Below are 54,319 nucleotides of genomic sequence, written 5' to 3'. Positions count from 1 at the left end.
GCTTCCTGCGAAAATGGAGACGCCCAGAGATTACCGAAGCCAGGCGCCCGGGCCAATGCCCGACGGTGCCCGTCACCAGGACCCGCCATGCCCGCCCCTTCTGCCAACGCCTTTCGCATGACGCCCATCGGGCATATCGCGAGCGACTTTCCCGACAAGTTCGGCATCCCCCGCCAGCCCGGCCTGGCCGAGGCCGCCCGCGCCCGCCTGGTGCTGGCGCCGCCCTTCGACGACCCGCTGACGGTACGCGGCCTGGAGGCCTTCAGCCACCTCTGGCTGACCTTCGTCTTCCACCTGAGCCCCGAGCGCTGGACGCCGCTGGTGCGCCCGCCGCGCCTGGGCGGCAATGCCCGGGTGGGGGTGTTCGCCAGCCGCAGCACCCATCGCCCCAATCGCCTGGGCCTGTCGCTGGTCGAGCTCGAGGGCATCGACACCCAGGGCGGCGTAAGCCTGGCACTGCGCGGCGCGGACCTGGTGGACGGCACCCCGGTCCTGGACATCAAGCCCTACCTGCCCTGGGCCGAGGCCCGCCCCGAGGCCCGGGCCGGCTTCGCCCCCGCGGCGCCGCCCGCCCTGGCCGTGCGCCTCGCCCCACCGGCGGAGGCGACCCTGGCCACCCGCCCCGACGGCGACTCGCTGCGCGCGCTGATCCACCAGGTGCTGGCCCAGGACCCGCGCCCGGCCTACCACCGCCGGGGAGCCGAGGCGCGGATCTACGGGGTGCGCCTGCGCGACGTGGACGTGCGCTTCCGTGCCCTGGCCGGCGCCGAGGGCAAGACGCTGCTGGAAGTCGTCGAGATCGTGGCGGTGTAGGGACCCGACACGACGGCGAACCTCAGGAGAAGTCGACGCCGATCCGCTTGCCCACCTCCTCGTAGGCCTCGATCACCCCGCCCAGCCCCTGGCGGAAGCGGTCCTTGTCGAGCTTCTCGCGGGTCTCGGCATCCCACAGGCGGCAGCCGTCCGGGGAGAACTCGTCTCCCAGCACGATCTTGCCCTGGAAGAGCCCGAATTCGAGCTTGTAGTCCACCAGCAGCAGCCCACCGTCGGCGAACAGCTGCTTGAGCACTTCATTGACGCGGAAGGTCAGGGCCTTCATCTCGGCCAACTGCTCGGGGGTCGCCCAGCCGAAGGTCTCGGCCAGCGACTCGTTGATCATCGGATCATGGAGCTCGTCGTTCTTGAGGAACAGCTGGAAGGTCGGCGGATTGAGCTCGCCACCCTCTTCCACGCCGAGGGTCTTGACCAGGCTGCCCGCGGCGATGTTGCGCACCACGCACTCCACCGGCAGCATGTCGAGGTTCTTGACCACGCACTCGCTCGCGGAGAGCAGGCCCTCGAAGTGGGTAGGGATACCGGCCTCCTGCAGCTTGCCCATGATGAAGGCATTGAAGCGGTTGTTGACCTCACCCTTGCGCTCCAGCGACTCCACGCGCCGTCCGTCGAAGGCACTGGTGTCGTCGCGGAAGTGCAGGATCAGGCGATCCGGGTCGTCGGTGGCGTAGACCGACTTGGCCTTGCCGGCAAACAGTTCTTGGCGCTTTTCCATGGGAAGCCTCCACAGGCGGTAGGTATAAGAGGATACGGGGATCAGGTGATCGCCTGCCAGTCCAGCCCCTGGTCCTGGGCGGCCACCGTCAGGCGCGAATCATCGCCGTCGAGCAGTGGCACCAGGGCCTCCAGGGCCAGTTCGGGGCGGTTGTTGTGTTCGGACAGGTGTGAGCAGACGATGCGCTGCAGCCGGTCCAGTCCCAGCCGCTGGAGCAGCCAGGCCGCCTGGGCGTTGGCCAGGTGGCCCCACTGGCCGCCGACCCGACGCTTGAGGCTCGGCGGGTAGGGGCCGGTCTGCAGCAGGTGGACATCGTGGTTGCACTCCAGTACCAGGGCATCACAGCCACGGAAGGCCTCGACGACGTGCTCGCTGGGATGGCCCAGGTCGGTGAGCAGGCCGAGGCGCCGGTCGCCGGCGGCCAGGCGGAACTGCACCGGCTCCCGGGCATCGTGGGGCACCGTGACCGGGTCGATCGCGAAGCCCTTCACCCGAAAGGGCGACTGGGGGGTGATCCAGTGGCGATGCGGCACCTCGCCGAGCTTGCCCGACAGCCAGGTGCCCGGCGTCAGGTAGACCGGCACCCGGTGGCGCCGGGCCAGCGGCCCGACGCCGCGCACGTGATCACCGTGCTCGTGGGTCACCAGCACGGCATCGAGCTGGCGGGGGTGCAGGCCGAAGCGGGCCAGGCGACGCTCGGTCTCCCGGAGGCCGAAGCCGCAGTCGACCAGCAGGTGCGTCTCGCCGTCGCTGACCAGGGTCGCATTGCCCTTGCTGCCACTGCCCAGCGAGGCGAAATGCAGCCGCCCGCCCCCTTCCAGCCTTGGCGACGCGCTCATCAGCCCAGCAGGCCCGCCACCCGCTCGAGGAGTTCACGGCGATCCTCCGCGGAGAGCTCGCGCGCGTCGGCGGGCTCGGCACGCAACACGGTGCGCTCGGGCCCGGTCGACTCCAGCACCAGGCGAATGCGCTGGGGCGACGCCTGGCCCAGGCTGGTCAGGGTACCCAGCAGGCCCGGGCTGCGTTCGCTGAGGGTCAGGTAGTCCACCAGGAAGCGGTGGCCGTCGGGATCCTGTTCCACCAGCTGGCGGCGCTCAGCCACCGAGAAGTCGGCCTCGAGCTGGTAGCTGAGTTCGGCCCAGGTCCGCTCCAGATCGAAGGGGATCACCAGGCGCCACTCGCCGGCGCGCTGCTCGAGGAGCGGACGCGCCCGCTCCTCCGGGGCACGCTGCACCGCCAGCGACGAGGCACTGGCGGTGGCGCCGCGCGCCTCGAAGCGCCGTTCCAAGGCGCGCAGGCAGCCCTCCAGCGGCGAGCCGGCCTGCTCGCAGCGCACCTCGCTGGCCCCGGGCTGCAGGCCCGGACGCACGCTGAGCCGTCCCTCGGCCGTCTCCAGCACGCCCCGGCTCGAGTCGCGACTCACCACCCGCAGGCCTCGCTCGTCGGCGAAGCGCTCCAGCTCCGACCACACCGCACTGGGCTCGGCCCCGACCACCAGCCAGCGACGACCGGCCGCCTCGCGGCGGGCCACCTCGCCTGCCTCCACGCCGCTGCCGGCGCCCAGCGCGCGGGGTGGCGGGGCATCGAAGTCATCGCCCTGGGAGGCGAAGGTCCCGGCGGCCTCGGGCACCGGCATGGCATCCCGGTAGCGGCGGGTGTCCCGGCTGTCGGGCAGCACCAGGGGGGCGCTCGCCTCGGCCTCGGCGTAGTCGACGCGACGGTCGTCGAAATAACCGTCGCGGGCACAGCCAGCCAGGGCCAGGGCGGCCACCAGGGGCATCCATTTCAGCGCAGCGCTCATGCGTCCACCTTGCATCGGGTTGTCCAGGTCGCGGCTCGGGTGCCGCTCAGTCGTCGATCACACCGGCCAGCTGCAGGGCCTCGCTGACGGTGGAGTGGTACTTCTCGGAGAGCCAGGTCAACGGCAGGCGGATGCCCGGCTCGATCAGGCCCATGCGGTGCAGGGCCCACTTCACGGGAATCGGGTTGGCCTCGATGCCCAGGTTGGTGTGCAACGGCATCAGGCGGGTGTTGATCTGGTGGGCCTTGTCGGCCTCGCCGGCCACGGCGGCGACACACAGCTCGTGCATGGCCCGCGGCGCGACGTTGGCGGTCACCGAGATGTCGCCATGGCCGCCCATCAGCATGAAGTCACAGGCCGTGCCGTCATCGCCGGAGTAGAGCATGAAGCCGCTGCCCTTGAGGCGGGCGATGAGGTCCTCGGCACGCTCCAGGTTGCCGGTGGCATCCTTGAGGCCGACAATGTTGTTCACCTCGGCCAGGCGCAGCACGGTCTCGTTGTAGAGGTCCGAGCAGGTACGGCCGGGCACGTTGTAGAGGATCACCGGCAGGTTGCTGCCCTCGGCCACGGCCTTGAAGTGCTGGTAGAGGCCTTCCTGGGTCGGCTTGTTGTAGTAGGGGCACACCGACAGGCAGTAGTCGGCCCCCACCTCGCTGGCGTAACGAGCCAGCTCGACCGCCTCGGAGGTGGCGTTGGCGCCGGTGCCGGCGATCACCGGGATGCGCCCGCCGACCTCTTCCACCACGGTACGGATCACGTCGAAGTGCTCGGCGAATGACATGGTGGTCGGCTCACCGGTGGTGCCCGCCGCGACGATGGCATCGGTGCCGTTGTCGAGATGGAAGTTGACCAGGGCCCGCAGGGCCTCCCAGTCGATATCGCCGTTGACCTTCATCGGTGTCGCCAGCGCGACGATGCTGCCCGTGATCATACTCTGCTTGTCCTCTCAACTGCCTGCCGGGGTGACCGCTGCGGCCACGGTCACCGTTCAAGGATCCCGCCCTCGCCTGGGGTCTCGATATCAGGGGTCAAATGGTACTCAGGGCTCGTGAGCCTGTACAGCGGCGACTTTACAGTTCGCCCCGGGTTGCGTGTAATCGGCGCCTTCGCCCATCCCGACCCAAGGAGTCTCCCATGACCGTCAGCATCGGCGAGCCCGTGCCCGACTTCACCGCCACCGCCACCGGCGACACCCCCCTCAGCCTCTCGGACCTGCGCGGCCGGCAGGTGGTGGTGTACTTCTACCCCAAGGCCAGCACCCCGGGCTGCACCACCGAGGGCGGCGACTTCCGCGACCGCAAGGACGCCTTCGAGGCGGCCAACACGGTGATCGTCGGCGTCTCCCGGGACGGCATCCGCGCCCAGGAGAACTTCAAGGCCAAGCAGGACTTCAACTTCCCGCTGCTCTCCGACAAGGACGAGACGGTGTGCCGGCTGTTCGACGTCATCAAGCTCAAGAAGCTCTACGGCAAGGAGCACCTCGGCATCGAGCGCAGCACCTTCCTGATCGATGCCGACGGCAAGCTCGCCCGGGAATGGCGGGGCGTCAAGGTCAAGGGGCACGCCGACGAGGTGCTGGAGGCCGCCCGGGCGCTGCACGCCGGCCAGTGAGGGCCGCGCGTCCGCCCTCGGGCGGACGCGCTCAGGACTCGACGGCCTCCTCCTCCTGGGAGACCTCCTGGCGACGCTGCTGGATGCCCCGCGGCCAGGCATAGACCAGGGCCTTGAGCAGGGTCGCCAGGGGGATGGCGAAGAAGATGCCCCAGAAGCCCCAGACCCCGCCGAAGAACAGCACTGCCAGGATGATCGACACCGGGTGCAGGTTGACCGCCTCGGAGAACAGCACCGGGACCAGGACGTTGCCGTCCAGGGCCTGGATCACCCCGTAGGCGATGATCACGTAGAGGAACTGGTCGCCGAGGCCGAAGTGGAAGCCCGCCACCGCCGCCACCGGCAGGGTCGCCACGGCGGCACCGATGTAGGGTACCAGCACCGACAACCCCACCAGCACCGCCAGCAGGGCCGAATAGGGCAGCCCGAAGAAGGCGAAGGTGAAGAAGGCGACGCTGCCGACGATGATGATCTCGGTGAACTTGCCCCGCACGTAGTTGGCGATCTGATCGTCCATCTCCTGCCAGACCCGCGTCATCAGGCCGCGATTCTTCGGCAGCAGCGAGACGGTGAAGCCCACCAGCCGGTCGCGATCCTTGAGCATGAAGAACACCAGGATCGGCACCAGCACCAGATAGACGATCAGCGCCACCACGTTGCCCAGCGAGGCCAGCGACAGGGTCAGGGCGCGCTGGCCGAGCTGGGTGACCTCGCGGCCGGCCATGCCGATCCAGGCCTGGATCTGGTCCGGGGTCACCAGCTGGGGGTAGCGCGCCTGGAGGTCATCGAGCAGCTGCTGGACGCTGGCGAACATGCGCGGCGTCTCCTGGACCAGGTTGACCAGCTGGTTCCAGATCAGCGGCATCAGGATCAGCGCCATCGCCAGCAACACGCCAATGAAGGCCAGGTAGACCAGCATCACCGCCAGGAAGTGCGGCACGCGACGCCGGGTCAGCCCGTTCACCGCGCCCTGCAGCAGGAAGGCGATCACCAGGGCGGTGAGGAAGGGCGCGAGCATCTTGCCCAGCCAGATCACCACGGCGAAGCCGAGCACCAGCACGATCAGCAGGATGACCGCCTCCTCGTCGGAGAGGTAGTGGTCGACCCAGCTACGGAACACCGACCTCAGGGTCATGAAGCCGGCTCCCCGCCCTTGCGGATCCAGTAGTGGTAGACCTCGCCACGTTCCTCGCGGGCCGGCATCTCGTGGTCGCTCTGGGCGATGAAGGTCTCGAAGTCCCGCCAGGATCCGGCATCGGTGGCCATCACTTCCAGCAGCTGCCCCGGTGCCAGCCGGGACAGGGCCTGCTTGGCCTTGAGCAGGGGCAGCGGACAGGGAAGACCCCGTGCGTCGAGCACGTCATCAGGTTGCACAGCCATATTGTCTCCCGGGAGAATGCCAGAGGCATGCCGGGCCCGAGCGGGGCAGGTTGCCGACATGAACTCTTGGGATTTAAAGGCACTTTTCCGGACGAATCAATGTCGGAGGGGAGCCGTCCCGCCCTGTTCCGCTCCCTGACGAGGAAGGCCATGCTGCGTCACCCCCTGTCCTGTCTCACCGCCATCGCCCTCAGCCTGGCCGTCGCCGGGCCGGCCCTCGGTCAGTACGACGGCGATGCCGACCTGCCCAGCCTGATCAGCGACGACACCCAGGCCGTCAGTGGCAAGGAGGTCCGCCTGGGCCGCGCCTGGCTGCGCCAGTTCCGCGCCCAGGCCCCGCAGTGGCAGGATCCCATCGCCCAGCACTACGTGGAGTCCCTGGTGAGCGGCTTGCTGCCCTACAGCCACGTGGGCGGCATCGACCCGGTGATCACCCTGGTCGCCAGCGAGCGGCTCAACGCCTTTGCCGTGCCCGGCGGCGTGATCGGCGTCAACGCCGGCCTGTTCGCCTTCGCCGAGCGCGAGGCGCCCCTGGCCTCGGTCCTCGCCCACGAGCTCGGCCACCTCTCCCAGCGTCACTATGCCCGGGGCCAGGCCCGCGCCGAGCAGACCCAGATCCCGGCCATGGCCGCCATGCTCGCCGGGATGCTGATCGCCGCCGGCGGCGGCGGCGATGCCGGTATCGCCGCCGCCATGGGCTCCCAGGCCGCGCTGTTCCAGGATCAGCTGGCCTACTCGCGGCGCTTCGAGCGGGAGGCCGATCGCATCGGCCTGCAGGCCATGGCCGATGCCGGCTACGCCCCCCAGGCGATGGTCGAGATGTTCCGCACCATGCAGCGCAAGATTTCCCTGCAGGGCGGCAATCCGCCGGAGTTCCTGCTCACTCACCCGGTCACGGAATCGCGCATCAGCGATGCCCAGGCACGGGCCGACCAGCTCAGCGTGAACACGCCCCGGGACGAGGACATCGAGTACCACCTGATCCGCGCCCGTGCCCTGCTGGCGATCCACGACCAGGACCCACGCCAGGCCGCCACCCGCCTGGCGCGCGGCCAGGCCCCGGAGATGGCCCGGCGCTACCTTGCCGCGCTGGCGGATGCCGAGGCCGGGCGCAGCGACGCCGCGCTGCAGGCCCTGGATGCCCTGGCCCGGCGCCTGCCCGACCTGGCGATGCTGCCCGCCTCGGCCGCCGAGGTCGCCCTCGAGGCCGGCCGGGTCGATGAGGCCATCGCCCGCAGCCGCCATCAGCTGCGCCTGATGCCCGACTATGTGCCGGCCAACCTGTTGCTCGGCGAGGCCCTGCTGCAGCGGGATGCCGACGCGGCCTACCGGCAGCTCAGTGAGCTGGCCACCCGCCGCCCCGAAGATCCGCGGGTCTTCGACCTGCTCGCCGAAGCCGCCGGGCGCAGCGGCCGTCCGGCCTGGGGACACCTGGCCCGGGCCGAGCACCTGCAGCTGACCGGGCATATCGATCGCGCCATCCGCCAGCTCGAGGTGGCCAAGGACGTGGCAGAAGCGGAACGCGACGACAACGCCGCCGGGCGCATCGCCCAGCGCCGCGAGGCCTTCCTCGAGTACCGGGAAGCCATGGAGGAGTTTCAGTAAAAGCTGGAAGCTGGAAGCTGGAAGCAACACCGCCCCCGTGGCAAGCCACGGGGGCGGTGTTGCTTCCAGCTTCACGCTTACGTCCGCGAAGCGGACCATCGTTCAGCTCCCGGCGAAGCCGGGTCAGGCATTGAAGTCGAGCATCCGCTGGAGCGGCTTGAGCGCCGCCTGGCGCAGGGCATCGTCGACCTGGATCTCGCCTTCGCCCTCGCGCAGGGCGCCGGCCAGGTTGTCGAGGGCGTTCATCGCCATCCACGGGCAGTGGGCGCAGCTCTTGCAGGTGGCGCCGTTACCGGCGGTGGGGGCCTCGAAGAGGGTCTTCTCGGGCACCGCCTGCTGCATCTTGAAGAAGATGCCGCGATCGGTGGCCACGATCAGCTTGTCCTGGGGCAGCGCCTTGGCCGCCTTGATCAGCTGGGAGGTGGAGCCCGCGACGTCGGCCAGCTCGACCACCGAGGCCGGGGACTCGGGATGCACCAGCACCGCCGCCTCGGGGTACAGGCCCTTGAGGTCCTCGACACCCTTGGCCTTGAACTCCTCGTGGACGATGCAGGCGCCGTCCCAGAGCAGCATGTCGGCACCGGTCTGCTTCTGGATATAGCCGCCCAAGTGCTTGTCCGGGGCCCACAGGATCTTCTCGCCGCGGGCCTTCAGATGCTCGATCACGTCCACGGCGATGGACGAGGTCACCACCCAGTCGGCGCGGGCCTTCACCGCCGCCGAGGTGTTGGCATAGACCACCACGGTACGGTCGGGATGGGCATCGCAGAAGGCGCTGAACTCGTCGGCCGGACAACCCACGTCCAGCGAGCAGGTCGCCTCCAGGGTGGGCATCAGCACGCGCTTCTCGGGGGAGAGGATCTTGGCCGTCTCGCCCATGAAACGGACCCCGGCCACCACCAGGGTCTCGGCCTCGTGGCGGGCACCGAAGCGCGCCATCTCCAGGGAATCGGCCACGCAACCACCGGTCTCCTCGGCAAGCTGCTGGATGGCATCATCGGTGTAGTAGTGAGCCACCAGGACGGCATTGTGGGCCTCGAGCAGACGCTTGATCTCCTCGATACGGGCCTCGTCCTCGGCGGGAATGCGCGTGGGGCAGTAGGTGCGTGCCAGCTGTTCGCGCAGCTCGGCACGGGAAGTCATGATCGTCATCGTGTCTACCACTGTGACCGGCAGGGGCTCCCCCTGCATTACACCAGGTGCCGACGCGCGTGCACTCCGCACGCCGCGACACGCCAGAGGGTCAACCGTCGCGTCTTCCGCCGTGGCCGACCCGCATCCATTCTAGACCGGAAAACCCGTGATTCGATCACTCCGGGCAAGAAACAGGATGCCCGTCGATGATGACGCCGTCCCGGCCGGGTTGCAAGGAAAACGGGGCTACCGAGCCGGGCGGGGCGTCGCGCGGCCCGAACGCAGAACGCCCCTGCCTCATGGGAGGCAGGGGCGCTGTGTCTGGTGGGTCGTGTAGGATTCGAACCTACGACCAATTGGTTAAAAGCCAACTGCTCTACCAACTGAGCTAACGACCCGCAACGCATGGCGGCTCAGTCGCCATGGTCTCAGGTTCGGATGGTGGGTCGTGTAGGATTCGAACCTACGACCAATTGGTTAAAAGCCAACTGCTCTACCAACTGAGCTAACGACCCTTCCGAACGGGTGCAGATAATACGGATATGCCCCCGGCCTGGCAAGGACTTTTTTGCCTTTCGGCTAATCCCTTCCGCCGGGCCGGAGCGATGGGAGCGCCTAGCGGCGCGCCTTGGGCTTGCGCATCGCCTGGACCGGCCGGCGCTTGTGCTTGTCGCGGCTCCAACGGTTCTTCTCGTCGGGAGTCAGCTCCGGCACCTTGCGGGGCGCAAGCCCGGCCATCTCGGCCAGGTCGTCGATCTCGTCCTGGCTGAGTTCCACCCACTCGCTGGCCTTGGCGCGCTTGTCGAGGAAGATGTTGCCATAACGCACCCGCTTGAGGCGGCTGACCGTCAGGCCCTGGGATTCCCAGAGCCGGCGCACCTCGCGATTGCGGCCCTCCATGATCACCACGTGGAACCAGGTATTGATGCCCTCGCCGCCGAACTCCTGGACATCGGTGAAGCGGGCCGGACCGTCGTCGAGCATGACCCCTTCGACCATGGCCTTGACCTGATCCAGATTGACCTCGCCCATCACCCTCACGGCATACTCGCGCTCGATCTGGGTCGAGGGGTGCATCAGGCGATTGGCCAGCTCCCCGTCGGTGGTGAACAGCAGCAACCCGCTGGTATTGATGTCCAGTCGGCCGATGGCGATCCAGCGTTCGCCCTTGAGGCGGGGCAGCCGGTCGAAGACGGTACGGCGCCCCTCGGGATCCTTGCGGGTGCACAGCTCGCCCTCGGGCTTGTTGTACATGATCACCCGGCGCGGCACCTCGTCGGCGGCCCGCAGGGTCACCGGCCGGTCATCGAGGGACACCCGGTCGCGGCTCTCGATTCGATCGCCCAGGGTCGCCACCTGACCATTGACCTTGACCCGGCCATCGGCAATGGCGGCTTCCATCTCGCGGCGCGAACCCAGGCCCGCCCGGGCCAGGACCTTCTGCAGTTTCTCGGTGGTGGTGCTCATCAGTCGTCTGTCTCGCTGGTAGTGGATTCCGTCCCCGCGGCAGCGTCATCGTCGACGCGGCCCCGGGCACGTTCGGACAGGCGCGCCTCGAGGTCGGCGAAGCTCAGGCCCGTCCGTGCTGACGCCGTCCCGGCGTGGCTATCGTCGGCCCTCCCGGCCGTCGTCTCGTCGGCCGCCGGCTCGGGTGCCGAGGCGGCCGTGTCAGGGTCGGAGACAGCCTCGGCGGCATCGTCCGCCGCTGTCTCGCCCTCGCTCTCCTGCTCGTGGGGCTCGTCCGCCTGGGCCAGCAGCTCGTGCTGGGGCGGCGGCGGGGTGTCCTCGAGGGACTGCTCCGGCTCCTCGAATGCCTTCAGCTCGTGCATCGGCGGCAGTTCGTCGAGGGTCTTGAGGCCGAAGTCGTCGAGGAAGGCCCGGGTGGTGGCATAGACGGCCGGACGGCCCGGCACGTCCCGATGCCCCACCACCCGCACCCAACCGCGGTCGACCAGGGTGCGCATGATCGAGCCGCTCACCGTGACGCCGCGCACCTCCTCGATGTCGCCGCGGGTCACCGGTTGCCGATAGGCGATCAGCGCCAGGGTCTCGAGCAAGGCCCGGGAGTAGCGCTGCGGACGCTCGTCCCACAGCCGCGACACCCAGGGCGAGAGCCGCGGCCGGATGCGCAGCTGGTAGCCCGAGGCGGTCTCGAGCAGTTCCATGGCACCGCGCTCGTGGCGCACCTCGACCCGGCCCAGGGCCTCCCGCAGCGAACGCCGCGGCGGGCGTTCGTGGTCGTCGAAGAGCCCCTCGAGGCGCTCCAGCGAGAGCGGCTCGCCGGCCGCCAGCAAGGCGGCCTCGAGGATCTCGTCCAGGGCATCGGGGAATTCCATGGCGGTCATGCCGGCTCGCTCCCATCGTCGTCCTGCGGCGCGAAGGCACTCTCGCCCTCCTCGCCGGCGTCGTCGCACGCCGCCGCCTCGTCATCCTCTTCCGCGGCCAGCCGCGCCCGCACATGGATCGGCGAGAGTGGCGCGTTCTGCACGATCTCGATCATCGCCTCCTTTGCCAGCTCGAGGATCGCCATGAAGGTGACCACCACCCCGGAGCGGCCTTCCTCGAGGCTGAACAGCGCCTCGAAGGGGGTGTAGTGCTGGTGGTGCAGGCGCTCCATGATGGCCAGCATGCGTTCCCGGGTCGACAGCACCTCGCGGCTGACCTGGTGGGCCTGGTTGAGCTCGGCACGGCGCAGGATGCCGGCCAGCGCCCCGAGCAGCTCGTCGAGCTCCACGTCCGGGTGGACCACCCGCGACTCCAGGGGCGGCAGCGCCGCCCGGGCCGGGAACCAGTCGCGGCCCAGGCGGGGCAACTCGGCCAGGGCCTCGGCGGCATTCTTGAGCCGTTCGTACTCCTGCAGCCGGCGGATCAGCTCGGCCCGCGGATCCTCTTCCTCGTCATCGCCGCCCTCCTTGGGCGGCTTGGGCAGCAGAGTGCGCGACTTGATCTCGGCGAGCATGGCCGCCATCAGCAGGTACTCGCCGGCCAGCTCGATCTCCATGGCCTTCATCAGCTCCACGTACTCGATGTATTGGCGGGTGATGGCGGCCACGTCGATGGCCAGGATATCCAGGTTCTGCCGCCGGATCAGGTAGAGCAACAGGTCCAGCGGCCCCTCGAAGGCCTCGAGGAAGACCCGCAGAGCCTCCGGCGGGATGTACAGGTCCTCGGGCAGCTGGGTAATCGGCTCGTCGAACAGCCGGCCGAGCACCGCCGCGCTCCGCTCCGCCGCACCGGGCTCGGCCGAGCCGCCGTTCCCCGGGGGGGCATCGGGCGCTTCGATGGACGATGGCGTCTCGCTCACGCGTGGCCTGGCCTCCGGTCTGGTTGGGCGGCGAATGATCGACCGCACAGTCTACCAAGGGCCGCGCTCCAGGGTAAGGCGCGGCTCACCCGGCCTCGGCGGCGAGGCGATAGCGCCCGGTGTAGTCGAACAGTTTGCTCCTCACCTGCCAGTGGCGACCCGCCCGGCGGCCGATGACGAAGTCCGGCGCCCGCAGCCGGCGCTGCTCGCGGACGACCTCCTCGGGCGACGCCGGCGACCAGCGACTGCCCGGCGCCCGCAGGTGGTCGCGCAGGAAGACCGCGGCGAAGGCGCCGCGCTGGGCCGGGGTCTCCAGGGCGAACCACTCGCTGAGGGTCGCGCCGTCCTCGTCATGGTAGACGACCTTGAGGCGGGGCAGCCCACGGCCGTTGACGGTGGCCTCGAGGGCCATGCCCGAGACGCGCAGCACCCGGGCATCGCGCAGCCGGAGCGCCTCGCGCAGCTTGTCGTCGGCGTCCACCAGCAGCGCCTCACAGCCGTGGCAGCGCCGCGCGGCGGTATCGTTCTCGGCGCCGCACGCCTCGCAGACCTTGAAGCGATAGCGGAAGTCGCACTGGCGCTGGTGGCCGGCATCCGCCTCCACCAGGCCCTGACAGCGGCGACCGAAGTGTTCGATGACCAGCTCGCCGTCGCGCCGCCCCCAGAATAGGTTGGCATGGCCGCACTGGGGGCACTCGACCTGGACCGGCTCGGTGTCGGTGGCCGGCCGCGGGCTGCCCACCTCGGGGGCATAGAGGTCCCAGGGGTTGCCGGCATAGTCGAGGACCAGGCAGTCGGTCTTGCCGGGGGCGAGGCGCAGGCCACGGCCGACGATCTGCTGGTAGAGCCCCACCGACTCGGTGGGCCGCAGGATGGCGATCAGGTCCACATGGGGCGCGTCGAAGCCGGTGGTGAGCACCGCCACATTGACCAGGTACTTGAGCTCGCGGGTCTTGAAGGCCTCGATCAACGCCTGGCGCTCGGCCGAGGGGGTGGCTCCGGTGATCAGCGCCGCCTCGCCGTCCGGCAGGTAGCCGAGGATTTCCCCGGCGTGGGCGCGGCTTGCAGCGAAGAGCATCACCCCACGGCGCTCGGCGCCGCGCGCGACCACTTCCTCGATGATCGACGGGGTCGCGCGATGGCCGGCCACCACCCGATTCAGCTCCGCCTCCTGGAAGAGCCCGCCGCTGCCCGGCGCCAGCGCCGAGAAGTCATAGCGCTCCACCGCCGCATCGACCAGCCGGGGCTCGGCCAGGTAGCCCTGCTTGACCATCAGGCGCAGCGGCTGCTCGAAGACGCAGTCGCGGAAGAAGCAGTCCTCGCTGCCGCGCACCATGCCATGGTAATGCCGGTGGTAGAGGAAGCCCTGGCCCAGCCGGTAGGGGGTCGCGGTCAGCCCGAGGATCTTCAGGCGGGGGTTGTGGGCGCGCAGATGGGCGATGACCCGCCGGTAGCTCGAATCCTCCTCCAGGGAGACCCGGTGGCACTCGTCGACCACCAGCAGGGTGAAGGCATCGTCGTCGAAGCGCTCGAGGTTCTTCGCCACCGACTGCACCGAGCCGAACACCACCTGCCGCCCGGCCTCCTTGCGGCCCAGGCCGGCGCTGAAGATGTCGGCCACGAGCCCGTAGGCCTGGTACTTGGCATGGTTCTGCTCCACCAGCTCGCGCACATGGGCCAGCACCAGCACCCGGCCCCGGGCCAGGCGCGCCAGCTCGGCAATCACCAGCGACTTGCCGCTGCCGGTGGGCAGCACCACCACCGCGGGGTCGTCACTGCCGCGAAAGTGCTCGACCACTCGGGCGACCGCCTGGCGCTGGTAGGGACGCAGGGTGGGCATGGTGGCTTCGGTCATGGCGGCACCTCGGAGCATGGGAGCGCCATCTTACCGGCTGTCGCGGACGGCGTCAGGGGAAGCGCGGGGGCCGCCCGGCCAGCCGGGCATCGACCGCCTCACGCTGCTCGTCACCGCCAAGCAGGGTGCCCTGCAGCCTGGCCTCCAGGGCCAGGCGCTCGGCCGGCGACAGGCTCGGCGCCCGCTCAAGCAACTCGCCGATGGCGGCCACCGCCCGCGGCGAGCGGGTGGCGATGGTGCCGGCCAGGGCCATGGCCTGCTCGGCGGGATCCGGCGCCAGCCGCGTGACCAGCCCCAGCGAGTGGGCTTCCGCCCCCGTCACCTTGCGTCCTGTCCAGGCCAGTTCACGCAGCACGTCCGGGCGCAGCCCGGCACCACTGACGCTGAGCCCCATGTCCGGCATGATCCCCCAGTCGATCTCCAGTAGCGCCAGGCGGCTCTCGGGGTGCGCCACCCGCAGGTCGGCGCCGAGGGCGATCTGCAGCCCACCGCCGTAGACATGGCCGTGCAGGGCAGCAATCACCGGCACGCCGGCGTCCCGCCAGCCAAGCGCCAGGCGCTGGACCGGATTGCGCCCGTCGGCACCGGCCGCGAGCAGCGCCGGCAACCGCTCGGGGGCGGCCAGGATCGCCGCCATGTCGAGGCCGGCACAGAAGCTCTCGCCCTCGCCCTTGAGTACCACGGCCCGCAGGCCGTCCAGGCGGGTCAGCTGCTGCTGTGCCTCGAGCAGGCCGTCGATCATCGCCCAATCCAGGCCATTGTGGCGGTCAGGGCGCGCCAGGCACACCTCGGCCACCTGGGTCGCGACGGTCAGCGTGACCCGGTCGGCAAAGCGGTGCATCATCTCCCCTCTCCTCCTTGGCGCGTGGAGGCTCGAGTGTGGCCCGGGCCGGAGCGGATTTCAAACAACTGTTTTACCACGGACGGCCATGCCGCTCAGGCCAGTAGTTCCTGCAACCGCAGATAGCCCGGCACCCAGGCGGTCACCAGGCCCTGGGCGAGCGAGGTTCGCCCCATCAGCGGCTGCAGCCCGGGCCGATGGCAGAGCATCAGGTAGAAACCGAACCACAGCAGCGACCAGGCCAGCCAGTTGGCACCCGACCACCATCCCCCCTCCGCCACGGCCAGCTGCAGCACGCCGGTGGGCAAGGCAGTGAGCGCGACGAACAGGCAGAAGTAGCCCAGGCCATGGCCGGAGCTGCCGTTGCGGCGATTGATCGCCACCCACAGGTAGGTGAAGGCGAACAGCAGGGTCATCGCCGCGGCCCGCACGCTGGCCGCATCGGCCCCGGGACCGAAGGCGGCGTAGGCGGCCACGGCGAGGCTGACCCCGCCCACGAGGAAGTTGATCGCCTGGATCTCGCGATCCTCGATGCGTCCCAGCAGCCACAGGCCGTTGAGCACCAGCACCGCGCCGACATAGAGCCGGCTCAATCCCTCATGCATGTCCTCAGGCTCCGTCACGGGCGCCCGGCCCCATGCCGGCACCACGAAGCGCTGTTGTAGAGGCCCCTGGGCCAACAGGCAAGAAAAAATGGAAATATCTTCCATTTTATTATCGTGACGTCAGCGTTCAGGACGCACCCTTGACCTTGGTATCCGCAGCCATGATACCTAGAAGAGACACAAGGATGACTCGGTCGTCCATCGCTGAAACAGGAGAGGCGCACATGAAACTCAAGACTCGCCCCGAATGCCCCAAGTGCGGCAGCCGCGTGAAGCGGTTCCCGCCGGGGCGCCATGATCAGTATCACGTCTACTGCGATGGCTGCGGCCACGACTTCGGCCGCTTCGACTACTTCCAGGCGCAGTTCCGCCACCTCCTCGACGACCTGGAGGCCCAGCTCAAGCGCGAGGAAACCACCGACGACGACACCACCCAACGCTGACGCACCGGCCTCGCAACGTCTACGCCCGGGCCATGGCCCGGGCGTAGACGTTTCACCTGTCGCGGAGGATCAGCCCAGCCAGCGCCGGGCGTTGCGGAACAGGCGCATCCAGGCGCCGTCCTCGGTCCACTCGGCGGGCCGCCAGGAGTTGGTCACCGCCCGCACCACGCGCTCCGGGTGCGGCATCATGATGGTCACCCGGCCGTCCGGGGTGGTCAGGCCGGTGATCCCCGACGACGAGCCGTTGGGGTTGGCCGGATAGCGGGTGGTCACCTGACCATAGTTGTCCACGTAGCGCAGGGCCACCTGGCTGGCGCTCTGCATGCCGCGCAGATGGGCGCTATCGCGGAACTCGGCGCGCCCCTCCCCGTGGGCCACGGCGATCGGCAGCAGCGATCCCTGCATGCCGTCGAGCAGAAGCGAGGGGCTCTCCTCGACCCGCACCATGGCCACCCGGGCCTCGAACTGCTCCGACTCGTTGCGCACGAAGCGCGGCCAGGCCTCGGCGCCGGGGATCAGCTCCTTGAGCTGGGCGAGCATCTGGCAGCCGTTGCAGACCCCCAGGGCGAAGCTGTCGTCGCGGGTGAAGAAGTCAGCGAACTGGTCCCGGGCACGCCCATTGAACAACACCGACTTGGCCCAGCCGCCGCCGGCGCCCAGGACGTCACCGTAGGAGAAGCCGCCACAGGCCACCAGGCCCTTGAAATCCTCGAGGGACACTCGCCCCTCGAGGATGTCGCTCATGTGCACGTCGACGGCCTCGAAGCCGGCCCGGTCGAAGGACCAGGCCATCTCCAGATGGCCGTTGACGCCCTGCTCGCGCAGCACCGCCACCGCGGGCCGGGCGGTGTTGACGAAGGGCGCGGCGACATCCTCGTCGACGTCGAAGGTCGGCTGGGCGGAGAGACCGGGATCGCGGCCGTCGAGCAGGCCGTCGAACTCGCTCTTGGCGCAGTCGGCGTTGTCGCGCAGCGCCTGCATGCGGTAGCTGGTCTCCGCCCAGGTGCGCTGGGCCAGCAGCCGGGTAGTCTCGAGCAGCGGCTCCTCGAACAGGGTCACCCGCACCTGGTCGTCGTAGCGCGGCCGGGCGATCACGCCACAGGTCTCGAGACCCGCCGCGGCGAACTGCGCCAGCACTTCCTCGGTGTACGCCCGCGAGACCTGGATGACCGCCCCCAGCTCCTCGGCGAACAGGGCGTTGAAGGCCTCGGTGGGCTCGTCGATCAGCCAGTCGAGCTTGATCTCCAGGCCGGCATGGGCGGCGAAGGCCATCTCCAGCAGGGTCACCAGCAGGCCGCCGTCGCTGCGGTCGTGGTAGGCCAGCAGCTTGCCGTCGGCGTTGAGGCCCTGGATCACCGAGAAGAAGGCCTTGAGGTCCTCCGGGTCGTCCAGGTCCGGGCAGGCGTCGCCCACCTGGCCATACACCTGGGCCAGCGCCGAGCCGCCGAGGCGATTGCGGCCGCCGCCAAGGTCGATCAGGATCAGGTCGGACTCGTCCTGCTCCAGGTTGATCTGCGGGGTCAGGGTGCGCATGGCATCGGTGACCGGGGCGAAGCCGGTGGTCACCAGCGACAGCGGCGCGGTGACGCTCTTCTCCTCGCCGTCTTCCTCCCAGGCGGTGCGCATGGACATGGAATCCTTGCCTACCGGCACCGCGATGCCCAGTGCCGGGCACAGCTCCATGCCCACGGCATGCACGGCGTCGTACAGGGCCTGGTTCTCGCCCGGGTGACTGGCCGCGCTCATCCAGTTGGCGGAGAGCTTGATATCGCCGAGCTTGACGATGGGCGCGGCGGCCAGGTTGGTGATGGTCTCGGCCACCGCCAGCCGGGCGCTGGCCGCGGGGTCGATCAGCGCCACCGGGGGCCGCTCGCCCATGGCCATTGCCTCGCCGGCATGGGTGTCGAAGGTCGCCGTGGTCACGGCCACGTCGGCCACCGGCACCTGCCAGGGGCCGACCATCTGGTCGCGGGCCACCTGGCCGGTGATCGAGCGGTCGCCGATGGTGATCAGGAAGTTCTTGGACGCCACGGTGGGCAGGCGCAGCACCCGGTCCATGGCCTCGCGCAGGTCCAGGTTGTCGAGCATCACGCCGGGCAGCTCGCGGTGCTCGCGGGTGAACTCACGCTGCATCTTCGGCGGCTTGCCGAACAGCACGCTCATCGGCAGGTCCACCGGCTTGGTCGAGAAGTGGCCGTCGCGGACCTCCAGGTGGTGGGCATCAATGGCCTCGCCGACCACCGCATAGGGGCAGCGCTCGCGCCGGCAGAGGGCATCGAAGGTCGCCAGGTCCTCGGGGGCCACGGCGAGCACGTAGCGCTCCTGGGCCTCGTTGCACCAGATCTCCAGCGGGCTCATGCCCGGCTCGGCGTTGGGCACCTCGCGCAGTTCGAAGCGGCCGCCGCGCCCGCCGTCCTTGACCAGCTCCGGCAGGGCATTGGAGAGTCCGCCGGCGCCCACGTCATGGATGAAGCGGATCGGGTTCTGGGTCCCCAGCGCCCAGCAGCGGTCGATGACTTCCTGGACGCGGCGCTCGATCTCGGGGTTGTCGCGTTGCACCGAGGCGAAGTCGAGGTCGGCGCTCGACGCGCCCGAGGCCATCGAGGAGGCCGCCCCGCCGCCGAGGCCGATCAGCATGGCCGGGCCGCCCATCACGATCAGCTTGCCGCCGACGGGAATCTCGCCCTTCTCGACGTGCTCCTCGCGGATGTTGCCGTAGCCGCCGGCCAGCATGATCGGCTTGTGGTAGCCGCGCCGCTCGATGCCCTCGCCGCCCAGGGCCTCCTGCTCGTAGCTGCGGAAGTAGCCGGCCAGGTTGGGGCGGCCGAACTCGTTGTTGAAGGCGGCACCGCCGATCGGCCCCTCCAGCATGATGTCCAGGGCGCTGACGATGCGCTCGGGCTTGCCGTAGTCGAAGGCCTCCCAGGGCTGGACGAACTCGGGAATGCGCAGGTTGGAGACGGTGAAGCCGGTCAGGCCCGCCTTGGGCTTGCCGCCGATACCGGTGGCCCCCTCGTCGCGGATCTCGCCGCCGGCCCCGGTGGCCGCCCCCGGGTGCGGGGCGATGGCCGTGGGGTGGTTGTGGGTCTCCACCTTCATCAGGATGTTCACCGGCTCCCGGTGGGTGCCGTAGACGGCCTTCTCGGCGGCGTCGCCGGTCAGCGGCGCGGCGAAGAAGCGACCCGCCTGGCTGCCGCGGATCACCGCGGCGTTGTCGCTGTAGGCGGAGAGGATGTCGTCCGGCGAGGCCTCGAAGGTGTTCTTGATCATCTTGAACAGCGAGCGGGGCTGGGCCTCGCCGTCGACCACCCAGTCGGCATTGAAGATCTTGTGGCGGCAGTGCTCGGAATTGGCCTGGGCGAACATCATCAGCTCGACATCCGAGGGATTGCGATCGAGCCCCTGGAAGGCCTCGCACAGGTAGTCGATCTCGTCCTCGGCCAGGGCCAGGCCCAGCGCGACGTTGGCGGTCTCCAGGGCGGCGCGACCGCCGGCGAGGATATCCACCTGGCCGAGCGGTGCCGGCTCGTGATGGGCGAACAGCCGGGCGGCATCCGAGGCGTCGAACAGCACGGTCTCGGTCATGCGGTCGTGGAGCAGCGCGGTGACGGTCTCGAAGGCTTCCTCGGAGAGGGTGCCGGCGAAGCTCACCCGGTAGGCGATGCCCCGCTCCAGGCGCGCGACCTGGGTCAGGCCGCAGTTGTGGGCGATATCGGTGGCCTTGGAAGACCAGGGCGACTGGGTGCCGATACGGGGCACCACCAGGAACAGCCGGCCCTCGCCGGGGGTGGCACCCGCATCCCGGGCCGGACCATAGTCCAGCAGCCGCTCGAGCAGGCGCCGGTCCTCACCGGCCAGGTCGCCCTCGTGATCGACGAAGTGCAGATAGTCGGCAGTGAGCGCCTCGACCTCGGGAACGGCGGCACGCAGGGCGGCCAGCAGCTTGGCATGACGGAAAGCGGATAAGGCGGGCGCACCACGCAGTTCGAGCATATCCTGGGGCCTCTGAAACAAGCGGAATGACGGGGCCGCGGCCGGCGGCAACGAGCGCACATGATACTGGAAAGCATCGGTCGCGAGAAATCGACGTGGATGACAGCCGACCAGCGGCTGGGTAAGGTGGAGCCTCCCGTCGCTGCACATCGCGCCCATGCCTGCATCCCCGTTCGCTCACCTCCGTCGTCACCGGCGTGGCTACCTGGCCCTGTGCGCCCTCCTGCTGCTCGGCCTCGTCCCCGACCCGCCGGACCGCTCGTCGGGGCCGCACCTGGAGGCCATCCGCGAGCGGGACTTCCTGAGCATCCAGACCCGCAACACCCCCACCACCTACTATGAGGGGCGCGAGGGCCCTACCGGCTTCGAGTACGAGCTGATGCGCCGCTTCGCCGACCACCTGGGCGTCAGCCTGACGCTGGACGCCGACCACAACATCGCCGGGGTCCTGGAGGCGGTGCGCGAGGAGGGAGACCTGGGCGCCGCCGCCCTGCCCCTGGACCCGACCCAGCCGGGCCTGCTGTTCAGCCGGCCGATCATGCCGCTGCAGCCGCTGCTGGTCTATCGCCGCGGCCTGCCGCCGCCCCAGGACATCGCTGACCTGGTGGGGCTGGAGATCGGCACCCTGCGCGGCACCGGGACCGACCGGGTGATGCGCGAGCTGCAGGCCGACCACCCCCGCCTGGGCTGGAAGGAGTCCGCCGACATGGAAGTGGCGGCATTGCTGGGCCAGGTGGCCAGCAGCCGCCTGGACGCTGCCGTGGTCTTCGAGCATCAGTTCCGCCTCAATCGACTGTTCTTTCCCGAGGTGGAGGACGGCTTCCGGCTCGGCAAGCCGCTCTCCCTGGCCTGGGCCTTTCCCGCCGGCCAGGGGCTCGGCCTGGTCCGCGAGGCCAACCGCTTCCTCGGCCAGCTCCAGGGCAGCGGCCTGCTCGAGCGTCTCGAGACCCGCTACTTCGGCCGCGACAACTACCTGGAGTATGTCGGCGCCCGCACCTTCATCGGCCATGTCCACGAGCGCCTGCCCGACTACGCCGCGCTGTTCCGACAGGCGGCCCGGGAGGCCGGCTTCGACTGGAAGCTGCTCGCCGCGGTGGGCTACCAGGAATCCCACTGGCGCCCCCGCGCCACCTCGCCGACCGGTGTGCGCGGGCTGATGATGCTGACCAACGCCACCGCCGCGGAGATGGACGTCGACAACCGGCTCGACCCGGCCCAGAGCATCGACGGCGGGGCGCGCTACCTTCGCGAGCTGAAGGACCGCCTGCCTGAATCGATCACCGGGGAGGACCGGCTTTTCATGGCGCTGGCCGCCTACAACGTCGGCCTCGGCCACCTCTACGACGCCCGCCGCATCGTCGAGAGCCGCGGCAGCGACCCCGATGCCTGGGCGGACGTGCGCGACGCCCTGCCGCTGCTCCAGGAGCGCGAATGGTTCAGCAAGACCCGGCACGGCTACGCGCGGGGCGGCGAACCGGTCATCTATGTCCGCAACATTCGCCGCTATTACGAGATCCTCGCCTACGTCGACCGCAGCCAGCAGCAGTTCCACCAGCTCAATGCCCGGCTTCCCGAGGAGGCCGAGAGCGGCCTCTTCGATCTGGTACCCCCGAACAGCTGAACCGGCGGGAGGCGGGCCCCAGCTTGACGACCGCCGTCACTGCTCCCTCGCATCCGCGGCCTGGCCTTCACGCCGTGCGGCAAAGAAGGCCTTGAGCTGGCGGGAGACCCGGCTGGCCAGCACCCCGCCGACCACCTCGACGCGATGGTTGTACCAGGGCTGGGCGAAGAGGTTGGCCTTCGATTCGACCATGCCGCTGCGGGGCTCGGCGGCCCCGTAGACCACCCGAACCAGGCGCGCGTGGATGATCGCCCCGGTGCACATCAGGCAGGGTTCCAGGGTCACGAAGAGCGTGCAGCCGTCGAGGCGGTAGTTGCCGAGGCGCGCCCCGGCATCGCGCAGGGCACGGATCTCCGCATGGGCGCTGGGGTCATGGCCGGACAGCGGCGCATTGTATCCCGCCCCCACGATGGCCCCGTCGGCATCCACCACCACCGCCCCCACCGGCACCTCGCCGGCCTCCTCGGCCAGGCGTGCCTGTTCCAGGGCCCGGTGCATGTAGAACTCGTCGCTGCGCATCGCCACGGACTCCAGTAGACTGACGGACATGAAACGTTCGTATGACGCCGTGGCCTTCCCGGGCGTCATGGCCCCTGGAGGATACCCTGAATGCCCGACGCCCTGAACGCCCTGGTGGATCTGCTCGGTCTCGAACCCCTGGAGGAAAACCTGTTCCGCGGTCGCAGCCAGGACCTCGGGCTGCCGCAGCTGTTCGGTGGCCAGGTACTGGGCCAGGCCCTCTCCGCCGCCACCCACACCGTGGATGCCGCGCGGCGGGTGCACTCCCTGCACGGCTATTTCCTGCGCCCCGGCGACGCCAGCCGCCCGGTGGTCTACCAGGTCGATGCCGTGCGCGACGGCGCCAGCTTCACCACCCGCCGGGTCACCGCCATCCAGAAGGGCCGACCAATCTTCTTCTGCAGCGCCTCCTTCCACGGCGAGGAGACGAGCCTCGCCCACCAGCCGCGGATGCCCGAGGTGACCGCGCCCGAGCACGTGGCCGGGGAAGCCGACGGGGTGACCCGCTTCCCGGGCCACCCCATCGAGTTCCTGCCCCTGGAGGACGCGGCCGAGGAAGGACGCCCGGCGCGCAAGCGGCTGTGGTTCCGCCTGGCCGGCGAGTTGCCGGACGATCCGGCACTGCACCGCTACCTGCTGGCCTACAGCTCCGATTTCAACCTGCTGACCACCGCGCTGGTGCCCCACGGCATCACCTTCGGCGACCCCTCGCTGCAGATCGCCAGCCTCGATCACGCCCTGTGGTTCCACCATGACGTCAAGGTCAACGACTGGCTGCTCTACGACATGGACAGCCCCTGGGCCGGCGGCGCCCGGGCCCTCAGCCGAGGCAGCATCTACGACCGGCATGGCCGGCTCGTCGCCTCCAGCGCCCAGGAAGGCCTGACCCGGCTGCGGGGGTGATCCCCAGCGTGTCGCCTCCGGGAATCCCGGCGTCGCCGCGGGAATGTTGCCTCCTAAGGTCCTTCCTACCTTGAAAGTAGCGACGACCTCCAGGGCGCGGTCGCCGCCTCGCGGGCGTCCCCGGGCGTCCGTCCGTGCGGGTCAGAGTCGTGGGTGACTCGGCGACGGTCTCGGCATGACCGCCCTCTCGCCGCTCTCGACTCCGCCCTCCGGCATATGAACGGGCGAGGAGTGCCGAGCCATGTCCAAGCAAGCCAATGTGAACTTCCAGCAGTCCATCGATCAGGGCGACCGCCTGGTACCGGTCAACCTGCGCCAGACCGGCGATCCCGGTATCCAGATGCTGATCTCCAACCGCGTGCGCAAGTCCCCCTACTGGCACCTCTCGGTGGAGGCCGGGTGCTGGAAGGCCACCGTCTACAACCGCATGTACCATCCGCGCGCCTACGTGCGGCCCGAGGACGGCGGGGCCATGGAGGAATACCGGGCGCTGGTCAACGACGTGACCCTGTGGAACGTCGCCGTCGAGCGGCCGATCCGCGTCAAGGGCCCCGACGCCGAGGCCTTCTGCAACTATGTCTGCACCCGTGACGTGACCCGGGTGCCGCCGATGATGGGCCGCTATGTCGTGCTCTGCAACGAGCAGGGCCATGTGCTCAACGACCCGGTGATGCTGCGCGTGGCCGCCGACGAGTTCTGGTTCACCATCAGCGACTCGGACCTGGCCTACTGGTTCAAGGGCATCAACCATGGCCTGCGCTACGACGTCAGCATCGACGAGATCGATGTCTCGCCGCTGCAGGTCCAGGGGCCCAAGTCCGAGGACCTGATCGCCGACCTGGTGGGCGAGGGGGTACGCGAGGTGCCCTACTACGGCCTGATGGCCGCCACCATCGAGGGCGCCGAGGTGCTCATCTCCCAGACCGGCTTCTCCGGCGAGAAGGGCTACGAGGTCTACGCCTACGACTCCACGCTGCACGCCGAGACCATCTGGAATACCATCCTCGACAAGGGTGAGAAGTACGGCCTCAAGGTGATCGCCCCGGCCCACCATCGCCGTATCGCCGCCGGCATCCTCTCCTATGGCCAGGACCTGGACCACGAGACCAATCCCTTCCAGTGCAACCTGGGCCACATGGTGCCCAAGGCCAAGGAGACCGACTACATCGGCCGCGACGCCCTGGAGCGGACCCGCGAGCTGGTCAGCCAGGGCACCCCGCCGTTCACCCACCAGCTGGTGGGGCTCAAGCTCGGCGGCCGGCCGATCGAGGACTATGCCCCGGACTTCTGGCTGGTCGGCCCGGATGCCGAGAGCGAGCCCTGCGGCTGGATCACCTCGCCCTGGTACTCGCCGGAACTGGGTACCAACATCGCCATGGCCTACGTGCCGGTGGCCTCGGCGGCGGTCGGCACCGTGCTGGTGGCCTGGCTGCCCGACGAGTTCCTCGACATCCCCGGGCAACCGGTCGATGCCGTGGTCTGCGAGATGCCCTTCCGCGCCTCGGTAAACCCCAGTTCCCGGGAGCGGGCCAAGGCCGCGGGACGCGACTACGCCTACTGAATGCTGAGCCCGGGGCCCTGCCCCGGGCGCGCTTGGCAGACCGGCGTGGCGATCGTATGATGCACGGCACGCCGGTGTAGCTCAGTCGGTAGAGCAACGCACTCGTAATGCGTAGGTCGGGGGTTCAATTCCTCTCACCGGCACCAGAAAGACCATAGAAAACGGCCACTTAGCTGATAGCAGCGGTGGCCGTTTGTTGTTTTTTCGGCGCTAGGCAGCACCGTGCCGCCGTATCAGGCCTGCCTGCCACCGGTCAGCCCTGCCCTTTGCTGCCCTGTATCAAGTCCGCAACGCCGCATGGCCGACGACCCAACGCTGCAGAACACCACCAAGCAAGCAAGCAAGCAAGCAAGCAAGCAAGCAAGCAAGCAAGCAAGCAAGCAGAGTGATGCTAATCTACTTCAGACATCCGGCAATAAAAAATAACAAACATGCTCATTCTCGCATTCTGGGTCAGCACGGTGGGCATCATCTATTTGATCACCAGAACAGTGTCTGACACTTACCAACTAACCGGTGCATATCGGACACTGGCCTGGCTTGGTGCCGTAGTCGTGTATCTCTCAGTCATTATCATGGCGCAATCATGGGAGTGGGTGCAGAAAGAACGGTGCCTCAAGGCATTAACCACTCAATATCAGAACGTTACCTTCGATCGCTCGCAAACGCTTCTGCAGCGCCATGGAGAGCGGATACAAGGCATGGTGACCGTCAACAACAACGCTGCCAGCACCAGCCAAATCATGGCCGTTCAATGCACTTTCTCGAAAAACTCCATCACCGAGATTTATTGTTCTGGCTGTCGTTGAACAGGGGTATCGTAACGCTTCTCAGGATAAAATATGACTTTCACATAAGCTATCGCTAGCCCGCCCCGCCTTTCTACCCTGCTGCCATGAGGAATTGCCTGCTGTTGTGGAACTCCAGAGCAGCGGGGTTCGCGATCACATCGTTCCGCGTGCACACCTCAGCGCACCTTGACCCGCATCAGCTCGTTCCAGCGAGTGGTATAACGCGAGGTGCGCCGCTCGCAGCGCAGCGCCCAGGCGGTCCCCCGGCGCGGCAGCCCGAAGCGCACGGTATCGCGGCCCATCTCGCGGTTGAGCCGGTCCACCGCCGTCATCAGGCGCCGATCGCGGCCCCGGGCGGCCTCGTCCCGGAACGCCAGCAAGGACAACTGGTGGCGCTCGGCATCCACCAGGTCCATCAGCATCACGCCGCACTTCTGGTAACGCACGCCCTCGAGGAAGATCGCCGCCAGCCCCCGGCCGGCGGCCTCGAGCAGTGCGCGGCTGTCGTCGCTGGGCCCGGCCAGCGGCACCACCACGCTATTGTGGTACTGGCGGTCTCCGAGCCGGTGCGGATCACTGCGCAGGAACACCAGTACGACCCGGGCCAGGCTGTCCTGGCGACGCAGTTTCTCGGCGGCCCGGGCACCGTGCTGGCGCACCGCCTCCTGGAGGTCCCGCCACTCGCCGGTCAGGCGGCCGAAGGAGCGTGAGACCATGATCCGCTGGCGTGCCTCGGCCATGTCGTCCAGCTGGATGGCCGGCCGGCCGCGCAGCTCCCAGACGATGCGCTCGAGCACCACCGAGAAGGCGCGGCGGATGCGCTTGGGATCGGCCTCGCGGAGCTGCCAGGCGGTATGGATGTCCATCAGCGCCAGGCGCTCGGCAGTGCGCCGGGCCACGCCCCACAGCGCATGCACCGGCAGCGCCTCCAGCACCCGGCGGGTCGCTGCGGCCTCGGCGTCGAGACGGCAGACCCCGCCCAGCTCGGGCGACGTCTTGGCCACGCGATTGGCCGCCTTGGCCAGCACCCGGGTCGGCGCCAGCCCCACGCAGACCGGGATCCCCGTGTCGCGTCCCACAGTCTCGCGCAAGCGCCGGCCCAGGGCTTCGAGTCGCGACGCCGGGAGGCCCGCGAAGCCGACGAAGCTCTCGTCGATGGAGTACACCTCCACGTCCGGGGAGCACTCGCCGAGCACCAGGTTGACGCGCCGGCTCATGTCGCCGTAGAGGGCATAGTTGCTGGAGAGCAGCGTCGCCTGGCGGCGCACCGCCGGTGGCAGCAGGTGCATCGGCGCGCCCATGGCCACGCCCAGCGCCTTGAGTTCCTCCGAACGGGCCACCACGCAGCCGTCGTTGTTGGAGAGCACGCCCACCGGCCGCCCTTCCAGGCGCGGGTCGAAGACCCGTTCGCAGCTGACGTAGAAGTTGTTGCTGTCAACCAGGGCGATCATGGCGCCGCCCCCGGCAGGGCATGCAGCACATGGGTCACCACGCCCCACACCTGGCATTCGCGCCCCTCCAGCGGAATCGGCGCGAAGCGCGGGTTGCTGGCTTCCAGGAAGGTCCGGCCGGCGCGCCGGGTCAGCCGCTTGACCGTGGGCTCGCCATCCACGGCGATGATCACCACCCGCCCCGGCAGGGGCTCCAGGCTGCGGTCCACGACCAGCAGATCGCGGTCGTGGATGCCGTCGCCGAGCATCGAGTCGCCCTCGGCGCGCACGAAGTAGGTGGCCGCCGGGCGCCGCACCACATGGGCATGCAGGTCGATCTCCACGTCCAGGTGATCGTCTGCGGGGCTGGGAAAGCCGGCCCGCACCCGGCAGCCCAGCAATGGGCGGGACCGCCCCCCCGGCTGGGGGGCGGCCCGGCATATCGTGCCCGGCGGGGGGGACATCGGCGGTGCCATGGCATCCTCCGTGAACTGTATTTAATTACAGTATTCGTCAGATCCCGCCGCCTGACAAGTCCCCCTCCTCTGCACCTGGGGAGATAGCCGGGGCCGTGTTAACGTGAACATCGACCCCTCCCACGTCGAGGACGCGCCGATGCCACGCCAGACCCATCCCCTGCTCAGCAACCGCCCCTTCACGGAGTTCGGCAAGATCGTCTCCGCCCGCGAGGCGGTCAACCTGATCCGCGACGGCGATGCCGTGGCCACCGGCGGCTTCGTTGGCATCGGCTTTGCCGAGCAGCTCGCCGTGGCCCTGGAGCAGCGCTTCCTGGAGACCGGCCAGCCCCGGAATCTCACCCTGATGTATGCCGCCGGCCAGGGCGACGGCCGCGAGCGGGGGCTCAACCACCTGGGCCACGAGGGGTTGGTGGCGCGGGTGATTGGCGGCCACTGGGGGCTGGTACCGCGCCTGCAGGCGCTTGCCATCGAGGGCCGCATCCAGGCCTGGAACCTGCCTCAGGGCGTGATCTCGCACCTGTTCCGCGACACCGCCGCCGGCAAGCCCGGCACCCTCAGCCGGGTCGGGCTGGGCACCTTCGTCGACCCGCGGCTGGACGGCGGCCGGCTCAACGAGGCGACCACCGAGGCCCGGGTGGAGTTGGTGACCCTGGGCGGCGAGGAGCTGCTGTTCTACAAGGCCGAGCCCCTGCAAGTGGCGCTGCTGCGCGGCACGACCGCCGATACCCTGGGCAATGTCACCATGGAGCGCGAGGCCCTGACCCTGGAGGTCCTGGCCATCGCCACGGCGGTCCATAACGCCGGCGGCGTGGTGATCGTCCAGGTGGAGCGGCTCGCCGAGCGCGGCACCCTGCCCCCCAAGGAGGTGAAGATCCCCGGCGTGCTGGTCGACTGCGTGGTGGTCTGCGAGGACCCGACCCAGCACTGGCAGACCTTCCAGACCGCCTACAACCCCGCCTATTCCGGGGAGATCCGGGCCCCGATGAGGACGCCGGCTCCCCTGCCGCTGTCGGTGCGCAAGATCATCGCTCGCCGGGCGGCCTTCGAGCTGCAGCCCAACAGCGTGGTGAACCTGGGCATCGGCATGCCCGAGGGCGTCGGTGCAGTGGCCAGCGAGGAACAGCTACTCGACTATCTGACCCTCACCGCCGAGCCCGGCGTGATCGGCGGCCTGCCGGCCGGCGGGCTGGACTTCGGCGCGGCCACCAATACCCAGGCCATCATCGACCAGCCCGCCCAGTTCGACTTCTACGACGGCGGCGGCCTCGACATCGCCTTCCTCGGCATGGCCCAGGCCGATGGCACCGGCAACGTCAATGTCTCGAAGTTCGGGCCGCGACTCGCCGGGGCCGGCGGCTTCATCAACATCAGCCAGAACGCCCGCAAGGTGGTGTTCATGGGTACCTTCGTGGCGACCAAGGAGGCGCTGACCGTCGTCGACGGCGCGCTTCGCCTGCCCAAGGACGGGAAGCCCAAGTTCGTGGACGAGGTGGAGCATCGCACCTTCAGCGGGGTCCTGGCCGCCACGGACGGCAAGCCGGTGCGCTATATCACCGAGCGCTGCGTGTTCGAGCTCACCGCCGAGGGCCTCGCCCTCACCGAGATCGCCCCCGGAGTGCAGCTGGAACGCGACATCCTCGCGCACATGGGCTTCACTCCCCGCATGGACGCGCCGCCCCGCCAGATGGACGCACGCATCTTCCGCGACGAGCCCATGGGGCTGGCCGGCGAGCTGCTGAGCCTGCCACTGTCACAACGCTTCAGCTACGACCCCGACGAGGGGCTCTTCTTCATCAACTTCGAGAACCTGCGCATCGCCACCCCGGCGGATATCGAGGCCATCCGCCGCGAGGTGGAGCGCCGCCTCGCGCCCCTCGGGCATCGCGTGCACGCCATCGTCAACTACGACCGCTGCCGCATCGACGACGCCATGCTCAGGCCCTATACCGAGATGGTCCGCGGCCTGGAGGAACGCTTCTACACGCGGGTGACCCGTTACACCACCAGCGGGTTCATGCGCAAGAAACTCGGCCACGCCCTGGAGGAGCGGGCCGTGTCCCCGCATATCTACGAGAGCGCCGAGGAGGCGCGGCGACACCTGCGGGACTGAGACGGTGGCTCATCCCGTCGCCGGGACGGGATGAGACACGACCGCTCGGCACGATGCCGGGCGGGTCGCTCAAACGGCCGTCACATCGCCACCTCGGCCGGTTTCACGAACTCCTCGAAGGCCGTGTAGGAGAGCTGCATGACCTCCCGGTGGCTGCCGGCATTGAAGGCGATCATGTCGGCCTGGGCCAGATGCGGCGAGACGAATACCTCGAGGTCGAACAGGTTGCCGAACGGCGGCATGGCGCCGGGCTCACAGCCGGGGAAGCAGCGCCGGAAGTCGGCCTCCTCCGCCAGCTCGACGTCCTGGGCACCGACGGACTGGGCCAGCCGTCGCAGATCGACCCGGTCGGTGGCCGGCAGGACCGCCAGGGCGAAGCGGCCATCGATCTTGACCAGCACGCTCTTGGCGAAGTGCCGGCCGGGCACGTGGACCGCCTCGGCGATCTCCTGGGCGGTATAGGCCGGGGAATGCTGCAGAATCACATACTTGACGCCATTCTCGTCGAGAAAGCGTGTCACTCGCTCCATGGACATGGGAACCACCCTCTGATGTGTGTCGTGGAAGGGGCATGCCGCTTCCCTAAGGATAGTCACCGAATGTCGATGTCGGGGACATCGTCCGCATGGGAGGCGCCCGGTAACCGCATCGATCCCTTCTGCTGCGATGCCTCTCGGGCAAGCGCTCCGCCAGGAGGCCTCCCTCCTGGCCCGCCGCCCCGGGCCTGGAAGCATGTGATGCGCCGGGCAGGGTCTCAGCGTTCCTCGAGCCAGCGCCCGGCGATGGCGAAAGCCGCCAAGTAGCATAGCGTCCCGACGGCCAGGGTCGTGGCCTGGCCGAGGTGGATCGAGATCAGCGGTGCCAGGGAGGCACCCAGCACCGAGGCGAAGCCGTTGATGCCCCAGGCCCAGGGGATCCAGCGCCGCTGCCCGGCGAGCTGCCGCAGGGCCCAGGGAAAGGGCCGACCCATGGCCCAGGCCAGGGGCAGCATCATCCCCACCAGCAGCAGCGCCCGCAGGGGAAGCGCCGGCGCCGTCAGGACGACGACGGCGGTGAACGGTACCAGCGCCAGGACCAGGCCCGCGGCGACGGCAGCGTAGATGCGCCGCCGGCTGCCCCGGGTCGCGCTCTCCGGACTCATGGCGCTGCCGAGGCCCGAACCGACCAGGAAGGTGGCAAAGACCAGTGAGGCGGCAAGGACCGGCTCGCCCAGATGGAGGATCAGGCGCTGGAAGAACACCAGCTCGACGAGGATATAGCCGAGGCCGAGGGCACCGAAGTAACCAGCGACCGACAGCCGGGCGAAGGGCGGCCGGATCGCTGGCAGTCGCCCGAGGGGCGCCAGGATCAGCAGGAAGGCCAGCAGGGCCACGACCAGGGTGGTGAGCACCGACAGCAGCAGCGTCCAGTCGAGAAAGCTCCAGCCCCGCCCGCCCAGTTCGCGGACGAGCCCGGGGGCCTCGGTCCAAGCCAGCGAGCGCCATGGATAGGGGCGTTCCAGGGTGGCCGGGGCGTGATGGAAGCGCTGCCCCGCCACCGGCAGGGGGTGCTCCGTGAACACCGCGGCGGCAATGTCGTGGAACAGCGGCGAGTCCAGCCGATGCAACCGATTGGCCTGGGCGCGGGCCATGCCCGGGTACCAGGCCATGTCGAAGCCCCAGCGTTCGGCGAAACGTCGCAGCGCGGCGATCGTCTGTGCATCCAGCGGCTGCGGCGACGCCAGGACCAGCAACGCCTGCAGGCCGCGCAACACGGCCACGTGCTCGCCCGGGACGGCGACATCCTGGCGCTGCAGGGCGCGCTCCAGAGTGGTGATCAGCCGCGGGTAGTGACGCGGGGGATAATCGAGGGGCAGCGGCACGGCGAGCAGGCCGTCCGCCGCCAGCCGCTCGAGGGCCAGCGCCAGTCCCGCGTCGGTCAACACATAGTCCTCGCTGGCGGCATCGCCACCCTCCCAGGCCCGGTCAACGGCGATCAGTGTATAGGCCCCATCAGCGGGGCTGGCCAGCTGGCGCCAGGCACCGTCCTCGACCAGCCTCAGGCCGACCGCGGGCGCCCCTCGGGCCCGCAGGATGTCGAGCAGCCGCCCATCCGGCTCCACCCAGGTCAGCGCCCGCCCCTGGGCGGCGACGGGAGTCTGCCAGGCACTGCTGCCCAGCACCAGGACCGGGCCCTCGGGGCGCAGCTCGAGGGGCAACCCCGCCAGGGAGGCCGCCATATGCTCGCCACGCGCGGGCCACTGGCGGGGCAGCGGCACGACCCGGTCGCTGCCGAGCACCGCCGCATCCAGCGACGGCACAGCGTCGGGCCAGCGCAGGCTGAGCCCCGGGGCAAAGCGCAGGCTGTCGGCCCGCAACAGGGTCAGTCGCCCCGACAGCCCGGGACGCACCGCCAGGGTCTCGACCCCGGGCAGCTCGCGAAGTCGTGACAGCGCCTTGACGTCCGATACCGCCGGCGCCGGGGGCCGAATGCTGACCACCACCGACAGAGCCAAGCCCAGCAGGCCGGCCGCCGCCATGCCGCGCCGCCCCCGCACGCCGGCCAGCAGCAGCCCCAGGGCGAACAGCAGGGCCGCGACCACCCCCAGGGCGGCCTCCACGGGAATCAGCCGCAGCAGGGCCGCCGCCCCCAGGCTGCCCAGGCCGCCGCCTAGCAGGTTAGCCGCATAGAGGCTGCGGGTGTGCCCCGGCCAGCGCAGGAAGACCTGGCCGATGGCCAGGCCGGCCCCATAGAACGGCAGGAAGGCGACCAGGTCGACCAGCAGCAGCCGGGCCAGCTCGCCGGGGCGCCAGCCGGCGAACAGCGGACGCAGCGCAATGCGCGACTGCAGGGCGAGCAGCAGCAGGAAGCCGGCCGCCGTGACCAGCAGGCCGACGAGGAACCAGCCATCGCCGCGGCTGGCCCGCGAGCGGCCGGCCAGCGCCAGGGTGGTCCCCGCCGCCCCCAGTCCCAGCAGCGCCAGGGACACCGCGAGGCCGGCGAAGTGGTGCCAGTGGCTGAAGGCGAACAGCCGCAGCAGCAACACCTCCAGGGCCAGCAACGCCGCCGACACCCCCGCCAGGGCGACCAGGTCGAGGCGCTGTGGCGTGTCCACCATCGCCGTTCAGTGACCGCCGGTGAGGGGCACGAAGCGCACCGACGCCAGGTTGCGGGTGCTGACCTCGCCGTCGCTGGCCTTCTCCAGCAGCAGCAGGTTCTGGACCCAGCCCATCTGCCCTACCGGGATCACCATGTGCCCCCCGGGACGCAGCTGGGCGACCAGCGGCGGCGGGACATGGCTCGCCGCCGCGGTGACGATGATGGCATCGAAGGGAGCCCGGGGCGGATGGCCGTAGTAGCCGTCTCCCTCGAGGACGGTGATGTTGGTGTAGCCCAACGCCTCAAGGCGTTCGGCGGCGCCCCCGGCCAGTGCCGGGATGATCTCGAGGGTCACGACCTCCGCGACGATCTCGGCCAGTATCGCCGCCTGGTAGCCGGAGCCCGTGCCCACCTCGAGCACCCGATCATCCGGCGCGAGGGCCAGCCGCTCGGTCATCAGGGCGACGATGTAGGGCTGGGAGATGGTCTGGCCATGGCCGATGGGGTGGGGCATGTCCAGGTAGGCGCGCCGCGGTTCGATGTCGGGGGCGAAACGGTGTCTCGGCACCCGGCGCATGGCCGCGAGCACCGCCGGGTCATGCAGTTCCCGGGCGACGACCTGGTCGCGGACCATGGCCTCCCGCACCTCGGCGAAGCCGTCGCGGGGAAGCGCCGGGCGCGGCGCATCACCCGCCTGCCGGGTGGCCTCCAGCAGGATCTCGGGGGCCTGGGCACTGGCCGGCGCCACCGACAGCCAGAGACACATCAGGGTGAGCCACAGGGCGCGCCACACGCCACGATCGAGGGCCTCGCGCATCGTCGACCACCTCCAGGGCCGGGATCGTGTCCCGGCCCTTTCAGCATAGGCCAGGGCCGGAGCCACCCGCGACCGACACCCGGCCGTCCCGACGGCTTTCCCGTCCGGCGCCGAACGCCCAGAATATAAGCAGGTGTTTCTACATCGATCACGCCGACCGAGAGGAGCGACCCCTGCCATGGACGAGGTCACCCAGGAATTCATCGCCGGCAACGAGGCCGCCATGCGCCTCGCCGTGGCCCTGCTGCTGGGCGCGCTGATCGGCATCGAGCGGGGCTGGGTGGCCCGGGGGCAGAGGTCGGGCGAGCGCATTGCCGGCATCCGCACCCATGCCTTGGTGGGGCTGCTGGGGGGGATCGCCGCGCTGCTCGCCGATGCCGTGACCGAGTGGGCCTTCCCTCTGCTGTTTCTCGCCGTGGCCGGCATGGCCGTGGTCGCCTACCGGGCCCGCATGCCCGAGAGCCACGATTTCAGCATCACCGGCCTGGTGGGGCTGCTGCTGACCTTCTGCTTCGGCGCGATCGCGGTGGCCATCGACCTGGCGCTGGCCGCGGCCTGTGCGGTGGTCACCGCGGTCATCCTCGACAACAAGCGCGAGATCCACGGGCTGCTGAACCAGCTGCAGGCCCACGAGATGGACGCCGGCCTCAAGCTGCTGCTGATCTCGGTGGTCATGCTGCCGCTGCTGCCCGACCGCGGCATGGGCCCGGGGGAAGTGCTCAACCCCTACGAGATCTGGTGGATGGTGGTGCTGATCGCCTCGATCTCCTTCGTCGGCCACTTCGCCATGCGCCTGGGCGGAGCGGAGAAGGGCATTCTCTTCACCAGCCTGTTCGCCGGCCTGAGCTCCTCCACCGCCCTCACCCTGCACTTCTCTCGCCTGTCGCGCCAGCACGGTCAGCTGTCGCCGCTGCTGGCGGCCGGCATCCTGATCGCCTGCGGGACCATGTTCCCGCGCATCCTGATCTACTGCCTGGTCATCAACCCCGACCTGCTGCCGCGGCTGCTGCTGCCGGTGTCGGTAATGGGCGTGCTGCTCTATGTGCCGGCCCTGGTGATCTGGCGCGCCCATCGCCAGGACACCAAGGTCGACCGCCCCGAGCGCCACTCGAATCCCCTGGAGCTACGCATCGCCCTGCTGTTCGGCGTGCTGCTGGCGGTGATCATGCTGCTCGGCCAGTGGCTCAAGGAGTGGCTGGGCGAGGCCGGCATCTACCTGCTGGCCGCCACCTCCGGCGTCGCCGACGTCGACGCCATCACCCTGTCGCTGACGCGCATGTCTCACGCGACCATCGACCTGCACACCGCGGTCCTCGGCATCGTCATCGCCGCGGCGGTCAACAACGTCATCAAGGCCGGCATGGCCGCGGCCGTCGGCAACCCGGGGCTGGGGCGACGGGTCGCCGTGCCCATGGCCGGCTCGCTGCTGGTCGGACTGGGCCTGGCCTGGGGGTTGTGAGGCGTCGATCAGGCGGCCACGGCGAGCGCCAGGCCCAGCATGCCGCCCAGCCCCGCGGCAAAACAGGCAAAGTGCGCCAGGCTCCACGGCAGGCGCGACGTCGCCTTGATCTCGGGAATCAGGTCCGAGGCCGCGATATACAGGAAGTTGCCGGCTCCCAGCAGGACCAGCCCGGACAGTTCCAGGTGCCAGGAGGCGGCGAAGGCAACCAGACCGCCCAGGGGGAAGGACAAGGCCGAGGCGAGGTTCCAGAGCAGCGCCCGACGACGCGTCCAGCCCCCGTGGACGAGCACCGCGAAGTCACCCAGTTCCTGGGGCACCTCATGGGCGGCGGCGGCCAGCCAGGCGACGAGCCCCGCCCGGGGATCCAGCATGAAGGTACTGGCGATGGCCAGCCCGCCCAGCAGGTTGTGCAGGGTATCCCCGGCCAGGACCAGATAGGTCATGGGCGCAGGGCGCCGCTCGCCGTGGCCATGATGCCAGTTCAGAAACTGCTCGAGGAGCAGGAAGGCCGTGAAGCCGGCGAGCAGCCAGACGGACGCGGCCAGCGGGGACAGGGCCCGGCTGCCTTCTGGAACCATGTGGAAGAAGGCGCCGCCGAGCAGGGTACCGGCCGCCAGGGCCACCAGCGGCAACAGCAGGCGTTCCAGGGTGGCGGGACGCAACAGCACCGTCAGGCCGCCGACCATGGCGATAGCACTCATCGCCAGGCCACCGACCACGATCCACGCCAGCGTCGCCACCGTCGTCATGGGCAGTCCCTGGCTCGCCTGGTGCCGCCCGCCGCCCAGCGGCCACGCCCCCAGGCCAGCGGCGGGCAGGCCACCGGGAGAATCCGGGCACGGCCCGGCGGGGTCGGCCCGTCGCCGAGGCACGGAAAGGGCCGTGGGCAGGACGTCACGATCGGGTCAGGCATCGCTCGCCAGCAGGCGCGCCACCAGCGCCGCCAGGCCGTCCTCGCACTCCGCCCCCGGGGCCCGTGCCTCGTCGCCGGGCCGGTACTTGCCGGAGCGCACCAGGCAGGCCCGCAGGCCGACCTCCCGGGCGGCGGCGACATCGCAGTCGACATCGTCGCCGACCATCATGGCCTCCTCCGGCGTCACGCCCGCATCGTCCAGCACGGCGCGGAAGAACCCCGCGGCGGGCTTGCCGAGCACCGTGGCCCGGGTGTCGGCTGCATATTCCAGGGCACGCACGAAGGGCCCCACGTCCAGGTGCAGGCGGCCCTGCTGGCGGAAGTAGCGGTTGGTGCCCACGGTGAGCAGCGGCGCCCCGCGCTGCAGGCACTGGAAGGCCTCGTCCAGGTGCCGGTAGTCCAGGCGCGATTCGGCATCGCCGAGGACCACCGCATCCGGGTCATCGCCGGCGAGGTCCGCGAACTCCGGCTCGAGCCCCTCGTGGATCAGCAGGTAGGGGCGCAGCCCATGCCGCACCAGGTAATGGCGAACCGCGGCCGGGGCGGTGAAGACCTGCTCGCGGGCCACGTCGAAGCCCATCCCGCGAAGGTCGTCGTGCACCGCATCCCCGGTCTTGCGCGAGGTATTGGTGACGAAGCGCAGCACCAGTCCCGCCGCCTGCAGGCGGGAAACCGCCGCCACGGCGCCAGGCAGTGGCGCGCCGTCCTCATGGAGCACCCCGCTGATATCGAGCAACACCGCCTTGAGCATGCCGCACCTCCTCGGTAGGGATCATTCGCGCGAGTCCGTGGCGGCCGTCGCCCCGGCCACGACCCGGTTGCGGCCGCGATGCTTGCCGCGATACAGGGCCGCATCGGCCCGCTGGATGGCCTCCTCGCCGGAGGCGTCGCTGGCGAGCAGCACCGCCACCCCGCAGGTGATCGAGACATGGAAGCGCTCGTGCTGGGCCGAGGAGAACGCCAGAGCCGCCACCTCCCGGCGGATGTCCTCGGCCAGACGCAGCCCCCCCTCCAGGGACGTCTCGGGAAGCAGGATAGCGAATTCCTCGCCGCCCAGCCGGCAGGGCACGTCCATGCGCCGCAGCCGCTCGCTGAGCAGCCGGCCCAGACGCCGCAGCACCTGGTCGCCCATGGCATGGCCGTGACTGTCGTTGACCACCTTGAAGTGGTCGAAATCGAAAACCAGCACCGCCGACGGCCGGCCCAGGCGCCGGACCTCGCCGTGGGCCTCGCGCAGGCGCTGCATGAAGTAGCGGCGATTGTAGAGGCCGGTCAGCTCGTCGGTGATGGAGAGCTCGCGCAGGCGCAGCTCGAGCTCCTTCTGTTCGGTGATGTCACGCACCGTGCCCACCAGGACCGCCTCGTCGCCCTTGGGCTCGAAGTCGGCCAGCTCATGGACCCAGCGCACGCTGCCGTCGGGCCTCAGGATGCGGTGCTGGATGTCGAACACCCCGGTCTCGTGCGCCCGCGCCTCGCAGGCCTCCACCGCGGCCAGGTCGTCGGGATGCACCCGGGCCTTGAAGGCATCGACGCTGGGCAGGAAGTCGGCCCGGGAGACCCCGAACAGGTCGTAGATGCCGTCGGACCAGAACAGCTCCCCGGTCTTGAGGCTGGCCCGCCAGTAGCCCAGGCGGCCGATGCGCTGGGCCCGCTCCAGGGTCCGGGTGAGCTGCCGGGTATCCTCCAGGGCCTGCTCGAGGCGTGCCTCGGTGGCCTTGTGTTCGGAGATGTCGATATGGATCCCGCTCACCCACTCGGGCTCCCCCTGGGGGGTCCGGGTGACCACCCGGCCATAGTCGCGGACCCACACCCAGTGGCCGTCCCGGTGGCGCATCCGCGCATCGCAGCCGTAGAAGGCCGCCTGGCCGCTGAAGTGGGCCTGCAGCGCCGCCTCGGAACGTGCCAGGTCGTCCGGATGAACCAGGCTCAACCAGGTGTCGATGGACACCGGCTCGAGCTCTTCGAGCCGGTAGCCAACCATCTCGGCCCAGAGGGCGTTGAAGCGCGTCTCGCCGGTCTGGACGTTCCATTGCCAGGTGCCGGCCCGCGCCCCCTCGATGAAGGTTTCGAGCCAGAAGAGTCGCTCCTCGAGCTGGGTACAGTGACGACGCAGGGCCTCGGGGGACATCGCGTCCAGCGAGTCAGGCGGTCGTGACGCGGAACGGGGAGTCGTCATGGCGGCACCGGGGCAGGCATTGAGAGCATACCCATCATGGTATCCCGCCCGGGCCCGGTACCGTAATAATCGCCGTCAACGGCCCGCTCCCGGTCTCCCGGGGGCAGCCTCCCGCGTCATCCCGACAGGCCCGACGCCCCTCGCCCCAGCGCCTCGGCGACAAAGGCCAAGAAGGCGCGGACGCGGGCCACCCGGCGCAGGTCCGGGTGGGTCAGCTGCCACAGGTCGGTGGCCAGTGCGGGAATCGGCTCGCCGAGACGCCGCAGCCCCGGCTCGGCATCGGCCAGGTAGCACGGCAGCACCGCCCGGCCCAGGCCGTCGCGCGCCGCCGCGAACATGCCGAGCACCGTGTCAACACGGTAGCGGGCCGCGGGACAGCGCGTCGCCATCCAGGCTTCCAGCGCCGCATAGCCCAGGTGCCGATCCGGCCCCACCCAGTCGACCTCGGCGCCTGGGCGCGGCTCGGCCAGGTCGCGGTGAACGTAGACCGCCTGGGCGATGACACCCAGCCGACGTCCCACCAGATGGTCCGGCGGCGAGGAAGACGGCCGGATCGCCACGTCGGCGTCACGCTGGGAGAGGTTGAACAGCTGGTTGGAGACGGCGACCTCGAGCTGGATGGCCGGGTAGGCGCGGCGGAAGTCGGCGAGCACCGGGGAAAGCAGGCCCATCAGAGGGTGTCCGTGGTCGTCAGCCGCAGGCTGCCCGACAGGCGCAGATCGCGTCCGGCCAGGCGCCGTTCGGCCTCCAGCACCTCGGCCTCGACCTCGGCGGCCGTGGCCGCGAGTTCCTCGCCGGCCGCCGTGGGCGCGTAGCCGGCCCGGCCGCGCTCGAAGAGTCCCACCCCCAGACGGCGCTCGATGGCATTGAGACGCCGGATCACGGTGGCATGACTCAGGCCCAGCCGCCGCCCGGCGCCGGCCAGGGAACCCGCCTCGGCGATCGCCAGCGTCACCATCACGACCTCGGCCGCCTGCCCCGCCTTCTCGCGACATGGCCGGGGCGGCGACATGGCCACCCTGATGGAGCCCTTGCACTGCTCGCTCTATTACCTGGGCCTGGAGGTGCTGTCCCCGCAGGTCATTCATGGCGTGCAAGGAGGCGGGCTCAGCTATCAGGACGAGACCGCGTTCCGGGACCATCTGGAGCGAGAGAAGCAGGCCTGGGCACGGCGGCTGGAAGGGCTGGGAACGGAGGCCACGAACCCCTTCAGCGGCTGGGACGACTGGGACGAGCAATGAGTGCTGCGCGCCGACCACCCACTGGCCTGGCGCCCCTAGACGGGCAGACGGCTCGGCGCCCCGCGAGAGAAGAACCTCGAGACAACGCAGGCCTATCCTGGCCGGAATTGGCACGATAAGGATTTCGACCAGGCATCAAGGCGGCGCTGAGAGAGACGCCTCTTGCCCCTCGACCAGCGACAGCCACTCTTCTGCCAACCAACGCCCGGCTCGGAGGATCTCCTCGTCGCGGGTACCGGCATAGCCCAGCACCAGCCCCGGATGCCCCGGCGCCTCCAGGTAGTAGTCCGACAACGGCGACAGGGTGACACCGCTGGTCGCCCCACGGGCGACCAGGGTCGCCTCGAGGGCGGGGTCGTCGAGCCAGGCCACTAGGTGCATGCCGGCCTGCCCCTCCGACAGCGCGAGCCCCCGCGCCACCGCCGGCGCCAGCGACCGGCGGAGCAGCGCCTGGCGCTGCCGGTAGCACTCGCGCATGCGGCGCACGTGTCGCGAGAAGTGCCCGGCGGCGATGAACTCGCCCAGCGCCGCCTGAACCGGGTACTGCGCCTCGCGATGCAGGCGGGCATTGGCGCGTCGGAAGGGCTCCACCAGGGGCTCGGGCAGCACCAGATAGCCGAGCCGCAGCCCCGGATAGAGCACCTTGCTGAGGGTGCCGACGTAGATCACCCGCACCGACTCGGTGAGCCCCTGGAGGGCGGCGATGGGACGCTGGCCGTAGCGGAATTCGCTGTCATAGTCGTCTTCCACGATCCAGGCCCCGTGCCTCTCGGCCGCCTCGAGCAGCGCCAGGCGCCGCGGCAGGCTCATGGTCACGCCGCAGGGGTACTGGTGGGAGGGCGTGACGTAGATCAGCCGCGGGGCGCCGTGGCCGGCCGGCACGCGCGCGGGATTCATGCCCTCGTCGTCCACCGGCACCGGCACCGGCGCGAGGCCGGAGGCATCGAAGCAGGCCCGGACGCCGCCGTAGCCGGGCTCCTCAATCCACACCGCGTCGCCCGGGTCGCCCAGCATCCGCGCGACCAGCTCGAAGCCCTGCTGGGCGCCCTGCACCACCAGTACCTGTTCCGGGCGACAGCGCACCGAGCGCGACAGCCGCAGGTAATCGCACAGCGCCTCGCGCAGCGCCATCACGCCGCCCTCGGCGCGATAGTCCAGCCACGCCACGGGAGTGCGCCGCTGGTGACGCCGGAGCAGCCGCAGCCAGAGTTCATCGGGAAAGCGGTCGAGGGCCGGCACACCCGGCGGAAAGGCCTCGTGATGCCCGGCCGAGGCGCCGCAGAGGCTCAGCAAGCGCTCGCCCCGCGCCGACAGCGACGCTGCCGGCGGGGGATCGCGCGACGAGTCCTCCGAGGGCGCCGCGGTGCGGTCGAACGGCAGGTCGGCAACATCGGTGCCGGCGCCGGGGCGAGTCTCCAGGAAGCCCTCGGCGACCAGCTGGTCGATGGCGTCCAGCACGCTGTTGCGTCCCACCCCCAGCTCCCGCGCCAGGCGGCGCGACGACGGCAGCCGAGCGCCGCTGGCCAGGCGCCCCGACTGCACCCAGCTGCGCAGCGCCCGATACAGGCGGCGCGTCAGCGGCAGCGAGGAGGCCCCGCTCAGTTCGAGGCCCAGCGCCTCGCCGAGCCAGTCGGCCCGCGCGGCGACAACCGGTTCCATGGTTTTCTCCAAAACTGGTCCTTATCAGGGAACCACTATGCCGACAGACTCCAAGACTGTCATCGCCATTCAGTCCAAGGAGTTTCCCATGCCCATCCGTCATGCCCGCACCGACGACATTGCGCCCCTGGGCGCGCTGCTCGACGGCTATCGCGTCTTCTACGGCCAGGCCAGCGACCCGGACGCCGCCCAGCGCTTCGTCGCCCGGCGCCTGGGACTGGGCGATTCCCACCTGCTGGTGCACGAAGACGACGACGACTCACTGGCGGGCTTCGTGCAGTGCTACCCGCTGTTCAGCACGGTGCGCCTGGCCCCGCTGTGGCGGCTCAACGACCTGTTCGTGGCACCCGAGACTCGCGGCCGGGGCGTCGGCCGCGCCCTGATGCAGGCCGCGGCCGAACTGGCCCGGGCCCATGACGTGAAGCACCTGGCCCTGGCCACCGGCATCGACAACCACACCGCCCAGTCTCTGTACGAATCCGAGGGCTGGCGGCGCGATCGGGCCTTCCATCACTACGCCCTGGACCTGGATGCCTGAACTTGAGAACTGAGGGAGCGCCCATGTCTCGACACCGCGAACCCCGCATGCCCCTGGCGCAGGCTCAGGCGCTGATCGATGCCCATGGCTTCGCGACGCTCACCGACGACCGCCTGCGGGTCAGCCACCTGCCCCTGCTGCTCAAGCGCGACGAGGGTCCACTGGGCACCCTCTACGGCCACTTCGCCCGGGCCAACCCCCACTGGCGCGCGCTGGACGGCCGGCGGGTGCTGGCCGTCTTCCAGGGCCCGCATGCCTATGTCTCCCCCCGCTGGTATGCCGCCAGGCCAGCGGTACCGACCTGGAACTACGCGATCGTCCACGCCCGCGGCATCGTCGAACGCCTCGACGACGCCGCCACCCTGGTCTCCATGGACGCGCTGGTGGCCCGGTACGAGCCCGACCTGCTGGATGACGCGACGCTCATGAGCGAGGCCTATCGCCGGCGCCTACTCGCGGGGGCAGTCGGCCTGCGGATTCGCCTGGACGAGCTGCAGGGCAAGGCCAAGCTGGGCCAGCACCGCTCGCGGGAGGACCGGAACGGCGTCCTGGCCGGGCTGGGCAACAGCGCCGATCCGCTGGCCCGGCAACTGGGGGGCTATACCAAGCGCTATCTCGAGGACACGCTCGAGACAGAGGGCGAAGATCCCCCCTGAGCTTGCCGGTGTCTCGCTCAGCGTGCCGGGTCCCCAAGACCAGCCCATCGGCGAGGCGCCACCCGCCTGGGCTTTCGCCTCAGGCGTCCAGCGCCGGCTGTGGCTCGGCCATCCCACCACGGGTGTCGAGCCCCAGGAAGCCGCCGGACTGGCGGCGCCACAGCGCCGCATAGAGGCCATCCCGGGCGAGCAGCTCGTCATGACGGCCGGTCTCGACGATGCGTCCCGCGTCGATCACCACCAGCCGGTCGAGCATGGCGATGGTCGACAGCCGGTGGGCGATGGCGATCACCGTCTTGCCCGCCATCAGCGCGTAGAGCTGTTCCTGGATGGCCGCCTCCACCTCGGAGTCCAGTGCCGAGGTGGCCTCGTCGAGCACCAGGATCGGCGCGTTCTTGAGCAGCACCCGGGCGATGGCGATGCGCTGGCGCTGGCCGCCCGACAGCTTCACGCCCCGCTCGCCGACATGGGCGTCCAGGCCACGCCGCCCCTGGGCGTCGACCAGGTCCGCGATGAAGGCATCGGCATGGGCCTGGCGCATCGCCCGGTGGATATCCGCCTCGCTGGCCCCGGGGCTGCCGTAGCGGATGTTGTCGCGCACCGAGCGATGCAGCAGCGAAGTGTCCTGGGTGACCATGCCGATGCTGCGCCTCAGCGACTCCTGGGTGACGCCGGCGATGTCCTGACCGTCGATCAGGATGCGCCCGTCCTGGAGGTCGTAGAAGCGCAGCAGCAGGTTGGCCAGGGTCGACTTGCCGGCCCCCGAACGCCCGATCAGGCCGACCCTCTCGCCCGGGGCGATGGTCAGGTCGAGCCCGTCGAAGACCCGACGGGCCTCGCCCGTCGCCGCCTCGTAGCCGAAGCCCAATCCCGCGAAGCGAATCTCGCCCTGCGGCACCGACAGCGCCCGGGCGCCCGGGGCATCCTGCACCGCCGGGGACCGGGCGATGGTGTTGATGCCGTCCTGCACAGTGCCGATGTTCTCGAACAGCCCGGCCACCTCCCAGAGGATCCAGTTGGACATGAAGCGGATGCGCATCACCAGGGCGATGGCCACCGCGATCGCGCCCAGGGTCACCGCTTCCAGGTACCAGGCACCGATGGCCGTGGCGGCGACAGCGGCCAACAGCAGGGAATTGAGCAGCGTCAGGGAGAGCGTCAGCTTGGTGGCCAGGCGCATCTGGCGGTGCACCGTGACCATGAAGCGCTCCATGGCATCACGGGCATAGTCCTGCTCCCGCCGGGTATCGGCGAACAGCTTGATGGTCTGGATGTTACTGTAGCTGTCGACGATCCGCCCGGTCATGCGCGCCCGGGCATCGGCCTGGTCCATGGAGACCCGCCGCAGCCGTGGCACGAACACCCACATGATCACCACATAGCCGGCCAGCCAGGCGCCGAGCGGGGCCATCAGCCAGGGCTCGGCCTGGCCCATCAGCAGCATGGCGCCGGCGAAGTAGACCAGCACGTAGACCATCAGGTCCATCAGCTTCATCACCGTCTCGCGGATCGCCAGGGCCGTCTGCATGACCTTCTGGGAGACGCGCCCGGCGAACTCGTCCTGGTAGAAGGCCAGGCTCTGGCGCAGCATGTGGCGATGCGCCAGCCAGCGGCCAAGCATCGGGTAATTGCCGAAGATGCTCTGGTGGGTCAGCAGCGACTGGAGCAGGGTCAGCAGCGGCAGGCCGATCACCACCAGCCCCGCCATGCCCGCCAGGCGCCAGCCGTACGCGGCAAAGAAGCCCTCGCGCTCGGCATCGGCGAGCCAGTCGACCAGCTCGCCCATGTAGCTGAAGAACAGCACCTCGGCAGCCGAGACCAGGGCGGTGACCAGCGACATCGCGATCAGCAGCGGCAGCACCGGGCGGGAGAAGTGCAGGATGAACGGCAGCAGGCCGCGGGGCGGGACCTGCGGCTCTCCCGCCGGGTAGGGATTCACGAGGGTCTCGAAAAAGCGGAACATGCGCGCCTCGGGCGGTGGGGCGGAACCGGGGCGAGACGCCGCCGGGAATGCGCCGGTCCGGCCGGCTCGGCGGCGTCTCGCCCCCGGCCGGGTCCCGGCAAGGCGACCCTGGCCCGGGTCACTCGTTGTCGTAGGGACGGCTCCAGAGCTTGGCCGGCTCGTGGCGATTGAGGACCTCCTCGACTTCACGCTGCCCCGAGTCGCCGATGATCACCTTGAGCTCCCGGGCCTGCCTGTCGAGGAACAGCGCCTCCCGGGGGAAGCCGTCGGAGACCAGCTCGTCGAAGGCGTTCTGGGCCTTGAGTTCGCTGTCGTAGGCCGCCGTGACGGTCTGCGTCATGACATCCTCCTCATGCCTGGCTGGATGGAGCCCCGAGCGCTGCCGCCGGGGCCCCTATCAGCATGGCCCCTCCCCCGGCGCGCCGCCAACACCGTGCCACGCCCGGCCAGGTCCCGGACACTCGCTTGGCTCAGGATGTCGGCGGCCAGCCGGTGCCGGCGACACCTGCCGCGCCTGGAACAGGCGGCTGCCAGCCCCGCGCCCGGCCGACACGGCCGATCCCGTGCGCACCAGGCTTGTCACAGATCAAGCCGACGCCGGTGCGACCGGGAAGACAGGCCACCGAGGACTATGCTGGGGGAGTAGAGACAGGCAGCGATGAGGACACCGGTCATGGAGGTGCTCCGCAAGAGCCGCAGCGAGGTTCGCGCGGCGGTGATGGACGACTACTCCCGGAGATGCGCCGGCTTCTCCTGGGGGGAGGCCCGGGGCTGGCTCGACGGCCTCCCCGGCGGCGCCGGGCTGAACATCGCCCATGAGGCGGTCGACCGCCACGCCACGGGGACGCAGGGGGAACGCACGGCCCTCCGCTGGCTCGGCAAGCAGGGCCGGCAGCGCGACATCAGCTACCGCGAGCTGGCCTCCCTGAGCAGCCGCTTCGCCAATGTCCTCGGCGAGCTCGGCGTGCCGCCGGGAGCCGGGGTCTTCCTGCTCGCCGGCCGGATTCCCGAGCTGTATGTCGCGGTGCTCGGGGCGCTGAAGCACACTGCCGTGGTCACCCCCCTGTTCTCCGCCTTCGGCCCCGAGCCGATCGTCACCCGCATGACCCTGGGCGAGGGGCGGGTACTGGTCACCACTGCAAGCCTCTACCGACGCAAGATCGCGCCGATCCGCGACCGGCTCGGCGCGCTGGAGCACGTGCTGGTGGTACGCGACGATGACGGCGAGCTCCCCGAGGACACCCATGACCTGGTCGCACGGCTCGATGCCGCCTCGGATGTCTATACCATCCCGGCCACCGATGACGAGACGCCCGCCCTGCTGCACTTCACCAGCGGCACCACCGGCAAGCCCAAGGGCGCCCTGCATGTCCACCAGGCAGTGGTCGCCCATTACGCCACCGCCCGTTTCGCCCTGGACCTGCGCCCGGAGGATATCTACTGGTGCACGGCCGACCCGGGCTGGGTGACGGGTACCTCCTACGGCATCATCGCCCCCCTCTGCATCGGCGCGACCCTGGTCGTTGACGAGGCGGAGTTCGATGCCGAGCACTGGTACGACGTCCTCGAGAGCGAGGGCGTGACGGTCTGGTATACCGCCCCCACCGCCATCCGCATGATGATGAGGGGCGGCTCGGAGCGGGCACGCTCCCGCCGCTACCCGGCACTGCGCTTTATCGCCAGCGTCGGCGAGCCGCTCAACCCCCAGGCCGTGCACTGGGGGGTGGAGGCCTTCGGGCTGCCGATCCACGACAACTGGTGGCAGACCGAGACCGGCGGGATCATGATCGCCAACTTCGCCAGCCTGGATATCCGCCCCGGCGCGATGGGCAAGCCATTGCCCGGCATCCAGGCCGGCGTGCTGCGTCACCTGCCCGACGGCGGGGTCGAGGAGGTCACCCGCTACGGTGAGGAGGGCGAGCTCGCCCTGCGCGTCGGCTGGCCCTCGATGTTCCGCACCTACCTCAACGAGGACGCCCGCTATCGGCGCTGCTTTGTCGATGGCTGGTACCTCACCGGCGACCTGGTCCGCCGCGATCCCGAGGACTACTACTGGTTCGTCGGCCGGGCCGACGACATGATCAAGTCCGCCGGTCACCTGATCGGGCCCTTCGAGGTGGAATCGGCCCTGATGGAACACCCGGCGGTCGCCGAGGTGGGCGTGATCGGCAAGCCCGACCCGGTGATCGGCGAGATCGTCAAGGCCTTCGTGGCCCTGAAGCCCGGGTTCGTCTCCGACGAGTCCCTGCGCCGCGAGCTGCTCGGCTTCGCCCGCCGACGGCTGGGCCCGGCGGTGGCACCCAAGGAGATCGACATCCAGTCCTCGTTGCCCAGGACGCGCAGCGGCAAGATCATGCGTCGCCTGCTCAAGGCCCGGGAGCTCGGCCTGCCCGAGGGCGACACTTCGACCCTGGAGAGCGCCCGATGAGTGCCCCGACTCCCGCCCCCCATCCCGCCATCGGAGCCGCCGGCCTGAATGACCCGGTCCACGCCCGGGCCCTGCTGTGGCAGATGATCCGTATACGTCGCTTCGAGGAGAAGTGTGCAGAGCTCTACAGCAGCGGACGGATCCGCGGCTTCCTGCATCTCTACATCGGCGAGGAGGCCATCGCCGCCGGCGCCATGCCCGCCCTGCGCGCGACCGATCATGTGCTGGCCACCTATCGCGAGCACGGCCATGCACTGGCCCGGGGCGTACCGGCCGGCGCGATCATGGCCGAGATGTACGGCAAGCAGGAAGGCTGCAGCGGCGGCCGAGGGGGCTCGATGCACCTCTTCGATGCCGACCGGCACTTCTTCGGGGGCAGCGCCATCGTCGCCGGCGCCCTGCCACTGGCCGTCGGTTTCGCCCTGGCCGACCGGCTGCGCCACGACGACCGCATCACCGCCTGTTTCTTCGGCGACGGCGCCGTGGCCGAAGGCGAGTTCCACGAGTCCCTCAACCTGGCCGCCCTGTGGCAACTGCCGGTGCTCTTCCTGTGCGAGAACAACTACTACGCCATGGGCACCGCCCTGGATCGCGCCCAGTCGCAGACCGATCTCGCCGCCAAGGCGGGCAGCTATCGCCTGGCCACCGAGTCGGTGGACGGCATGGATGTGGTGGCGGTGGCCCGGGCCACCGAAGCGGCAGTGGACTACGTGCGCAGCGGCCAGGGACCGATGTTCCTGGAGTACCGCACCTACCGCTTCCGTGCCCACTCGATGTTCGACCCCGAGCGCTATCGCGACAGCACCGAGGTGGAGCAGTGGAAGCAGCGCTGTCCCATCGAGACCTTTGCCCGTGACGCCGTGGCCACCGGGCTGCTCGAGGCCTCGAGCCGCGAGGACATCGTGGGCGAGGTGGACCAGGAGATCGCCGAGGCCATCGACTTCGCCGAGGCGGGTACCTGGGAGTCGCCGGCGACCCTCAGCCGGGACGTCTATGCCCGCGCGGTGCCGGCCGGCGGCGCGACCACGGACCGGGAGGCACAGCCATGAACACGCGCACCCTGCCCTATCGCGAGGCCCTGCGCGAGGGCCTGCGCGAGGCGCTTCAGCGTGACCCGCGAGTCTTCCTGATGGGGGAGGACGTGGGCCGCTACGGCGGCACCTACGCGGTCAGCCACGGCCTGCTCGAGGAGTTCGGCGAGGCGCGCATCCGCGATACCCCGCTCTGCGAGTCGACCTTCACCGGTGCCGGCATCGGGGCGGCGCTCAACGGCATGCGCCCCATCGTCGAGATCATGACAGTCAACTTCAGCCTGCTGGCGCTGGACCAGATCATGAACAACGCGGCGACGCTGCGGCACATGTCCGGCGGACAGCTCGGCGTGCCCCTGGTGATCCGCATGACCACCGGCGGCGGTCGCCAGCTCGCCGCCCAGCACTCCCACAGCCTGGAGGGCTGGTACGCTCATATCCCGGGGCTGCGCATCGTCACCCCTGCCACCCACGAGGACGCCCGAGGCATGCTGCTCACCGCCCTCGAGGATCCCGACCCGGTGCTGATCTTCGAGCATGCCCTGCTGCTGGGGGTCGAGGGCCCGGTCGAGGGGCCTCCTCACCCGGTGGACATCGACCAGGCCGCCGTGCGTCGCGCCGGCAGCCAGGTCAGCCTGGTCACCTACGGCGGGATGCTGCACAAGACCCTCGAGGCAGCCGCCAGGCTGGCGGAGGAGGGCATCGACGCCGAGGTCCTCGATCTGCGCACCCTGCGACCGCTCGACGATACGGCGATCATGACCAGCCTCCGCAAGACCCATCGGGCGGTGGTGGTCGACGAGGGCTGGCGCAGCGGCAGCCTCGCTGCGGAAATCATCGCCCGCATCAACGAGCAGGCCTTCTTCGAGCTGGACGCGCCGCCGATGCGGGTCTGCAGCCAGGAGGTTCCGGTTCCCTATGCCAGGCATCTCGAGGAGGCGGCGATTCCCCAGGCCGAGGATATCATTGCGGCCGTGCACCAACTTTTCGGCTAACCCCTGGACCACCGCCCCGGCCCGGGAGGAGAGATCAGATGAGTGACTTCCGCATGCCTGCGCTGGGCGCCGACATGGAGAGCGGCACCCTGGCGGAATGGCACATCCAGCCGGGGGAGCGGGTCGAGCGCGGCCAGGTCGTCTGCGTGGTCGAGACCCAGAAGGGCGCCATCGAGGTGGAGATCTGGCAGAGCGGCACCGTGGAGCGGCTGGTGGCCGAGCCCGGTGACCGGGTGCCGGTGGGCGAGGTCCTGGCGGTGCTCCGTGGCGAGGACGACACCGTGGGCGAGACGCCCCCCCGGCCATCGCCTGCCGCCCCCCCGACGGCCAGGTCTCGCCGGCCTGCCGACCTGCCCCCGGTCGGCGCGCCGGCGGCCCCCCTGCGGCGGCGCGTCTCGCCCGCCGCCCGACGTCGGGCCGCCGCCCTGGGCGTCGACCCGGCGAGCGTGTCCGGCAGTGGCCCCGGGGGCACCATCACCCTGGAGGACATCGAGCAGGCGGCCGCGACGAGCGGTCCTGCGGCGGCCGGCGACGACCGCGATGCCATGCGCCAGGCCATCGCCGCCGCCATGTCCCGCGCCAACCGGGAGATCCCCCACTATTACCTGGGCCACTGGCTCTGCGTGGAGCCGGCACTCGCCTGGCTGGCAACCCACAACGCCCGGCGGCCGGTAGCGGAGCGGCTGATCTTCCCGGTGCTCCAGCTGCGCGCCGTGGCCATGGCACTGCACGAGGTGCCGGACCTCAACGGCTGGTACCTGGATGGCGCCTTCCGCCCGGCGCAGGGCATCCACCTGGGCGTGGCCATCGCACTGCGCGGTGGCGGCCTGGTGGCCCCGGCGCTGCGTGACGCCGATGTCCTGGCCCCCGACGCCATGATGGCCGCCCTGGGCGACCTCCTGACCCGCGCCCGGGCCGGCCAGCTGCGCAGCTCCGAGATGAGCGACACCGGTCTCACGGTGACCAACCTGGGCGATCTCGGCGTGGACAGCGTCCAGGGGGTGATCACCCCGCCCCAGGTGGCCCTGGTGGGCTTCGGACGCGTCAGCGAGCGCCCCTGGGTCCGCGACGGCCAGGTGGTGGCCGCCCGTTGCGTGCATGCTTCGCTCGCTGCCGACCACCGGGTCACCGACGGCGCCATCGGTGCCCGCTTCCTGGCCCGTCTGACCGACTTCCTGCAGGAGCCCGAACGCCTATGGCAGAACTGAGCCGCGAGACCATCCGTGACACCGCCATCGACTGCATCCTGAGCGTGGCTCCCGAGGCGGAGATCGACCGCCTGCGCCATGATCGCCCCTGGCGGGAGCAGCTCGAGGTCGACTCCTTCGACTTTCTCAACGTGCTGGTCGCCCTGGAGACCCGCCTCGGCGTCAGCGTGCCGGAGGGCGACTATCATGAGCTCACCACCCTGGACGGCCTGGTGGCCTACCTCGAGGCACGACTGGCCGAGACGCCGCCCTGAGGCCGCAACCTCACCCCTGCTGCAACTGCCAGTCGTTGTCGGTGAGCGGCTCGCCCCCCGCGGGCGTGACCCGCACGGTGTCGCTCAGGCCGATACCCCACTGCCCCGGCAGGCGCAGGCAGAGCGGCAGGTGGAAGACCATGTCGGCCTCGAACTCACGGGCCTGGCCGCGGGCGATGTAGCCGGTGCCCTCGACCCAGCTGGGCGGGAACTGGGCGCCCACGGCGTAACCGAACACGCCCGAGAAGAACACCCGGTCGGCATGGGGCGCCAGAACCGCCTCGGCAGCCCGCGCCGCATCGTCGAAGCTCCGTCCCGGCCGCATCGCCACGAGCAGCGCTTCGAACATCGCCCGGCAGACATCGCGGAGCTCGTGCATGCCGGGACTGGCCCGCCCCGCCACGGCGGTGCGCATCATTGGTGCCGTGTAGCGCTGGAAGGCCGAGCCGAATTCCAGGAACACCGGCTCGTCCCGGGCGATCACCCGTCGCTTGTGGTTGACGTGAATGGTGCCGATACGCGCTCCGGTGGTGACGATGGGCTGCAGGCTCATGAACTCGCTGCCCGCCGCCAGCATCGCCCGGGCGCCCTCCGCGGCCACCTCGTTGTCGGTCACCCCCGGAGCAATGGTCGCCATGGCCGCGTGCAGCCCCGTCGAGGTGATGCGCGCGCTCTCCCGCAGGCAGTCGAGCTCGAGCTCGCTCTTGACGATCCGCAGCCGGTCGAGCAGCTCGCCCCCCTCGTGGCGGAAGCGCTCGGTACCCAGCCGCACCTGGAGGGGCTGGATCACCCCGTGGCGCAACCCGGCGCCCATGGCGTCGATGCCGATGGTATGGAACGGCGCCAGCACCTCGGCCAGCGGCTCGACGACCTCCTCCACCCCCTCCCAGCGGTAGCCGAGGATCTCGTCGACCCGGGCGGTCACCACCGCCGGCCCGGTCTCGATGGATGCCACCTGCAGCACCAGACGCTCGACCGAGACCACCAGGCAGGCATGCACCGACACCTCGAAGGTATGGTAGCCGGTGAGATAGTGGATATCGGCCGGGTCGGTGAGCAGCAGGGCCTCGAGGCCGGCCTCGCGCATGGCGGAACGCAGACGCGTGCAACGGGCCTCGAGCTCGGCCTCGGGAAAGGGCAGCTCGCTGCCCCCGAGGGCATCGGCGAGCACGTGACGATAGCGGTGGTGATCCATGAGGCGACTCCAGGCGAAGAGGACCTCCCGCCAGTGTAGCGGGGACGGGCCAGGCGACCGGGTAAATAAGGCTGTTACCGCACCGCCCGGTTTCGTAGAATCCTGGCACGAGACCAGACGCAACAGGACAAATGCAATGGGCAGGGCCTTCCAGAACCGCAAGGAATCCATGGCCAAGACGGCCGCCGCCAAGACCAAGGTCTACAGCAAGTACGGCCGCGAGATCTACGTCTGCGCCAAGCAGGGCGGCGTCGACCCCAATGGCAATCTGGCCCTGCGCGGGCTGATCGAGCGCGCCAAGAAGGACCAGGTGCCGTCCCACGTGATCGACAAGGCCCTGGACAAGGCCAGCGGCGTGGGCGGCGAGGACTACTCCGCGGCCCGCTACGAGGGCTTTGGCCCGGGCAACTGCATGGTTATCGTCGAGTGCCTGACCGACAACCCCAACCGCACCTTCGGCGACGTGCGCGCCTGCTTCAACAAGGCCAAGAGCAAGCTCGGCACCCCGGGCAGCGTCAGCCACATGTTCGACCACTGCGCCATCCTGGCCTTCGAGGGCCATGACGAGGACGCCACCCTCGAGGCACTCATGGAAGCCGACGTCGACGTTACCGACATCGAGAACGAGGCGGGGCGCATCACCATCTTCGCGCCGCATACCGAATACGCCAAGGCCAAGCAGGCGCTGATCGATGCCTTCGGCGAGCTCGACTTCGAGGTCGACGAGATCCAGTTCGTTCCCCAGACCACCACCGCGGTGGCAGGCGACGACGTGGCAATGCTCGACAAGCTGCTCGACACCCTGAACGACCTGGACGACGTCCAGAACGTCTACCACAACGCCGAGCAGTGATCCCCGCACTCGCCCTTTCGCGAAGGGCGAGCCTGCCGCTTGCCGTGACGCGCCCGCTCCGTGGAACCCGTCGCGTTTCCGTATGTTGCCCCCTCTTCTATAGTGCTACTCAGTAGGCCGCCATCCCCGCCTGGGGCGCATCGACGCCTCGCGACCGGCGACAGGAAGACAGCGAGGGGCAACCATGTGCCTGGCCATACCCATGCGCATCACCCGGATCGAGGGTGCCACCGCTCGGGCGGCATCCCGGGGGATCGAGCGCGACATCGACCTGATGCTGGTCCAGGACCAGGCCCTCAAGGTGGGCGACTTCGTCATCGTGCACGTCGGCTACGCCCTCCAGCGCCTTGCGCCCGAGGAGGCCCTGGCCACCTGGCGACTGCTTGACGAGGCGGACGCCGCCGCCACCGGCGGAGGGGCGGACCATGCATGAGCTGGGCCTCTGTCGGTCGCTGGTCGACCAGGCCTGCCGGGTCGCCGAGCGGCACGGGGCCACGCGGATCCGCCGGATCCGCCTGCGCGTCGGCCCCCTCTCCGGCGTCGAGCCCGCACTGATGCAGACCGCCTTCCCACTCGCCGGCCGCCATACTGCCGCCGAGGGCGCTCGCCTCGAGATGATCCCCTGTTCCATACGCGTGCACTGCCCCGCCTGCGGCCGGGAGAGCACGGCGCACGCCAATGACCTCGGCTGTCCGCACTGCGGCGAGTGGTGCACTCGCCTGGTCGCCGGTGACGAGCTGCTGCTGGAGAGCGTCGGGCTGGCGACCGACACGCCCGCCCCGGATGTCCAGGAGGCCCCCCATGTGTGATACCTGCGGCTGTGCCCTGCCCGACCACCGCCATGCCCCCGAGCGCGATGCCCGGAGCATCGAAGTGCTGGAGGGCCTGAAGACCCACAACGATCGCCTCGCGCACCACAACCGCACGCACTTCGACGCCGCCGGCGTGCTGGTGGTCAACCTGATGTCCTCGCCCGGCGCCGGCAAGACCCGCCTGCTCGAGGCCACCATCGAGGCGCTCGGGGGGCGGCATCGCCTGGCGGTGATCGAGGGCGATCTGGAGACCGAGAACGACGCCCGCCGCATCCGCGCCAAGGGGATTCCGGCCGTGCAGATCACCACCGGTAGCGCCTGCCACCTCGATGCGGCGATGGTCCACGAGGCCCTGCCCGCGCTGCCCCTCGAGGCACTGGACTTGCTGTTCATCGAGAACGTCGGCAACCTGGTCTGCCCGGCGAGCTTCGACCTGGGCCAGCATGCCAACGTCACCTTGCTCTCGACGCCGGAAGGCGACGACAAGCCGCTGAAGTACCCGGTCATGTTCCGCGCCAGCGACCTGGTGCTGGTCACCAAGAGCGACCTGCTGGAGGTCCTCGATGATTTCGCCGTCGACGCCGTGGCGGCGCATGTCCGCCGCCTCGCCTGCCCCGCCCCGGTGCTCGAGGTCAGCGCCCGCGCGGGCCGGCTCGATGGCTGGCTGCACTGGCTCGAGGCCCGCCTGGAGGAGCGACGCCGACCACGCTTCCACCCCGTCCCATCCACCGGGGACGGCCATCTCCTGTCCCGGCCCCGGGGCCTCGCCTGAACCATGGCCACGGCGTCTCCCGGCGACTGGCTCTCGCGCATTCGCGCCCTGCCGCGCCCCGCCTCGGGACGGCTGCGGGTGATGAATGTCTGCGGCGGCCATGAGCGCACCATCACCCATGCCGGCCTGCGCAAGGTGCTGCCCGACTACCTGGAACTGATCCCCGGGCCGGGCTGCCCGGTCTGCGTCTGCCCCGAGGAGGATATCCACACCGCCATCGCCCTCAGCCTGACCGACGGGGTCATCGTTGCCACCTTCGGCGACATGGTGCGAGTACCCTGCAATGCGCCCCGCCGCGAGCCCCGCTCGCTGCAGCAGGCCCGCGCCCATGGCGGTCGGGTCCACCCGGTGGCCTCGCCGACCGAGGTGCTCGCGCTGGCCCACCGGCATCCCGAGGCGCAGGTGGTGTTCTTCGTCGCCGGCTTCGAGACCACCACGGCCCCGGTCGCTGCCCTCTTCTCCCGCACGGACCTGCCCGACAACCTGCTGCTGCTGCTCAGCGCCCGCCAGACCTGGCCGGCGGTGGCCCACCTGCTCGACGGCGAGCGCCCCGGTTTCGACGCCCTGATCGCCCCCGGCCACGTCGCCACCCTGATGGGCGCCGACCAGTGGCGCTTCGTCCCCGAGGCCCACGGCCTGCCCACTGCCGTGGCCGGTTTCACCCCCGCGCTGATCCTGGCCGGCCTGCATGCAGTGATGGTCCAGGCGGCCGAGGGGAGAGCCGGACTCGACA

General features: G+C 69.9%; 52 protein-coding genes and 3 tRNA genes (1 of these 55 running past the window's edge). 24 read left to right on the top strand and 31 right to left on the bottom strand.

What is annotated here, in order from left to right; all coding sequences use genetic code 11:
• Positions 1 to 87: 87 nt before the first annotated feature.
• Complete coding sequence (tsaA, locus tag EKG36_RS14930) at positions 88 to 813, top strand: tRNA (N6-threonylcarbamoyladenosine(37)-N6)-methyltransferase TrmO (protein WP_126485465.1); 726 nt, start codon at positions 88 to 90, stop codon at positions 811 to 813.
• 22 nt (positions 814 to 835) lie between these two features.
• Here the strand turns inward: tsaA and purC are convergent, their stop codons facing one another.
• From purC to dapA, 4 genes are read right to left on the bottom strand one after another with little or no spacing between them, the layout of a single operon-like run.
• On the bottom strand, positions 836 to 1,549 hold the full coding sequence (gene purC / locus EKG36_RS14925) for a phosphoribosylaminoimidazolesuccinocarboxamide synthase (protein WP_126485463.1): 714 nt from the start codon (positions 1,547 to 1,549) through the stop codon (positions 836 to 838).
• A gap of 41 nt (positions 1,550 to 1,590) precedes the next feature.
• Positions 1,591 to 2,388 carry an MBL fold metallo-hydrolase gene (locus EKG36_RS14920; protein WP_126485461.1) on the bottom strand — a complete coding sequence of 266 codons (798 nt, stop codon included), beginning with the start codon at positions 2,386 to 2,388 and terminating at the stop codon, positions 1,591 to 1,593.
• Positions 2,388 to 3,350 carry a lipoprotein-34 gene (locus tag EKG36_RS14915; protein ID WP_246007526.1) on the bottom strand — a complete coding sequence of 321 codons (963 nt, stop codon included), beginning with the start codon at positions 3,348 to 3,350 and terminating at the stop codon, positions 2,388 to 2,390. The genes EKG36_RS14920 and EKG36_RS14915 overlap by 1 nt, the downstream gene beginning before the upstream one ends.
• Before the next feature lie 46 nt (positions 3,351 to 3,396).
• Positions 3,397 to 4,281, bottom strand: coding sequence for a 4-hydroxy-tetrahydrodipicolinate synthase (dapA, locus tag EKG36_RS14910; RefSeq protein ID WP_126485459.1), 885 nt, complete (start codon positions 4,279 to 4,281; stop codon positions 3,397 to 3,399).
• Positions 4,282 to 4,484: 203 nt separating this feature from the next.
• Between dapA and EKG36_RS14905 the strand changes: the two genes are divergently transcribed.
• The gene (locus EKG36_RS14905; RefSeq protein WP_126485452.1) at positions 4,485 to 4,961 is read left to right on the top strand and encodes a peroxiredoxin; all 477 of its coding nucleotides are present in this window, start codon (positions 4,485 to 4,487) and stop codon (positions 4,959 to 4,961) included.
• 31 nt (positions 4,962 to 4,992) lie between these two features.
• Here the strand turns inward: EKG36_RS14905 and EKG36_RS14900 are convergent, their stop codons facing one another.
• Together EKG36_RS14900 and EKG36_RS14895 are read right to left on the bottom strand one after the other, a co-directional pair.
• Complete coding sequence (locus EKG36_RS14900) at positions 4,993 to 6,096, bottom strand: AI-2E family transporter (protein ID WP_126485450.1); 1,104 nt, start codon at positions 6,094 to 6,096, stop codon at positions 4,993 to 4,995.
• The gene (locus EKG36_RS14895) at positions 6,093 to 6,341 is read right to left on the bottom strand and encodes a sulfurtransferase TusA family protein (protein ID WP_126485448.1); all 249 of its coding nucleotides are present in this window, start codon (positions 6,339 to 6,341) and stop codon (positions 6,093 to 6,095) included. Before EKG36_RS14895 ends, EKG36_RS14900 begins: the two co-directional genes overlap by 4 nt.
• A gap of 150 nt (positions 6,342 to 6,491) precedes the next feature.
• Here EKG36_RS14895 and EKG36_RS14890 point away from each other — a divergent pair, with 150 nt between their 5' ends.
• Positions 6,492 to 7,946 carry a M48 family metalloprotease gene (locus EKG36_RS14890; RefSeq protein WP_126485446.1) on the top strand — a complete coding sequence of 485 codons (1,455 nt, stop codon included), beginning with the start codon at positions 6,492 to 6,494 and terminating at the stop codon, positions 7,944 to 7,946.
• 123 nt (positions 7,947 to 8,069) lie between these two features.
• Here EKG36_RS14890 and nadA read toward each other — a convergent pair whose 3' ends face one another.
• The 9 genes from nadA to EKG36_RS14845 form a co-directional block, all read right to left on the bottom strand.
• Positions 8,070 to 9,098: a quinolinate synthase NadA gene (gene nadA / locus EKG36_RS14885; RefSeq protein WP_126485444.1), complete on the bottom strand. Its 1,029-nt coding sequence runs from the start codon at positions 9,096 to 9,098 to the stop codon at positions 8,070 to 8,072.
• Positions 9,099 to 9,402: 304 nt separating this feature from the next.
• A tRNA-Lys gene (locus tag EKG36_RS14880) sits at positions 9,403 to 9,478 on the bottom strand.
• Positions 9,479 to 9,519: 41 nt separating this feature from the next.
• Positions 9,520 to 9,595: transfer RNA gene (locus EKG36_RS14875), tRNA-Lys, on the bottom strand.
• A gap of 100 nt (positions 9,596 to 9,695) precedes the next feature.
• On the bottom strand, positions 9,696 to 10,547 hold the full coding sequence (gene rluB / locus EKG36_RS14870; protein ID WP_126485442.1) for a 23S rRNA pseudouridine(2605) synthase RluB: 852 nt from the start codon (positions 10,545 to 10,547) through the stop codon (positions 9,696 to 9,698).
• A complete protein-coding gene (scpB, locus tag EKG36_RS14865; RefSeq protein WP_126485440.1) occupies positions 10,547 to 11,425 on the bottom strand; it encodes an SMC-Scp complex subunit ScpB in 879 nt (292 codons plus the stop codon). Before scpB ends, rluB begins: the two co-directional genes overlap by 1 nt.
• The gene (locus EKG36_RS14860; RefSeq protein WP_126485438.1) at positions 11,422 to 12,384 is read right to left on the bottom strand and encodes a segregation and condensation protein A; all 963 of its coding nucleotides are present in this window, start codon (positions 12,382 to 12,384) and stop codon (positions 11,422 to 11,424) included. Before EKG36_RS14860 ends, scpB begins: the two co-directional genes overlap by 4 nt.
• An 85-nt stretch (positions 12,385 to 12,469) precedes the next feature.
• The gene (gene radD / locus EKG36_RS14855; RefSeq protein WP_126485436.1) at positions 12,470 to 14,239 is read right to left on the bottom strand and encodes a DNA repair helicase RadD; all 1,770 of its coding nucleotides are present in this window, start codon (positions 14,237 to 14,239) and stop codon (positions 12,470 to 12,472) included.
• A 52-nt stretch (positions 14,240 to 14,291) separates the two neighbouring features.
• A complete protein-coding gene (locus tag EKG36_RS14850) occupies positions 14,292 to 15,083 on the bottom strand; it encodes a crotonase/enoyl-CoA hydratase family protein (protein ID WP_246007525.1) in 792 nt (263 codons plus the stop codon).
• 92 nt (positions 15,084 to 15,175) lie between these two features.
• Positions 15,176 to 15,685, bottom strand: coding sequence for an AmiS/UreI family transporter (locus tag EKG36_RS14845; protein WP_126485434.1), 510 nt, complete (start codon positions 15,683 to 15,685; stop codon positions 15,176 to 15,178).
• 224 nt (positions 15,686 to 15,909) lie between these two features.
• Between EKG36_RS14845 and EKG36_RS14840 the strand changes: the two genes are divergently transcribed.
• Positions 15,910 to 16,128 (top strand): hypothetical protein, encoded by a 219-nt coding sequence (locus EKG36_RS14840; protein ID WP_126485432.1) that lies wholly within the window; start codon positions 15,910 to 15,912, stop codon positions 16,126 to 16,128.
• Between the two features lie 69 nt (positions 16,129 to 16,197).
• Here EKG36_RS14840 and purL read toward each other — a convergent pair whose 3' ends face one another.
• Positions 16,198 to 20,121 (bottom strand): phosphoribosylformylglycinamidine synthase, encoded by a 3,924-nt coding sequence (purL, locus tag EKG36_RS14835; RefSeq protein ID WP_126485430.1) that lies wholly within the window; start codon positions 20,119 to 20,121, stop codon positions 16,198 to 16,200.
• 157 nt (positions 20,122 to 20,278) lie between these two features.
• On the opposite strand from purL, the gene mltF reads away from it, so the two are divergent.
• Positions 20,279 to 21,742: a membrane-bound lytic murein transglycosylase MltF gene (gene mltF / locus EKG36_RS14830; RefSeq protein WP_126485428.1), complete on the top strand. Its 1,464-nt coding sequence runs from the start codon at positions 20,279 to 20,281 to the stop codon at positions 21,740 to 21,742.
• A gap of 36 nt (positions 21,743 to 21,778) precedes the next feature.
• Here mltF and tadA read toward each other — a convergent pair whose 3' ends face one another.
• Complete coding sequence (tadA, locus tag EKG36_RS14825; protein ID WP_126485527.1) at positions 21,779 to 22,261, bottom strand: tRNA adenosine(34) deaminase TadA; 483 nt, start codon at positions 22,259 to 22,261, stop codon at positions 21,779 to 21,781.
• A 90-nt stretch (positions 22,262 to 22,351) separates the two neighbouring features.
• On the opposite strand from tadA, the gene EKG36_RS14820 reads away from it, so the two are divergent.
• From EKG36_RS14820 to EKG36_RS14805, 4 genes are all read left to right on the top strand, one after another.
• Positions 22,352 to 23,164 carry an acyl-CoA thioesterase gene (locus EKG36_RS14820; protein ID WP_126485426.1) on the top strand — a complete coding sequence of 271 codons (813 nt, stop codon included), beginning with the start codon at positions 22,352 to 22,354 and terminating at the stop codon, positions 23,162 to 23,164.
• A 241-nt stretch (positions 23,165 to 23,405) separates the two neighbouring features.
• Positions 23,406 to 24,725 carry a glycine cleavage T C-terminal barrel domain-containing protein gene (locus tag EKG36_RS14815; RefSeq protein WP_126485424.1) on the top strand — a complete coding sequence of 440 codons (1,320 nt, stop codon included), beginning with the start codon at positions 23,406 to 23,408 and terminating at the stop codon, positions 24,723 to 24,725.
• Between the two features lie 70 nt (positions 24,726 to 24,795).
• Positions 24,796 to 24,871, top strand: a tRNA-Thr gene (locus EKG36_RS14810).
• A 285-nt stretch (positions 24,872 to 25,156) separates the two neighbouring features.
• The gene (locus tag EKG36_RS14805; protein WP_126485422.1) at positions 25,157 to 25,534 is read left to right on the top strand and encodes a hypothetical protein; all 378 of its coding nucleotides are present in this window, start codon (positions 25,157 to 25,159) and stop codon (positions 25,532 to 25,534) included.
• A 158-nt stretch (positions 25,535 to 25,692) separates the two neighbouring features.
• Here the strand turns inward: EKG36_RS14805 and EKG36_RS14800 are convergent, their stop codons facing one another.
• Complete coding sequence (locus tag EKG36_RS14800; protein ID WP_126485420.1) at positions 25,693 to 26,967, bottom strand: Y-family DNA polymerase; 1,275 nt, start codon at positions 26,965 to 26,967, stop codon at positions 25,693 to 25,695.
• Entirely contained in the window at positions 26,964 to 27,422 is a 459-nt protein-coding gene (locus EKG36_RS14795; protein ID WP_246007524.1) for a LexA family protein, read from the bottom strand. Before EKG36_RS14795 ends, EKG36_RS14800 begins: the two co-directional genes overlap by 4 nt.
• 139 nt (positions 27,423 to 27,561) lie before the next feature.
• On the opposite strand from EKG36_RS14795, the gene EKG36_RS14790 reads away from it, so the two are divergent.
• Positions 27,562 to 29,535: an acyl CoA:acetate/3-ketoacid CoA transferase gene (locus EKG36_RS14790; protein WP_126485418.1), complete on the top strand. Its 1,974-nt coding sequence runs from the start codon at positions 27,562 to 27,564 to the stop codon at positions 29,533 to 29,535.
• A gap of 80 nt (positions 29,536 to 29,615) precedes the next feature.
• On the opposite strand, the gene EKG36_RS14785 is transcribed toward EKG36_RS14790, so the two are convergent.
• The 3 genes from EKG36_RS14785 to EKG36_RS14775 form a co-directional block, all read right to left on the bottom strand.
• The gene (locus EKG36_RS14785) at positions 29,616 to 30,071 is read right to left on the bottom strand and encodes an aminoacyl-tRNA deacylase (RefSeq protein ID WP_126485416.1); all 456 of its coding nucleotides are present in this window, start codon (positions 30,069 to 30,071) and stop codon (positions 29,616 to 29,618) included.
• A 218-nt stretch (positions 30,072 to 30,289) separates the two neighbouring features.
• On the bottom strand, positions 30,290 to 32,632 hold the full coding sequence (locus tag EKG36_RS14780; protein ID WP_126485414.1) for a hypothetical protein: 2,343 nt from the start codon (positions 32,630 to 32,632) through the stop codon (positions 30,290 to 30,292).
• Between the two features lie 6 nt (positions 32,633 to 32,638).
• Complete coding sequence (locus tag EKG36_RS14775; protein WP_221766093.1) at positions 32,639 to 33,430, bottom strand: protein-L-isoaspartate(D-aspartate) O-methyltransferase; 792 nt, start codon at positions 33,428 to 33,430, stop codon at positions 32,639 to 32,641.
• A 178-nt stretch (positions 33,431 to 33,608) separates the two neighbouring features.
• Between EKG36_RS14775 and EKG36_RS14770 the strand changes: the two genes are divergently transcribed.
• The gene (locus EKG36_RS14770; protein WP_126485412.1) at positions 33,609 to 34,889 is read left to right on the top strand and encodes an MgtC/SapB family protein; all 1,281 of its coding nucleotides are present in this window, start codon (positions 33,609 to 33,611) and stop codon (positions 34,887 to 34,889) included.
• 8 nt (positions 34,890 to 34,897) lie between these two features.
• Here the strand turns inward: EKG36_RS14770 and EKG36_RS14765 are convergent, their stop codons facing one another.
• The 5 genes from EKG36_RS14765 to EKG36_RS21025 form a co-directional block, all read right to left on the bottom strand.
• Positions 34,898 to 35,641, bottom strand: a complete 744-nt coding sequence (locus EKG36_RS14765) for a ZIP family metal transporter (RefSeq protein WP_221766092.1) — start codon at positions 35,639 to 35,641, stop codon at positions 34,898 to 34,900.
• A gap of 156 nt (positions 35,642 to 35,797) precedes the next feature.
• Entirely contained in the window at positions 35,798 to 36,556 is a 759-nt protein-coding gene (locus EKG36_RS14760) for a TIGR01458 family HAD-type hydrolase (protein WP_126485410.1), read from the bottom strand.
• A gap of 21 nt (positions 36,557 to 36,577) precedes the next feature.
• Complete coding sequence (locus EKG36_RS14755; protein ID WP_221766091.1) at positions 36,578 to 37,981, bottom strand: sensor domain-containing diguanylate cyclase; 1,404 nt, start codon at positions 37,979 to 37,981, stop codon at positions 36,578 to 36,580.
• Positions 37,982 to 38,097: 116 nt separating this feature from the next.
• The gene (locus EKG36_RS14750) at positions 38,098 to 38,652 is read right to left on the bottom strand and encodes a LysR substrate-binding domain-containing protein (protein ID WP_342774449.1); all 555 of its coding nucleotides are present in this window, start codon (positions 38,650 to 38,652) and stop codon (positions 38,098 to 38,100) included.
• Complete coding sequence (locus tag EKG36_RS21025) at positions 38,652 to 38,993, bottom strand: helix-turn-helix domain-containing protein (RefSeq protein WP_342774448.1); 342 nt, start codon at positions 38,991 to 38,993, stop codon at positions 38,652 to 38,654. The genes EKG36_RS14750 and EKG36_RS21025 overlap by 1 nt, the downstream gene beginning before the upstream one ends.
• Here EKG36_RS21025 and EKG36_RS14745 point away from each other — a divergent pair.
• A complete protein-coding gene (locus tag EKG36_RS14745; RefSeq protein ID WP_126485408.1) occupies positions 38,992 to 39,222 on the top strand; it encodes a hypothetical protein in 231 nt (76 codons plus the stop codon). The two genes, EKG36_RS21025 and EKG36_RS14745, sit on opposite strands and share 2 nt — an antisense overlap.
• 135 nt (positions 39,223 to 39,357) lie before the next feature.
• Here the strand turns inward: EKG36_RS14745 and pdxR are convergent, their stop codons facing one another.
• Positions 39,358 to 40,881, bottom strand: coding sequence for a MocR-like pyridoxine biosynthesis transcription factor PdxR (pdxR, locus tag EKG36_RS14740; protein ID WP_126485406.1), 1,524 nt, complete (start codon positions 40,879 to 40,881; stop codon positions 39,358 to 39,360).
• A gap of 88 nt (positions 40,882 to 40,969) precedes the next feature.
• Between pdxR and EKG36_RS14735 the strand changes: the two genes are divergently transcribed.
• A complete protein-coding gene (locus EKG36_RS14735) occupies positions 40,970 to 41,419 on the top strand; it encodes a GNAT family N-acetyltransferase (protein ID WP_126485404.1) in 450 nt (149 codons plus the stop codon).
• 23 nt (positions 41,420 to 41,442) lie between these two features.
• Entirely contained in the window at positions 41,443 to 42,075 is a 633-nt protein-coding gene (locus EKG36_RS14730; protein ID WP_246007523.1) for an FMN-binding negative transcriptional regulator, read from the top strand.
• A gap of 79 nt (positions 42,076 to 42,154) precedes the next feature.
• On the opposite strand, the gene EKG36_RS14725 is transcribed toward EKG36_RS14730, so the two are convergent.
• Together EKG36_RS14725 and EKG36_RS14720 are read right to left on the bottom strand one after the other, a co-directional pair.
• Positions 42,155 to 44,038 carry an ABC transporter ATP-binding protein gene (locus tag EKG36_RS14725; RefSeq protein WP_126485402.1) on the bottom strand — a complete coding sequence of 628 codons (1,884 nt, stop codon included), beginning with the start codon at positions 44,036 to 44,038 and terminating at the stop codon, positions 42,155 to 42,157.
• A 118-nt stretch (positions 44,039 to 44,156) separates the two neighbouring features.
• Positions 44,157 to 44,378, bottom strand: a complete 222-nt coding sequence (locus EKG36_RS14720; RefSeq protein WP_126485400.1) for a hypothetical protein — start codon at positions 44,376 to 44,378, stop codon at positions 44,157 to 44,159.
• A 333-nt stretch (positions 44,379 to 44,711) separates the two neighbouring features.
• On the opposite strand from EKG36_RS14720, the gene acsA reads away from it, so the two are divergent.
• Genes acsA through EKG36_RS14695 form a run of 5 tightly spaced genes read left to right on the top strand, consistent with a single transcriptional unit; the run spans position 44,712 to position 49,954 of the window.
• Positions 44,712 to 46,466 carry an acetate--CoA ligase gene (acsA, locus tag EKG36_RS14715; RefSeq protein ID WP_221766090.1) on the top strand — a complete coding sequence of 585 codons (1,755 nt, stop codon included), beginning with the start codon at positions 44,712 to 44,714 and terminating at the stop codon, positions 46,464 to 46,466.
• Positions 46,463 to 47,515 carry a pyruvate dehydrogenase (acetyl-transferring) E1 component subunit alpha gene (gene pdhA, locus EKG36_RS14710; RefSeq protein ID WP_185827569.1) on the top strand — a complete coding sequence of 351 codons (1,053 nt, stop codon included), beginning with the start codon at positions 46,463 to 46,465 and terminating at the stop codon, positions 47,513 to 47,515. The genes acsA and pdhA overlap by 4 nt, the downstream gene beginning before the upstream one ends.
• A complete protein-coding gene (locus EKG36_RS14705; RefSeq protein ID WP_126485396.1) occupies positions 47,512 to 48,492 on the top strand; it encodes an alpha-ketoacid dehydrogenase subunit beta in 981 nt (326 codons plus the stop codon). The genes pdhA and EKG36_RS14705 overlap by 4 nt, the downstream gene beginning before the upstream one ends.
• Before the next feature lie 38 nt (positions 48,493 to 48,530).
• A complete protein-coding gene (locus tag EKG36_RS14700; RefSeq protein WP_126485394.1) occupies positions 48,531 to 49,700 on the top strand; it encodes a dihydrolipoamide acetyltransferase family protein in 1,170 nt (389 codons plus the stop codon).
• The gene (locus tag EKG36_RS14695) at positions 49,688 to 49,954 is read left to right on the top strand and encodes an acyl carrier protein (protein ID WP_126485392.1); all 267 of its coding nucleotides are present in this window, start codon (positions 49,688 to 49,690) and stop codon (positions 49,952 to 49,954) included. Before EKG36_RS14700 ends, EKG36_RS14695 begins: the two co-directional genes overlap by 13 nt.
• A 10-nt stretch (positions 49,955 to 49,964) precedes the next feature.
• Here EKG36_RS14695 and EKG36_RS14690 read toward each other — a convergent pair whose 3' ends face one another.
• Positions 49,965 to 51,149 carry a M24 family metallopeptidase gene (locus tag EKG36_RS14690; protein ID WP_126485390.1) on the bottom strand — a complete coding sequence of 395 codons (1,185 nt, stop codon included), beginning with the start codon at positions 51,147 to 51,149 and terminating at the stop codon, positions 49,965 to 49,967.
• A gap of 136 nt (positions 51,150 to 51,285) precedes the next feature.
• Between EKG36_RS14690 and EKG36_RS14685 the strand changes: the two genes are divergently transcribed.
• The 5 genes from EKG36_RS14685 to hypF form a co-directional block, all read left to right on the top strand.
• A complete protein-coding gene (locus EKG36_RS14685; protein WP_126485388.1) occupies positions 51,286 to 52,002 on the top strand; it encodes a YebC/PmpR family DNA-binding transcriptional regulator in 717 nt (238 codons plus the stop codon).
• 184 nt (positions 52,003 to 52,186) lie between these two features.
• Positions 52,187 to 52,435: a HypC/HybG/HupF family hydrogenase formation chaperone gene (locus EKG36_RS14680; RefSeq protein ID WP_126485386.1), complete on the top strand. Its 249-nt coding sequence runs from the start codon at positions 52,187 to 52,189 to the stop codon at positions 52,433 to 52,435.
• Positions 52,428 to 52,811, top strand: a complete 384-nt coding sequence (locus tag EKG36_RS14675; RefSeq protein ID WP_126485384.1) for a hydrogenase maturation nickel metallochaperone HypA/HybF — start codon at positions 52,428 to 52,430, stop codon at positions 52,809 to 52,811. The genes EKG36_RS14680 and EKG36_RS14675 overlap by 8 nt, the downstream gene beginning before the upstream one ends.
• Positions 52,804 to 53,586 (top strand): hydrogenase nickel incorporation protein HypB, encoded by a 783-nt coding sequence (hypB, locus tag EKG36_RS14670; RefSeq protein WP_126485382.1) that lies wholly within the window; start codon positions 52,804 to 52,806, stop codon positions 53,584 to 53,586. Before EKG36_RS14675 ends, hypB begins: the two co-directional genes overlap by 8 nt.
• 3 nt (positions 53,587 to 53,589) lie before the next feature.
• Positions 53,590 to 54,319: the 5' portion of a carbamoyltransferase HypF gene (gene hypF / locus EKG36_RS14665; RefSeq protein ID WP_221766089.1), read on the top strand. The gene runs 2,717 nt beyond the window's last position; only the first 730 of its 3,447 coding nucleotides appear in the window; the start codon lies at positions 53,590 to 53,592; the stop codon falls past the right edge of the window.

Source organism: Halomonas nitroreducens, from assembly GCF_003966155.1.
GTDB lineage: Bacteria > Pseudomonadota > Gammaproteobacteria > Pseudomonadales > Halomonadaceae > Halomonas > Halomonas nitroreducens.
This window is presented reverse-complemented; position numbering and strand designations above follow the sequence as displayed.

What these genes read in the sequence shown, in the direction of transcription:
- tsaA (WP_126485465.1), top strand. Translation starts at nt 88, where the DNA reads ATGCCCGCCCCTTCTGCCAACGCCTTTCGCATGACGCCCATCGGGCAT.
- purC (WP_126485463.1), bottom strand. Translation starts at nt 1,549, where the DNA reads ATGGAAAAGCGCCAAGAACTGTTTGCCGGCAAGGCCAAGTCGGTCTAC.
- EKG36_RS14920 (WP_126485461.1), bottom strand. Translation starts at nt 2,388, where the DNA reads ATGAGCGCGTCGCCAAGGCTGGAAGGGGGCGGGCGGCTGCATTTCGCC.
- EKG36_RS14915 (WP_246007526.1), bottom strand. Translation starts at nt 3,350, where the DNA reads ATGAGCGCTGCGCTGAAATGGATGCCCCTGGTGGCCGCCCTGGCCCTG.
- dapA (WP_126485459.1), bottom strand. Translation starts at nt 4,281, where the DNA reads ATGATCACGGGCAGCATCGTCGCGCTGGCGACACCGATGAAGGTCAAC.
- EKG36_RS14905 (WP_126485452.1), top strand. Translation starts at nt 4,485, where the DNA reads ATGACCGTCAGCATCGGCGAGCCCGTGCCCGACTTCACCGCCACCGCC.
- EKG36_RS14900 (WP_126485450.1), bottom strand. Translation starts at nt 6,096, where the DNA reads ATGACCCTGAGGTCGGTGTTCCGTAGCTGGGTCGACCACTACCTCTCC.
- EKG36_RS14895 (WP_126485448.1), bottom strand. Translation starts at nt 6,341, where the DNA reads ATGGCTGTGCAACCTGATGACGTGCTCGACGCACGGGGTCTTCCCTGT.
- EKG36_RS14890 (WP_126485446.1), top strand. Translation starts at nt 6,492, where the DNA reads ATGCTGCGTCACCCCCTGTCCTGTCTCACCGCCATCGCCCTCAGCCTG.
- nadA (WP_126485444.1), bottom strand. Translation starts at nt 9,098, where the DNA reads ATGACGATCATGACTTCCCGTGCCGAGCTGCGCGAACAGCTGGCACGC.
- rluB (WP_126485442.1), bottom strand. Translation starts at nt 10,547, where the DNA reads ATGAGCACCACCACCGAGAAACTGCAGAAGGTCCTGGCCCGGGCGGGC.
- scpB (WP_126485440.1), bottom strand. Translation starts at nt 11,425, where the DNA reads ATGACCGCCATGGAATTCCCCGATGCCCTGGACGAGATCCTCGAGGCC.
- radD (WP_126485436.1), bottom strand. Translation starts at nt 14,239, where the DNA reads ATGACCGAAGCCACCATGCCCACCCTGCGTCCCTACCAGCGCCAGGCG.
- EKG36_RS14850 (WP_246007525.1), bottom strand. Translation starts at nt 15,083, where the DNA reads ATGATGCACCGCTTTGCCGACCGGGTCACGCTGACCGTCGCGACCCAG.
- EKG36_RS14845 (WP_126485434.1), bottom strand. Translation starts at nt 15,685, where the DNA reads ATGCATGAGGGATTGAGCCGGCTCTATGTCGGCGCGGTGCTGGTGCTC.
- EKG36_RS14840 (WP_126485432.1), top strand. Translation starts at nt 15,910, where the DNA reads ATGAAACTCAAGACTCGCCCCGAATGCCCCAAGTGCGGCAGCCGCGTG.
- purL (WP_126485430.1), bottom strand. Translation starts at nt 20,121, where the DNA reads ATGCTCGAACTGCGTGGTGCGCCCGCCTTATCCGCTTTCCGTCATGCC.
- mltF (WP_126485428.1), top strand. Translation starts at nt 20,279, where the DNA reads ATGCCTGCATCCCCGTTCGCTCACCTCCGTCGTCACCGGCGTGGCTAC.
- tadA (WP_126485527.1), bottom strand. Translation starts at nt 22,261, where the DNA reads ATGCGCAGCGACGAGTTCTACATGCACCGGGCCCTGGAACAGGCACGC.
- EKG36_RS14820 (WP_126485426.1), top strand. Translation starts at nt 22,352, where the DNA reads ATGCCCGACGCCCTGAACGCCCTGGTGGATCTGCTCGGTCTCGAACCC.
- EKG36_RS14815 (WP_126485424.1), top strand. Translation starts at nt 23,406, where the DNA reads ATGTCCAAGCAAGCCAATGTGAACTTCCAGCAGTCCATCGATCAGGGC.
- EKG36_RS14805 (WP_126485422.1), top strand. Translation starts at nt 25,157, where the DNA reads ATGCTCATTCTCGCATTCTGGGTCAGCACGGTGGGCATCATCTATTTG.
- EKG36_RS14800 (WP_126485420.1), bottom strand. Translation starts at nt 26,967, where the DNA reads ATGATCGCCCTGGTTGACAGCAACAACTTCTACGTCAGCTGCGAACGG.
- EKG36_RS14795 (WP_246007524.1), bottom strand. Translation starts at nt 27,422, where the DNA reads ATGGCACCGCCGATGTCCCCCCCGCCGGGCACGATATGCCGGGCCGCC.
- EKG36_RS14790 (WP_126485418.1), top strand. Translation starts at nt 27,562, where the DNA reads ATGCCACGCCAGACCCATCCCCTGCTCAGCAACCGCCCCTTCACGGAG.
- EKG36_RS14785 (WP_126485416.1), bottom strand. Translation starts at nt 30,071, where the DNA reads ATGTCCATGGAGCGAGTGACACGCTTTCTCGACGAGAATGGCGTCAAG.
- EKG36_RS14780 (WP_126485414.1), bottom strand. Translation starts at nt 32,632, where the DNA reads ATGGTGGACACGCCACAGCGCCTCGACCTGGTCGCCCTGGCGGGGGTG.
- EKG36_RS14775 (WP_221766093.1), bottom strand. Translation starts at nt 33,430, where the DNA reads ATGCGCGAGGCCCTCGATCGTGGCGTGTGGCGCGCCCTGTGGCTCACC.
- EKG36_RS14770 (WP_126485412.1), top strand. Translation starts at nt 33,609, where the DNA reads ATGGACGAGGTCACCCAGGAATTCATCGCCGGCAACGAGGCCGCCATG.
- EKG36_RS14765 (WP_221766092.1), bottom strand. Translation starts at nt 35,641, where the DNA reads ATGACGACGGTGGCGACGCTGGCGTGGATCGTGGTCGGTGGCCTGGCG.
- EKG36_RS14760 (WP_126485410.1), bottom strand. Translation starts at nt 36,556, where the DNA reads ATGCTCAAGGCGGTGTTGCTCGATATCAGCGGGGTGCTCCATGAGGAC.
- EKG36_RS14755 (WP_221766091.1), bottom strand. Translation starts at nt 37,981, where the DNA reads ATGACGACTCCCCGTTCCGCGTCACGACCGCCTGACTCGCTGGACGCG.
- EKG36_RS14750 (WP_342774449.1), bottom strand. Translation starts at nt 38,652, where the DNA reads ATGGGCCTGCTTTCCCCGGTGCTCGCCGACTTCCGCCGCGCCTACCCG.
- EKG36_RS14745 (WP_126485408.1), top strand. Translation starts at nt 38,992, where the DNA reads ATGGCCACCCTGATGGAGCCCTTGCACTGCTCGCTCTATTACCTGGGC.
- EKG36_RS21025 (WP_342774448.1), bottom strand. Translation starts at nt 38,993, where the DNA reads ATGTCGCCGCCCCGGCCATGTCGCGAGAAGGCGGGGCAGGCGGCCGAG.
- pdxR (WP_126485406.1), bottom strand. Translation starts at nt 40,881, where the DNA reads ATGGAACCGGTTGTCGCCGCGCGGGCCGACTGGCTCGGCGAGGCGCTG.
- EKG36_RS14735 (WP_126485404.1), top strand. Translation starts at nt 40,970, where the DNA reads ATGCCCATCCGTCATGCCCGCACCGACGACATTGCGCCCCTGGGCGCG.
- EKG36_RS14730 (WP_246007523.1), top strand. Translation starts at nt 41,443, where the DNA reads ATGTCTCGACACCGCGAACCCCGCATGCCCCTGGCGCAGGCTCAGGCG.
- EKG36_RS14725 (WP_126485402.1), bottom strand. Translation starts at nt 44,038, where the DNA reads ATGTTCCGCTTTTTCGAGACCCTCGTGAATCCCTACCCGGCGGGAGAG.
- EKG36_RS14720 (WP_126485400.1), bottom strand. Translation starts at nt 44,378, where the DNA reads ATGACGCAGACCGTCACGGCGGCCTACGACAGCGAACTCAAGGCCCAG.
- acsA (WP_221766090.1), top strand. Translation starts at nt 44,712, where the DNA reads ATGGAGGTGCTCCGCAAGAGCCGCAGCGAGGTTCGCGCGGCGGTGATG.
- pdhA (WP_185827569.1), top strand. Translation starts at nt 46,463, where the DNA reads ATGAGTGCCCCGACTCCCGCCCCCCATCCCGCCATCGGAGCCGCCGGC.
- EKG36_RS14705 (WP_126485396.1), top strand. Translation starts at nt 47,512, where the DNA reads ATGAACACGCGCACCCTGCCCTATCGCGAGGCCCTGCGCGAGGGCCTG.
- EKG36_RS14700 (WP_126485394.1), top strand. Translation starts at nt 48,531, where the DNA reads ATGAGTGACTTCCGCATGCCTGCGCTGGGCGCCGACATGGAGAGCGGC.
- EKG36_RS14695 (WP_126485392.1), top strand. Translation starts at nt 49,688, where the DNA reads ATGGCAGAACTGAGCCGCGAGACCATCCGTGACACCGCCATCGACTGC.
- EKG36_RS14690 (WP_126485390.1), bottom strand. Translation starts at nt 51,149, where the DNA reads ATGGATCACCACCGCTATCGTCACGTGCTCGCCGATGCCCTCGGGGGC.
- EKG36_RS14685 (WP_126485388.1), top strand. Translation starts at nt 51,286, where the DNA reads ATGGGCAGGGCCTTCCAGAACCGCAAGGAATCCATGGCCAAGACGGCC.
- EKG36_RS14680 (WP_126485386.1), top strand. Translation starts at nt 52,187, where the DNA reads ATGTGCCTGGCCATACCCATGCGCATCACCCGGATCGAGGGTGCCACC.
- EKG36_RS14675 (WP_126485384.1), top strand. Translation starts at nt 52,428, where the DNA reads ATGCATGAGCTGGGCCTCTGTCGGTCGCTGGTCGACCAGGCCTGCCGG.
- hypB (WP_126485382.1), top strand. Translation starts at nt 52,804, where the DNA reads ATGTGTGATACCTGCGGCTGTGCCCTGCCCGACCACCGCCATGCCCCC.